The sequence below is a fragment of the Ottowia thiooxydans genome (assembly GCF_040548795.1).
GTDB lineage: Bacteria > Pseudomonadota > Gammaproteobacteria > Burkholderiales > Burkholderiaceae_C > Ottowia > Ottowia thiooxydans_A.
On sequence record NZ_JBEPSH010000002.1, the window covers coordinates 458,152 to 515,822 of the forward strand.

The 57,671-nt window shown below is 58.9% G+C and carries 45 protein-coding genes and 1 pseudogene (2 of these 46 only partly in view); 22 read left to right on the forward strand and 24 right to left on the reverse strand.

The features are described 5' to 3' along the window. Positions 1-935 carry the 3' portion of an isochorismate synthase gene (locus ABIE13_RS05725; protein ID WP_354441924.1) on the forward strand. Its footprint begins 226 nt before the window's first position, so only the last 935 of its 1,161 coding nucleotides appear in the window; its start codon lies beyond the left edge, outside the window; the stop codon is at positions 933-935. Between the two features lie 248 nt (positions 936-1,183). Here the strand turns inward: ABIE13_RS05725 and ABIE13_RS05730 are convergent, their stop codons facing one another. From ABIE13_RS05730 to ABIE13_RS05750, 5 genes are all read right to left on the reverse strand, one after another. Further along, positions 1,184-2,176 carry a Bug family tripartite tricarboxylate transporter substrate binding protein gene (locus tag ABIE13_RS05730; protein ID WP_354441926.1) on the reverse strand — a complete coding sequence of 331 codons (993 nt, stop codon included), beginning with the start codon at positions 2,174-2,176 and terminating at the stop codon, positions 1,184-1,186. 150 nt (positions 2,177-2,326) lie between these two features. Then, positions 2,327-3,235, reverse strand: a complete 909-nt coding sequence (gene mmsB / locus ABIE13_RS05735) for a 3-hydroxyisobutyrate dehydrogenase (RefSeq protein WP_354441928.1) — start codon at positions 3,233-3,235, stop codon at positions 2,327-2,329. Positions 3,236-3,412: 177 nt separating this feature from the next. Continuing rightward, complete coding sequence (locus ABIE13_RS05740; RefSeq protein WP_354441930.1) at positions 3,413-4,507, reverse strand: enoyl-CoA hydratase/isomerase family protein; 1,095 nt, start codon at positions 4,505-4,507, stop codon at positions 3,413-3,415. Positions 4,508-4,717: 210 nt separating this feature from the next. After that, the gene (locus ABIE13_RS05745) at positions 4,718-5,878 is read right to left on the reverse strand and encodes an acyl-CoA dehydrogenase family protein (protein WP_354441932.1); all 1,161 of its coding nucleotides are present in this window, start codon (positions 5,876-5,878) and stop codon (positions 4,718-4,720) included. Between the two features lie 8 nt (positions 5,879-5,886). Further along, complete coding sequence (locus tag ABIE13_RS05750; protein WP_354441934.1) at positions 5,887-7,410, reverse strand: CoA-acylating methylmalonate-semialdehyde dehydrogenase; 1,524 nt, start codon at positions 7,408-7,410, stop codon at positions 5,887-5,889. Between the two features lie 126 nt (positions 7,411-7,536). Here ABIE13_RS05750 and ABIE13_RS05755 point away from each other — a divergent pair, with 126 nt between their 5' ends. Continuing rightward, positions 7,537-8,439: a LysR family transcriptional regulator gene (locus ABIE13_RS05755; RefSeq protein WP_354441936.1), complete on the forward strand. Its 903-nt coding sequence runs from the start codon at positions 7,537-7,539 to the stop codon at positions 8,437-8,439. 67 nt (positions 8,440-8,506) lie between these two features. Here the strand turns inward: ABIE13_RS05755 and ABIE13_RS05760 are convergent, their stop codons facing one another. After that, complete coding sequence (locus ABIE13_RS05760) at positions 8,507-9,115, reverse strand: LysE family transporter (protein WP_354441938.1); 609 nt, start codon at positions 9,113-9,115, stop codon at positions 8,507-8,509. Between the two features lie 66 nt (positions 9,116-9,181). Between ABIE13_RS05760 and ABIE13_RS05765 the strand changes: the two genes are divergently transcribed. The 5 genes from ABIE13_RS05765 (at position 9,182) to ABIE13_RS05785 (ending at position 16,440) form a co-directional block, all read left to right on the forward strand. Continuing rightward, positions 9,182-10,105, forward strand: coding sequence for a LysR family transcriptional regulator (locus ABIE13_RS05765; protein ID WP_354441940.1), 924 nt, complete (start codon positions 9,182-9,184; stop codon positions 10,103-10,105). Positions 10,106-10,297: 192 nt separating this feature from the next. Then, on the forward strand, positions 10,298-11,557 hold the full coding sequence (locus ABIE13_RS05770) for a molybdopterin molybdotransferase MoeA (protein ID WP_354441941.1): 1,260 nt from the start codon (positions 10,298-10,300) through the stop codon (positions 11,555-11,557). Further along, complete coding sequence (locus ABIE13_RS05775) at positions 11,548-13,464, forward strand: molybdopterin biosynthesis protein (RefSeq protein WP_354441943.1); 1,917 nt, start codon at positions 11,548-11,550, stop codon at positions 13,462-13,464. The genes ABIE13_RS05770 and ABIE13_RS05775 overlap by 10 nt, the downstream gene beginning before the upstream one ends. 455 nt (positions 13,465-13,919) lie before the next feature. Then, on the forward strand, positions 13,920-14,750 hold the full coding sequence (locus ABIE13_RS05780) for a substrate-binding domain-containing protein (RefSeq protein ID WP_354441945.1): 831 nt from the start codon (positions 13,920-13,922) through the stop codon (positions 14,748-14,750). Between the two features lie 568 nt (positions 14,751-15,318). Next, positions 15,319-16,440, forward strand: a complete 1,122-nt coding sequence (locus ABIE13_RS05785) for a substrate-binding domain-containing protein (protein WP_354441947.1) — start codon at positions 15,319-15,321, stop codon at positions 16,438-16,440. Between the two features lie 530 nt (positions 16,441-16,970). Here ABIE13_RS05785 and mobA read toward each other — a convergent pair. From mobA to ABIE13_RS05810, 5 genes are all read right to left on the reverse strand, one after another. Next, positions 16,971-17,567 carry a molybdenum cofactor guanylyltransferase MobA gene (gene mobA, locus ABIE13_RS05790; RefSeq protein ID WP_354442358.1) on the reverse strand — a complete coding sequence of 199 codons (597 nt, stop codon included), beginning with the start codon at positions 17,565-17,567 and terminating at the stop codon, positions 16,971-16,973. 183 nt (positions 17,568-17,750) lie between these two features. Further along, a complete protein-coding gene (locus ABIE13_RS05795; protein WP_354441949.1) occupies positions 17,751-18,371 on the reverse strand; it encodes a TorD/DmsD family molecular chaperone in 621 nt (206 codons plus the stop codon). Beyond that, positions 18,368-20,539 carry a 4Fe-4S binding protein gene (locus ABIE13_RS05800; RefSeq protein ID WP_354441951.1) on the reverse strand — a complete coding sequence of 724 codons (2,172 nt, stop codon included), beginning with the start codon at positions 20,537-20,539 and terminating at the stop codon, positions 18,368-18,370. Before ABIE13_RS05800 ends, ABIE13_RS05795 begins: the two co-directional genes overlap by 4 nt. Next, complete coding sequence (locus ABIE13_RS05805; RefSeq protein WP_354441953.1) at positions 20,451-21,116, reverse strand: DUF3306 domain-containing protein; 666 nt, start codon at positions 21,114-21,116, stop codon at positions 20,451-20,453. Before ABIE13_RS05805 ends, ABIE13_RS05800 begins: the two co-directional genes overlap by 89 nt. A 5-nt stretch (positions 21,117-21,121) precedes the next feature. After that, on the reverse strand, positions 21,122-21,613 hold the full coding sequence (locus ABIE13_RS05810) for a DUF3305 domain-containing protein (protein WP_354441954.1): 492 nt from the start codon (positions 21,611-21,613) through the stop codon (positions 21,122-21,124). Between the two features lie 196 nt (positions 21,614-21,809). Between ABIE13_RS05810 and ABIE13_RS05815 the strand changes: the two genes are divergently transcribed. The 8 genes from ABIE13_RS05815 to ABIE13_RS05850 all read left to right on the forward strand — a co-directional run bounded on the left by ABIE13_RS05815 (position 21,810) and on the right by ABIE13_RS05850 (position 30,077). Continuing rightward, entirely contained in the window at positions 21,810-22,037 is a 228-nt protein-coding gene (locus tag ABIE13_RS05815; protein WP_354441955.1) for a formate dehydrogenase, read from the forward strand. A 17-nt stretch (positions 22,038-22,054) separates the two neighbouring features. Then, positions 22,055-25,033 (forward strand): formate dehydrogenase subunit alpha, encoded by a 2,979-nt coding sequence (locus ABIE13_RS05820; protein WP_354441956.1) that lies wholly within the window; start codon positions 22,055-22,057, stop codon positions 25,031-25,033. A gap of 10 nt (positions 25,034-25,043) precedes the next feature. Beyond that, complete coding sequence (fdh3B, locus tag ABIE13_RS05825; RefSeq protein ID WP_354441958.1) at positions 25,044-25,637, forward strand: formate dehydrogenase FDH3 subunit beta; 594 nt, start codon at positions 25,044-25,046, stop codon at positions 25,635-25,637. After that, entirely contained in the window at positions 25,634-25,906 is a 273-nt protein-coding gene (locus ABIE13_RS05830; RefSeq protein ID WP_354441959.1) for a hypothetical protein, read from the forward strand. Before fdh3B ends, ABIE13_RS05830 begins: the two co-directional genes overlap by 4 nt. A 22-nt stretch (positions 25,907-25,928) precedes the next feature. Beyond that, positions 25,929-27,170 carry a formate dehydrogenase subunit gamma gene (locus ABIE13_RS05835; RefSeq protein ID WP_354441961.1) on the forward strand — a complete coding sequence of 414 codons (1,242 nt, stop codon included), beginning with the start codon at positions 25,929-25,931 and terminating at the stop codon, positions 27,168-27,170. Positions 27,171-27,203: 33 nt separating this feature from the next. After that, the gene (locus ABIE13_RS05840; protein WP_354441962.1) at positions 27,204-27,584 is read left to right on the forward strand and encodes a hypothetical protein; all 381 of its coding nucleotides are present in this window, start codon (positions 27,204-27,206) and stop codon (positions 27,582-27,584) included. An 86-nt stretch (positions 27,585-27,670) separates the two neighbouring features. Further along, positions 27,671-28,522, forward strand: a complete 852-nt coding sequence (locus ABIE13_RS05845) for a formate dehydrogenase accessory sulfurtransferase FdhD (protein WP_354441964.1) — start codon at positions 27,671-27,673, stop codon at positions 28,520-28,522. A 67-nt stretch (positions 28,523-28,589) separates the two neighbouring features. Beyond that, on the forward strand, positions 28,590-30,077 hold the full coding sequence (locus ABIE13_RS05850) for an ABC transporter permease (protein WP_354441966.1): 1,488 nt from the start codon (positions 28,590-28,592) through the stop codon (positions 30,075-30,077). Positions 30,078-30,183: 106 nt separating this feature from the next. On the opposite strand, the gene ABIE13_RS05855 is transcribed toward ABIE13_RS05850, so the two are convergent. From ABIE13_RS05855 to ABIE13_RS05865, 3 genes are all read right to left on the reverse strand, one after another. After that, a complete protein-coding gene (locus ABIE13_RS05855) occupies positions 30,184-32,277 on the reverse strand; it encodes a clostripain-related cysteine peptidase (RefSeq protein ID WP_354441968.1) in 2,094 nt (697 codons plus the stop codon). Between the two features lie 318 nt (positions 32,278-32,595). Beyond that, entirely contained in the window at positions 32,596-33,294 is a 699-nt protein-coding gene (locus tag ABIE13_RS05860) for a LysR substrate-binding domain-containing protein (protein WP_354441969.1), read from the reverse strand. A 63-nt stretch (positions 33,295-33,357) separates the two neighbouring features. After that, on the reverse strand, positions 33,358-33,471 hold the full coding sequence (locus ABIE13_RS05865) for a LysR family transcriptional regulator (protein WP_354441970.1): 114 nt from the start codon (positions 33,469-33,471) through the stop codon (positions 33,358-33,360). A gap of 192 nt (positions 33,472-33,663) precedes the next feature. Here ABIE13_RS05865 and phnC point away from each other — a divergent pair, with 192 nt between their 5' ends. The 4 genes from phnC to ABIE13_RS05885 all read left to right on the forward strand — a co-directional run bounded on the left by phnC (position 33,664) and on the right by ABIE13_RS05885 (position 37,799). Continuing rightward, entirely contained in the window at positions 33,664-34,494 is an 831-nt protein-coding gene (phnC, locus tag ABIE13_RS05870; protein ID WP_354441971.1) for a phosphonate ABC transporter ATP-binding protein, read from the forward strand. 45 nt (positions 34,495-34,539) lie between these two features. Then, on the forward strand, positions 34,540-35,490 hold the full coding sequence (phnD, locus tag ABIE13_RS05875) for a phosphonate ABC transporter substrate-binding protein (RefSeq protein ID WP_354441973.1): 951 nt from the start codon (positions 34,540-34,542) through the stop codon (positions 35,488-35,490). A 20-nt stretch (positions 35,491-35,510) separates the two neighbouring features. Beyond that, the gene (phnE, locus tag ABIE13_RS05880) at positions 35,511-36,317 is read left to right on the forward strand and encodes a phosphonate ABC transporter, permease protein PhnE (protein WP_436278380.1); all 807 of its coding nucleotides are present in this window, start codon (positions 35,511-35,513) and stop codon (positions 36,315-36,317) included. Positions 36,318-36,650: 333 nt separating this feature from the next. After that, complete coding sequence (locus ABIE13_RS05885; RefSeq protein WP_354441977.1) at positions 36,651-37,799, forward strand: TIGR03364 family FAD-dependent oxidoreductase; 1,149 nt, start codon at positions 36,651-36,653, stop codon at positions 37,797-37,799. Positions 37,800-38,230: 431 nt separating this feature from the next. On the opposite strand, the gene ABIE13_RS05890 is transcribed toward ABIE13_RS05885, so the two are convergent. The 8 genes from ABIE13_RS05890 to ABIE13_RS05925 form a co-directional block, all read right to left on the reverse strand. Next, complete coding sequence (locus ABIE13_RS05890; RefSeq protein WP_354441978.1) at positions 38,231-38,773, reverse strand: DUF2894 domain-containing protein; 543 nt, start codon at positions 38,771-38,773, stop codon at positions 38,231-38,233. Continuing rightward, positions 38,770-39,426: an OmpA family protein gene (locus ABIE13_RS05895; protein ID WP_354442360.1), complete on the reverse strand. Its 657-nt coding sequence runs from the start codon at positions 39,424-39,426 to the stop codon at positions 38,770-38,772. The genes ABIE13_RS05890 and ABIE13_RS05895 overlap by 4 nt, the downstream gene beginning before the upstream one ends. A gap of 22 nt (positions 39,427-39,448) precedes the next feature. Next, entirely contained in the window at positions 39,449-42,472 is a 3,024-nt protein-coding gene (locus tag ABIE13_RS05900; protein WP_354441980.1) for a DUF802 domain-containing protein, read from the reverse strand. Next, positions 42,472-43,137: a DUF3348 family protein gene (locus ABIE13_RS05905; protein WP_354441982.1), complete on the reverse strand. Its 666-nt coding sequence runs from the start codon at positions 43,135-43,137 to the stop codon at positions 42,472-42,474. Before ABIE13_RS05905 ends, ABIE13_RS05900 begins: the two co-directional genes overlap by 1 nt. Positions 43,138-43,233: 96 nt before the next feature. Further along, the gene (locus ABIE13_RS05910; RefSeq protein ID WP_354441984.1) at positions 43,234-44,436 is read right to left on the reverse strand and encodes an FAD-dependent monooxygenase; all 1,203 of its coding nucleotides are present in this window, start codon (positions 44,434-44,436) and stop codon (positions 43,234-43,236) included. 57 nt (positions 44,437-44,493) lie between these two features. Next, positions 44,494-45,057 (reverse strand): hypothetical protein, encoded by a 564-nt coding sequence (locus ABIE13_RS05915; RefSeq protein WP_354441986.1) that lies wholly within the window; start codon positions 45,055-45,057, stop codon positions 44,494-44,496. A gap of 74 nt (positions 45,058-45,131) precedes the next feature. Next, positions 45,132-46,244, reverse strand: coding sequence for a DUF2827 domain-containing protein (locus tag ABIE13_RS05920; RefSeq protein ID WP_354441988.1), 1,113 nt, complete (start codon positions 46,242-46,244; stop codon positions 45,132-45,134). Continuing rightward, positions 46,241-47,383, reverse strand: a complete 1,143-nt coding sequence (locus ABIE13_RS05925) for a DUF2827 family protein (protein WP_354441989.1) — start codon at positions 47,381-47,383, stop codon at positions 46,241-46,243. The genes ABIE13_RS05920 and ABIE13_RS05925 overlap by 4 nt, the downstream gene beginning before the upstream one ends. A gap of 67 nt (positions 47,384-47,450) precedes the next feature. Between ABIE13_RS05925 and ABIE13_RS05930 the strand changes: the two genes are divergently transcribed. Beyond that, complete coding sequence (locus ABIE13_RS05930; RefSeq protein WP_354441990.1) at positions 47,451-47,669, forward strand: hypothetical protein; 219 nt, start codon at positions 47,451-47,453, stop codon at positions 47,667-47,669. Between the two features lie 8 nt (positions 47,670-47,677). Here the strand turns inward: ABIE13_RS05930 and ABIE13_RS05935 are convergent, their stop codons facing one another. Together ABIE13_RS05935 and ABIE13_RS27510 are read right to left on the reverse strand one after the other, a co-directional pair. Continuing rightward, on the reverse strand, positions 47,678-48,637 hold the full coding sequence (locus ABIE13_RS05935) for a YadA family autotransporter adhesin (RefSeq protein ID WP_354441992.1): 960 nt from the start codon (positions 48,635-48,637) through the stop codon (positions 47,678-47,680). 126 nt (positions 48,638-48,763) lie between these two features. Then, positions 48,764-57,184: pseudogene (locus ABIE13_RS27510) on the reverse strand (beta strand repeat-containing protein); the annotation flags it as partial. Here ABIE13_RS27510 and ABIE13_RS05945 point away from each other — a divergent pair. After that, entirely contained in the window at positions 57,162-57,386 is a 225-nt protein-coding gene (locus tag ABIE13_RS05945; protein ID WP_354441994.1) for a hypothetical protein, read from the forward strand. The pseudogene ABIE13_RS27510 and the gene ABIE13_RS05945 overlap by 23 nt on opposite strands. A gap of 167 nt (positions 57,387-57,553) precedes the next feature. Continuing rightward, a protein-coding gene (locus tag ABIE13_RS05950) for a hypothetical protein (protein ID WP_354441995.1) crosses the window boundary here: on the forward strand, positions 57,554-57,671 show its beginning. 206 nt of this gene lie beyond the right edge of the window; 118 of the gene's 324 nt are visible here — the first part of the coding sequence; its start codon is at positions 57,554-57,556; its stop codon lies beyond the right edge, outside the window.

Sequence of the window (57,671 nt, forward strand, 5' to 3'; positions counted from 1 at the left end):
TCACTATTCCATCTCAGGTAGCCTTCACGCCTTCCATTCACGGTGTGCGCACAAGCGCTCAGCCCAACGGGCGCAAGCCTTCTGTTGTGAAGCGCACTCCCGTTCCGGCGCCTGAGGTCTACGGCGATATGGTGCGCAAGGCGCTGGATTTATACGAGGCTGGCGGCGTCAGCAAGATCGTGCTTTCGCGCGCGATGGATGTGGAACTGGACGCCCCCGTCAATTACGAATACCTCATGCTCGATCTGCTGCGCCGCAACGCGCACGGATACACGTTTGCATTGCCCATCTGGTCAGACGAAGCTTGCGGCGATGTGCCAGCCGCTGTCATGCTGGGCGCCAGTCCTGAATTGCTGGTGCGCCGCGAAGGCGATCAGGTGTTCATCAATCCACTGGCAGGCTCCATTCCGCGCCATGCAGACCCCGCAGAAGACAAGTCCCGCAAGGAAGGCTTGGCTATTTCTGAGAAGGATTTGCGCGAACACGGCTATGTGGTGCGAGATATCGTGCGCATCCTGAAGGAGCACTGCGATGAGCTTGAAGTGCCGGACGGCCCTTCAGTGATTGGCACGGACGCGCTTTGGCACCTTTCCACTTTCATCACGGGGCGCCTGAAGAATCCGGAAACCACCGCCTTGGACCTGGCATGCGCGCTGCACCCCACGCCCGCCATCTGCGGATTCCCGACAGCGACTGCATTCCAGCACATCAAGGAACTGGAACCCTTTGAGCGCGAATACTTCGCCGGGCTGGTGGGCTGGCAGCGCGAAAGTGGCGATGGCGAATGGGCTTTGACCCTGCGCTGCGCTCGCTACGATGGGGATCGCACCTTGCGCCTCTACGCTGGTGCGGGCACTGTGGCCGGATCAGATCCTGAAAGCGAGATTCGTGAGACAGCCACCAAGATGGAAACCTTCATGCGGGCTATTGCTTGACACCAACTTCATTGCAAGAACAAAAATCCGTTCGCGCTGAGCCTGTCGAAGCGGCGTTGCGCAAGGCTTCGACAAGCTCAGCCCGAACGGTTTTAGTGCTTGACCGAAACCTTAAAACCCGGGACAGGAAAAGCTCAGCCTGAAGGGTGTTTATCAAGTAAACGTTACTCGGTATAAGGCTCACCTGACTGCTTCCCCAAACAAACAAGGCCCGCTTTTGCGGGCCTTGTTTGTTTTGAGAAATCGGATCAGCCTTCAGAGAGATTCAATCGCTTGATCAGAGGCGACCAGCGCTGCAGCTCCTCGCGCATGTACTTGCCGAACTCGTCCGGTGTCATGGGCGCTGCTTCCATGTACATGGTGTTCAGGCGTTGACCGACTTCTGGCGAAGCCAGCGCTTTAGTGAGCGCAGCGTTGAGCTTGGTCTTTACATCGGCAGGTAAACCAGCCGGCGCCACAAAGCCGATCCAGCCTGAGCCTTCCACGCCTGGGTAGCCCAGTTCAGCCGTGGTAGCCACATCAGGCAGGAAACTCAGGCGCTTGCCGGCCACCGCAGCGATGGGGCGTAGGCGGCCGTCGCGGATCATGGGCATCACAGCCACAGGAGGCAGCGCGGCGAAACTGGTGTCTCCGCTGAGCAATGACGTCACTGCATCAGGGGAAGACTTGTAAGGCACGTGCAGTGCTTTGCCACCAACCCGGTCCAGCAGCAGCTCTACAGCCAGATGCGAAACCGTGCCCGCACCCGTGCTGGGGAAGTTGAGCTTCGCACCGGGTTTTTTCATTTCCGCCACCAGATCCGCCAGGCTCTTCACAGGCGAATTGGCAGGGACCACCAGCACATTGAACTGATGCACCGCGAGTGTCAGCGGCGTGATGTCCGTGACCGGGTTGTAGGGAAGGTTTTTGTAGATGACCGTGTTGTTCACCAGTGGGCCAGTGATAGACACGCCGAACGTATAGCCATCAGGCTTGGCTTTGGCGATCTGGTCTGTTCCCAGATTACCGCTGGCTCCTGGCCTGTTCTGGATAACGATGGTTTGCTTGAGCGCCTTACCCGCTTCTTCGGCCACCACGCGCGCCATGGTATCTGGGCTGGAGCCGGCACCGAAAGGCACGATGAGCGTCAGCGGTTGCTTGGCTGGCCAGGCGGCCTCTTGAGCAAGTGCGGGTGTGAGCAGCCCTGAAGAAAGCAATGCGGCCAGGCCGCCCAGAACCACTTGTCTCGTGTTGAGTTTCATGCGTATGTGATGAGGAAAGTTGACTCGGGAAGTACCGCACCAGTTTAGCAGCTAGGAGATTCCACTCAGGCGCCAACTATCCGTCGCGACCCTCCATCGGATGACCATGACAGGCCTCAAGCAGTGGCCTGCCAGCTCATTGTGTCCGGTTCAGCTTTTGGGGCCGTCGGCCGCCACGAGCTTGACGACACTGGAGAAATCCAGAGCGCCGCGCCCCGCCTGCTTGTTCATGGCGTAAAGATTGCGTGCCATCTCACCCAACGGAATGGTCGCGCCTATGCCCATGGCCGCCTCGACGGCCAGGCCAAGATCCTTGAGCATGAGATCATTGCCGAAGCCACCCGCGTAACCGCGCGAAGAAGGCGCGTTTTCCAGCACGCCTGGCCAGGGGTTGCACACTTCGGTGGCCCAGCTGCGGCTGGTGCTGACCGCCATCATTTGAGACAGCGCCTTGGGATCCAGCCCGTGCGCCACGCCAAGCGCAATGGCCTCGCCTGTGACCGCCATGATCACGCCCAAGGCCATGTTGTTGCAAAGCTTGGCAACCTGGCCGGCGCCGGCTTCACCCATGTGGAAAATGTTCTTGCCCATGGCCTGCAGCAACGGGCGTGCGCGCTCCAGCGCCGCCCCATCTCCGCCCACGATGAAAGTCAGCGTGCCAGCGGCAGCGCCAGCGACTCCACCAGACACAGGGGCATCGATCATCGCCACGCCACGTGCCTTGGCGGCAGCGGCCACCTTCTGCGCCGACGCTGGCGCGATGGTGCTGCAATCAATGACCAGAGTGCCTGCAGGCAGACTTCCCATCAGGCCGCCTTCACCCAGATACAGAGCCTCTACATGCCGGCTGGCCGGCAACATGGAAATGACAATCTGAGCGCCTTCAATGGCCGCACTCGCCGAGGTGGCTGCAGTGACACCCTGCTCTCGCACTTTGGCAAGCGCATCGGCGCTCAGATCAAAGGCAGACACAGCGTAGCCCGCCTTTTGCAGGTTGACGGCCATGGGGCCGCCCATATTGCCCAAGCCTATAAAGGCCACGCGTTCAGATGTACTCATGTTTTCAGTCTCCGTCAGGTTGCGTAATGTCTTACCCCCTCTCCCGCAAGCGGGAGAGGGCCGGGGTGAGGGCGCGCTTGCGCGTTACGCCGCCACACGAAAAAAGTCTCTACTATTTCCAAGAAACGCTGTGTTCTCTCGCGCTTCCAACGCCAGCGAGAGAGCGCTCGCATCAAATCACTTCAAATGCGCTTCTATCCACTCCGGCGTCACTTCCGCCAGAGTCGCTGGAGTCCAGCGCGGGCTCTTGTCTTTATCGATCAGCAGCGCGCGCACACCTTCCGGAAAATCCGGATGAGCGCAGCAGCCCACAGAAGCTTTCAGTTCCATCTGAAAAACTTCCGCCAAAGACATGTGCTTCGCACGCCGTTGCAGCTCCAAACCCAAGGCAGCGGACGTGGGCGAGCCTTTAAGAAACGTGCTGCCGGCCTGTGCCAACCAAGGGTCTTCGTCTTGAGCCAGCGCGCTCAGGCGCGGTGCCATATCTTGCAGGCGGTCATGGCCGATCACGGCGTTGATGCGATCCAGGTGCGTACGCAGCGGCGAATGCGGTACCGGAGTGCCCTGCCCTAGCTGCTCCAGCAAATGAGACAACTGCGCCCCATCGGATTCCTTTTCGCCTTGCCAGGAAGCATTGGCAACGGACTGCAACAGCGCGCCATGCTGCTCATGCGGCACCAGGAAATCTGCCAAGCCAGCAAACAAGGCGTCCGCCGCGTTGATGGAGGCTGCCGTCAAAGCCAGAAACTCGCCGCTTTTGCCCGGCAGTCGAGACAGCAACCAGCTACCACCGACATCAGGGTACAGACCAATGTTGATCTCCGGCATCGCCATGCGCGTCTTGGGCGTGGCCACACGATGAGAGGCCCCCGCCATCAGTCCGATGCCACCGCCCATCACAATACCGTGGCCCCAGCAGACGAACGGTTTGGGATAGGTGTGAATCAGGTAATCGAGCTGGTATTCACGTTCAAAAAATGCAGGCGCTTCCGGCGGGACCTGGCCCGGAGGTAGTGCCCGAATGGCCTTGACGAGACCGACCACGTCGCCCCCTGCGCAAAATGCCTTGTCGCCAGCGGCATCCAATATGACGGCGGCAATTTGAGGATCCGCCGCCCAGGCAGCCAGTTGCGGATTCAGAAGGTCCACCATCTCCAGCGAAAGCGCATTCAAGCTCGCAGGCACATTCAGGGTGGCACGACCGAAGCGGTGGCCGCTGGCGGTCTGGATGGTTTCGAAGAGGACAGGAGAAGTCGTCGTTTGGTCGCTCATTAGTCTTTCATTCCGAGTCGCGTTTAACCGATAAACACCGTTCGGGCTGAGTCTGTCGAAGCCTCGCGTGGCGCTTCGACCCTTCGACATGCTCAGGACAAACTCAGCGTGAACGGTTTAGTTGGTGTCAAACATTCTTCAATTGGGGATTGCGCGCACCGGAGTAGTTCACGCATACCGATTGTTCGCTGGCCTTGAAAGGCGCAGCCTTTACTGCAAGCTCTCCAGCGAATCACCTTGGAGCAAGCGGCGAGCAATGATGGTACGCATGATTTCGTTCGTGCCTTCCAGTATCTGGTGGACTCGCGTGTCGCGCAGCAGCCGCTCCAGCGGATATTCGCGAATGTAGCCGTAACCGCCGTGCAGTTGCAGCGCATCGTTGACCACATTGAACCCCGCATCTGTCGCGAACCGCTTGGCCATGGCGCAATAGGTACTGGCTTCGTGGGCTCCAGCATCCAGCTTGGAGGCCGCCAGGCGCACCATTTGCCGCGCAGCGACCAGTTCAGTGGCCATGTCGGCCAGCTTGAATTGCAGCGCCTGAAAGCTGGCCAGCGGTTTGCCGAACTGCTGGCGCTCCAGCATATAGCGCTGCGCGTGGCGCAATGCGCCCTGCGCTGCACCTACGGAACAAGTGGCAATATTGATGCGTCCGCCGTCCAGGCCTTTCATGGCGATCTTGAAGCCATCGCCTTCGTTGCCCAGCAGATGATCCACCGGCACGCGCACGCGATCGAAGCTGATCTGGCGTGTAGGCTGGCTGTTCCAGCCCATCTTTTCTTCTTTTTTGCCGTAATGAATGCCAGGCAGATCCGCTGGCACCACGAAGGCACTGATGCCGCCTGCGCCGCCACCACCTGTACGGGCCATCAGGATCAGGACATCTGTGGCGCCTGCACCGCTGATGAAGGCCTTGCTTCCGCTGATGAAATAGGAATCGCCTTCGCGTTCAGCCCGGGTCTTGAGCGACGCCGCATCCGAGCCGGCACCGGGCTCGGTCAGGCAATAGCTGGCAAGCTTCTGGCCGGAAACCAGCTGCGGGCCCCAATGCTCCCGCACTGCATCCGTCGCCCAGGTGCCGAGCATCCAGGTCGCCATGTTGTGGATGGTGATGAAGGCCGTGGTGGAAGGGTCCACCGCGGCCATTTCTTCAAACACCAAAGTGGCATCAAGACGAGGCAGCGCCAGGCCACCGGCGTTCTCGGGTGCATAGAGACCGCAAAAACCCAGTTCGCCCGCCTTGGCAATGGCCTCTCGCGGGAAAATGGATTGTGCGTCCCACTCCGCCGCGTGAGGCGCCAACTCAGCTTGTGCAAACTGGCGCGCAGTATCGGCGAAGGCGCGCTGGTCTTCTGAGAGCTCGAAGTCCATGCCCGTGCTCAGCGCAGGCTGATAGTGGTATTGACGCCTTGAGCTGTCGTGCTGTCATCAAACCAGCGCGCGGTGACGGTCTTGGTCTGGGTGTAGAACAAAACAACTTGCTTGCCGTACGGGCCCAGATCGCCGAGCTTGGACGCGCGTGAACCAGTGAAGGAGAACATGGGCACTGGCACTGGAATTGGCACGTTGATGCCCACTTGACCAACGTCGATGTCTTCCTGGAATTGGCGCGCAGCGGCGCCCGATTGCGTGAAGATCGCTGTGCCGTTGCCATTGGGGTTGGCGTTGATGAACTCGATGGCTTCGGTCAGATCATTGGCGGCTGCCAGGCAAAGAACCGGGCCAAAGATTTCCTGGTCGTAGATAGACATGCCGGGCTTGACGCCAGAGAAGATCGTTGGGCCAACGAAGTTGCCCTTCTCAAAGCCACTCACTTGTGGATTGCGGCCGTCCAGCTCCAGCTTGGCGCCTTCTTTCACGCCACGCTCGATCAGGCTTTCGACCCGGTCCTTGGCGGCGCACGAAATTACGGGGCCGACGTCGGTGCCTTTTTCTGTACCGGCATTGACCTTGAGCGTTTTAGCTTTGGCCACCAACTCAGGAATCCATTTTTGCGCGTCGCCCACCAGCACGGCGGTGCTCACAGCCATACAGCGTTGGCCGGCGGCGCCGAAAGATGCACCAGCCAACGCATTGAGAGTTTGCTCTTTATTGGCGTCTGGCAGCACGATGGCGTGGTTCTTGGCGCCCATCATGCACTGCACGCGTTTGCCTGCCAGGCTGGCGCGGTTGTAAACGTGCGTACCCACCTTGGTGGAGCCCACGAAGCTGATCGCCTTGATGTCCGCGTGATCGCAGATGGCATTCACCGCACCCTCACCTCCGTGCACCACGTTCAGCACACCGGCAGGAATGCCAGCTTCCAGGGCCAGCTCGCACAGGCGCATGGTGACCATAGGGTCTTGCTCGGAGGGCTTCAACACAAAGGTGTTGCCGGTCACGATGGCCATGGGGAACATCCACAGCGGGATCATCGCGGGGAAGTTGAACGGTGTAATACCTGCGCAAACGCCCAATGGTTGCAGCAAGGTGTAGGTATCCACGCCGGTAGCCACGTTGTTGGCGAGTTCACCCAATTGAAGGTTGCCAATGCCCGCAGCGTGCTCCACGACCTCCAGGCCACGAAAGACATCACCTTCGGCATCCGGCAGGGTCTTGCCTTGTTCAGCCGTCAACAGTGCAGCCAGCTCACCCATGTTCTCGCGGATGAGTTGCTGGTACTTCAGGAAGATGCGAGCGCGCGTGCCGATAGGTGTTTTGCGCCAGGTCTTGAAGGCCTTCTTGCCAGCAGCCACCGCCGCATTGATTTCATCCTGAGTGGCGAAAGGAACGCGGGCCAGGACTTCCTGGGTGGCCGGGTTCACCACGTCGCGCCATTCGGTGGTGGTTGAATCTACAAACTTCCCATCGATCAGCAGTTTCACTGTAGGGATGCTCGAAGTCTTGGCGGAAGAAGATGACATGAGAAGGAACCTTAACGATGATGTCGGATGCGGCTGATCTTAGGCTTGCAAAAGATAATGCACAATAGTCCAAATTGAAATTGGCCTTGCAAATTTGCACAGCACTCCAAAGGGCGGTCAAACAGCATGGATTGGGACCTTTTGCGTTACTTTCTGGAGCTTGCACGGACCGGCAAGCTCACAGCCGCGGCCCGGCGTCTGGATGTAGACCACACCACGGTGTCGCGCAGGGTACAAGCGCTGGAGACAAAACTGCGGACCACGCTTTTTGTGCGCACCTCCTCGGGCATGGAACTGACAGAAGAGGGGCGGCTTTTGCTGTCCGATGCCGAAGCCATGGAGGCGGCCGCTTCCAGAGTCCAGGGACACACTGAACAACCGGCCAACGAACTCGGCGGGGTGGTGCGCATTGGCGCCACCGAAGGTTTTGGCTCCGCCGTGCTGGCGCCTTACCTCGCTTCGTTTGCCGCGGCTCACCCACGCCTGACCATAGACCTCGTGGCGGTGTCTGCCGTGGTAAGTATTTCGCGACGGGAGGCCGACATCGTGATCTCGCTCGAGCGCCCCCAGCGCGGCAGGTTCGTGGTGACGAAATTGTGCGATTACGTGCTGCTTCTCTACGGCGCAAAGAAGTACCTGTCCAATGGACCACCTCTGCGCTCGCTTCAAGACTTGAAGCAGCACAGCCTGATTGGCTATGTAGACGACCTGCTCTTTAGCAAACAATTGCAGTTTGTGAACGAGATTGATCCTCCTGAGCGTTTCACCCTGCGAAGCACAAGCGTCATGGCCCAGTTGAACGCAGCCGCTGCGGGTGGCGGACTTTGCGTTCTGCCAGCCTTCCTGGCTGACCAGGAGCCACGCCTGGTACCTGTGCTTGAGAAGGAAGTTCGGTTCCAACGATCGTTCTGGATGTCCATGCCTGAAGAAGTCAAACAAGTGCCCCGCATACGCATAACCTGGGACTATTTGAGAGACGTAATCGGCGCTGAGCAGTCCCTGTTGTTGGGAACCGGCAAGATGGGATAGTAAAAACCTCATTGAACTTCGAATAGGCAACCGAGGGTGAGTCGCGATGCTCTTTCGAGGACGATGCTCAGCGAGCTTGCGCCAGTAAAACCCCCAATCCAACGAGCATTACGCCAAAAAAGCGGTCGATCCAGTGACGCACAGCCAGCAATTGATCGCGCACGGCCCCAGCAGAAAAGCTCAACGCGACCAAGCCGAACCATGCCATGTGTGCGACAGAGATAAAAATTCCATAGCCAATTTGCACTGCCAACGGCGTTTCTGGCCCTATCACCTGCACGAACAGACTGACGATGAACACCGTGGTCTTTGGGTTCAGTACATTAGCCAAAAATCCAGTGCGCAGCGCTGCCCCATCCGACAGTGGCGCCACTGCGTTTTCTGCAAGCGCGCCGCCAGATTTGGCACGCAGCATTTTCACACCGAGATATACAAGGTAGAAGGCTCCTACCCATTTAAGGGCGTTGAACATCCAAAGGGACTGCTGGATTAGCAAACCAACGCCGACAAGGGTATAGGTGACGTGAAAGAGCACGCCAAGGCCAATACCCAATGCCGTCAGTACCCCAGCACGGCGAGAAAGCATCAGGCTGTTGCGGGTCACCATCGCAAAATCCGGCCCTGGACTGATAACAGCCAACAAGGTTATTGTGATTACAGCTATCATTTCTGTCATGGCGTATCCATTGGAAAATCAATAAATTCAGGCTATGTTATGAAAAATAAGCTGGATTGAATAACGATGTTTTCTGACAAAAATGGTGAGTCAAACTCACCATTAAGCAACTCACGATTGCCTTCGCTGCTGGCCCTGCGCTGCTTCGAAGCGGCGGCCCGTCAGGAGAATTTCAGCCGTGCAGCCGATGAGCTGCACCTCACCCATGGTGCGATCAGTCGAGCCGTACGCCTGCTTGAAGATGATCTCGGCGTAGCGTTATTCGAGCGGCGTAGCCGCCGAGTGTTCTTGACCGATTCCGGGCGAACCTTGTTGCGGGCGGTGAACAGTGGCCTGCAGTTGATGCGCCAAGCCGTTGGCGAATTGCGCGCCAGTGCCCGCCAGGCACATCGGTGGGTGTTGTCCTGTGAACCAACTCTGCTTATGCGCTGGCTAATCCCGCGCTGGCCGGACTTTCAGGCCCGGCATCCCGGGTTTGAGGTGCATCTGGTCGCAGGCGGAGGTCCGTTCTCGTTTGCCAGCGGCATCGACTTGGCCATCCGTCGCGACGATTTTCTCTGGCCAAAGGACTGCCATGTCGAGCAGATTTTCGAGGAAAAGGTCGGCCCGGTCTGTCGCCCCGACAAAGTGGAACCCTGGTTCACTACGAAAAAGAACCACGCGGCGTTAAAGGTCACCGCACCGCGCCTGCACACGCGAACAAGGATGGGCGCATGGCAGGAATGGGCATCTGCCGCAGGTCAGCCCGCTTCAGAAGCGCAAGGACAAACCTTCGAGCATTTTTACTTCAGCTTGCAAGCTGCCGTGGCAGGGCTGGGGGTGGCGATCGGCCCTTGGCATCTGGTGTGCGATGCACTGGACAGCGGCGTCCTGGTCGCGCCGATGGGCTTCATCAATGATGGCTCGCACTATTGCCTGCTATCGCCGCAGCCGTTGCAAGCCGGCACCCCGCAAGCGGATTTGCTAACTTGGCTTCGGGCATCCGCGTAACCGAAAGCCACCTGTTTCTGCCGCGCATGTTGAAGCGGATGCGAATGCCCCCATACCCCAAAGGGCCGTCAAAAAAACCACGCGATCCAGGCCCGAAGCGCAAGCGTAGCCGGGTTACGGGTACGTCGAACATATGGGAATCTTCTACACCTTACTCAGCCCAAGCAGATTCTGGGCACCTATATACTTATCATGATGCGCGCGTCTGACACAAAAACCTTGAACGATGTGCGTATGCGCGGGTTCACCCATCGCACCGAAGTTCACTCCGCGCTGGCCTGGATTGACGCCAGCACAACAGTGCCTTTGCCCGGCGAGACAATCGCGCTTGAACAAGCCAGTGCAAGGGTTCTGTCCGATGAAGTGATCGCCCCCATCGCCGTGCCTGAGTTCGATCGCGCTGCCATGGACGGCTACGCGCTGCGTGGGAATGACACGGCCGGCGCTGGAGACTACAACCCCCTGGAATTTCCCGTAGTAGGCCATGCCTGGCCCGGCAGGCCGTTTGAAGGCCAGGTGCCTGTGGGCTCCGCCATTCGCATCATGACGGGAGCCCCCGTACCGAATGGGCCGGACGCGGTGGTGCCTGCGGAATACGCCACCGAGCAAGATGGCCGAATCGCCATCACGCAAGCAGTCTCACCTGGGCAGCATGTGGGCCACGTCGGCGAAGACATTGCGCGTGGCAGCAGCGTACTGGCCGCTGGCCGCCGCCTGCGCCCGCAGGACGTAGGCCTGGTGGCCTCACTCGGCCTCTCGCAATTGCAAGTGGTGCAGCAGCCGCGCGTGCGTTTGCTTGTTACTGGCAACGAAGTACGAGCGCCTGGCACGGCCAAGAGCGCCTACGAAATCTACGATGCCAACTCAATGACCTTGCGCGGCCTGCTGGAACGCGATGGTGCAGTGCTTGAGTCGCACCTGAGATTGGGAGACGACCCACAGATCATCGAGCAGGCGCTGGCAGCGCCAGGGGCCGATGTCATCCTTATCTCTGGTGGCTCCAGCGTGGGTGCCGAAGACCACGCTCCGCGCTTGCTTGAAAAGGTGGGGGAACTTGCCATACATGGTGTGGCCATGCGGCCATCCAGCCCCGCGGGAATGGGGCGCATCGGCCAGGCACTGGTATTTCTGCTGCCGGGCAATCCCGTGTCTTGCCTGTGCGCATATGACTTTTTTGCCGGTCGCGCCATTCGCCGATTGGGCGGCCGGCCCACTGAATGGCCTTACCGCGCACAACGCGCCATCGTCGCGCGCAAGATCGTCTCGCAAGTGGGGCGTGTGGACTATGTGCGGGTCAAACTGGGGGCAGAAGGCGTGGAACCGCTCGCGCTTTCCGGTGCGTCCATGCTGAGCACCACCACGCGGGCCGATGGTTTTGTGGTGGCACCCGCAGAAAGCGAGGGCTTTGGCTCTGGCTCGGAAGTGACTGTCTATCTCTACGAATGCCCGTGAAAGCTCAATCGCAATTCCTCCAGGTCGTCACCAGGGACGAGGCCGAGCGCCGCTTCCGTGAGCATCTGGCGCTTGTTCCGCTGGGAGCAGAGACCATTGCCCTGCATGCAGCATTGGGTCGAGTCCTTGCGGATGATGTGCGGGCTGAGATCGATGTCCCCGGCTTTGACCGATCCAACGTCGACGGGTTTGCGGTGCAGGCCGAAGCCACGTGGGGCGCGATGGAAGAAGACGTGCGGACGCTGTCACTGACCGATGAGTCTCTGGCGCCAGGCATCGTCCCTCAGCGCGAGGTCATTAACGGAGTCGCTACTTCCATTGCGACCGGCGGCATGCTGCCCCGCGGTGCCGACGCGGTCGTGATGGTCGAGTACACCGATGCTGATGCGGGCCAGGTGCATATCCGCAGAGCAGCTACTGCTGGCGAGAATGTGAGCTACGCCGGCACCGATATTGCGCGCGGGGAAACCGTTTTGCGCGCTGGCCAAGCTTTGAGTTCGCGAGAAATTGGCGTGCTGGCCGCATTGGGCATGGCAGAGGTTTCGGTTCATCGCAAGCCACGCGTGGCGATCTTCTCGACCGGCAATGAAATCGTGGCGCCAGGTGCGCCACTGCCCACCGGAGCGGTGTATGACTCCAACGCGGCCATCATCAGTGCCGCTGTACAGGAACTGGGCGGCGAGCCGGTGCGCCTGGGCGTCATACCTGATGACGAAGCAGCGCTTTCTGCCGCGCTTCGAAAAGGCCTGGATTGCGATGCAGTGGTGTTTTCAGGGGGCACATCCAAAGGCGAAGGCGACCTTTCCTACCGCGTTGTCGCAGCGCTTGGAGACCCCGGCATCGTGGCCCATGGCGTTGCACTCAAGCCAGGTAAACCTGTGTGCCTGGCGGTCACTGGCGGCAAACCAGTGGTCATTCTGCCGGGCTTTCCTACTTCGGCGGTTTTTACGTTTCATGAGTTTCTTGCGCCCGTCATTCGCGCATTTGCAGGACTGCCGCCGGAGCAGCGCAAACAGGTGGCCGCCACACTGCCGATGCGCATCAACTCCGAGCGCGGACGCACCGAATACCTGCTGGTCGGCCTGGTACCCACCGACGACGGCATGTCTGCCTATCCGATGGGCAAGGGTTCGGGTTCAGTCACCACATTCAGCAGTGCGGATGGTTTTATCACCATTGGGCAGCACACTGAAATCGTGGAAGCGGGTACGCCGGTGCAGGTTCAACTGCTTGGCCAGGCGCTGGAGCCCGCCGACCTGATTCTCATTGGAAGCCACTGCGTGGGCCTGGACTGGCTCAGCGGGGAGCTGATGCGTCAGGGCATACGGATCAAATCCATGAGCGTGGGCAGCACAGGTGGGCTGATGGCCGCCAAGCGCGGTGAGTGTGATGCCGCGGGCATTCATCTGATGGACCCCGCCACCGGGGAATACAACCTTCCGCTGCTTACACCGGCACTGGAGCTGATCACCGGCTATGGCCGCATGCAGGGCATTGTCTACCGCCCTGGTGATGCACGATTTGAAGGACGTACGGCAGCCGATGCCATGGCAGTGGCCTTGGCAGATCCGACCTGCACGATGGTGAACCGCAATGCGGGTAGCGGCACGCGCATTCTTATCGACAGGCTACTCGCTGGAGCCAAACCTGCGGGTTACGGCGTGCAAACCAAATCGCACAACGCAGTGGCCGTGGCAGTCGCACAGGAGCGCGCGGACTGGGGCCTTGCCATCGACACCGTGGCAAGGCAGTATGGTCTGGCGTTCATTCCTGTGCAGGAAGAACGCTACGACTTTGTCATACCCAAGGCGCGACTGGAGCGCGCGCCCGTCAAAGCCTTCATTGCATTGCTTCAGTCTTCATCGGCACGTGAGGCGCTGCGTAACCTGGGCTTTCGGGTCGACTGACCCTTTGGCCTGGTCTTAGCACCCAGGCCGCTCTCCGGGAGGCCGGCCCCCGGTTGGCCGGCCCCCGGATGGCCAGCCCCCGCCTTGTCCGCTGAGGCCGCCGAGCTCCTTCCAGATGTGGAGGTCTCCGCACACGCCGCATGCCGAGCAGGAGCTCGGCGGTCCCAGCTTAACAGCCCATATCGCACGATCTTGCTATTTTTTTAATAGCATTGGCGCATCCAGGAATACCTAATGAGGTGCCGACTTTCCTCCTGGGGCTGTCGAGCTCCTGCTCGGCATCTGCATTTTTCGCACACCCCTGTATATCGAGAAATACCCCGGTGGCCTTCACCGTTTTTTGCATGAGATGGCGAGCACCGCGATCAACTTATGCTCACCAGGTCATATGGTGCATCCGTGGTGATTCCTACAGAATTAAGGCGATCCCATAACTCTACGGAATACCCACGACGATGGCCGTTCAAAAACGCTTTTATCTTCTCGCCCTGCCCGCGCTGGTTGCAGCTTCGCTTCTCGCTCCGGTCGCGCAGGCACAAGACAAGTTCATCGTGATGGCTTCCACCACTTCCACCGAGCAATCAGGCCTGTTCAAGCAACTGCTGCCGCAGTTCACACAAGCTTCAGGCATCAACGTGCGCGTGGTAGCTGTGGGCACAGGACAAGCGCTGGACATGGCCCGCCGGGGTGACGCGGACGTTTTGTTCGTGCACGACCAACCGGCAGAAGAAAAGTTCGTGGCTGAAGGCTTTGGTCTGGAACGCAAGGCGGTGATGTACAACGACTTTATCCTGGTTGGTCCCAAGGCTGATCCGGCTGGTGTGCGCGGCAACAATATTGCCAGCGCGCTGAAAGGCATCGTTGAGAAGAACGCATCTTTTGTTTCCCGCGGCGACAAGAGCGGCACCCACTCTGCCGAACTGCGGCAATGGAAGCTCGCAGGTGTTGATTTGGGTGCCAACAAGCCCGCCGGCTACAAGGAGTGTGGGTGCGGCATGGGCCAGGCATTGAACATTGGCTCTTCTACCAATGCCTACGTGCTCACCGATCGTGGCACCTGGCTTAATTTCAAGAATCGCGGTGATCTGGCCGTGCTGGTGGAAGGCGACAAGCAACTGTTCAACCAATACGGCGTGATCGTGGTGAACCCGGCCAAGCACCCTCACACCAAGAAGGATTTTGCACAAGTGTTCTCTGACTGGGTGGTGTCGCCCAAGGGGCAAGAAGCTATTGCTTCCTACAAAATCGGTGGGGAGCAATTGTTCTTCCCTAACGCTAATAAGTAGGTGGCGTAACTCCCTCTCCCGCTTGTGGGAGAGGGCAGGGGTGAGGGCAAGCGGCGGTTGATTGAATCGCTATAGTTACTAATTGCCTTCTGCTTTTCTATCGAGGTCGGAGGCCGGGGAGTGCGCCCGGCAGCGCAGCCACCTTCTTTTGCTCCGCCAAAAGAACCTGGCGCAAGAAAAGGCGGCCCCAAGTCCGTGACCCTGCGCTTCGCTACGGGCAACCTCCGGTGCTCGGTCCAGGGGCGGTGCGGCAGAACTCTCTTCGTTCGCTTCGCTCTCTACGTTCAAACAGCTGCCGCAAGCTAGATCACGAAGCAAGAGCATCTTGCAGTGCTCTTGCCCGCCCCTGGCCCTGCGCTCCTCGGCACGGCCAAAGGGGGTGGGAGCCTGACTCGGGCCATTGCTTCGCTCGGCCTTCGAATTTTTCGACTTGCCTTGTTGAGTAAGCAGAGATTTACCACCTTGAATGGAATGCGCTAAAAAGCGCCTTCACCCACCCACGAGTAGCGCAAGCGTTCGGAGTTTCTCTACCCGTGAGACACTTCGAAGAATTCAGCCCCCCTCCCCCATGTCATCCTCCCGCCGCGGCATTCATCTTCGCTACACCTTCGAGTCCACCAAGCCGGCAAGCCAGCTCGGCGCGGATATCGAAAATCCGCTGTTCGATCTGCTTTCCGCGCTGGAAACCCATGGTTCCATCAGCGCTGCGGCCCGTGCGCAAAACGGCTCGTATCGCCACGCGTGGAGTTCACTGAAACATTGGGAATCGGTCCTCGGCTCACCGCTGGTGCAGTGGGAACAAGGCAAGCGTGCGCGGCTGACGCCATTTGCCCAGCGGCTGATGTGGGCCGAGCGCCAGGCCCGCGTGCGCATGACGCCGCACGTTGAAGCCTTGCGCGCCGAGCTGGCCCGGGTATTTGCGTTGGCCGACGACGCAAGCCTGCAGGTGCTTGAAATCTTCGCCAGCCACGATCTGGGCCTGCCCCGTTTGCAAGCCCTGGCAGAGGAATGCGACGGCCTGCACATTGGCCTGCGCTTTGCTGGCAGCCAGGAGGCGCTGCGTGCACTCAATGACGGGCGCTGCCGCGTGGCAGGCTTTCATGTGGCGCAAAACGCCCAATCCACGAGTTTGATGGCCAAGGCGCTGCGTCCACTGCTGCAACCCGGCACACATAAGCTGATCGGCAGCCACTGGCGACGACAGGGTTGGATATGGCGCATGGGTGAAACGCGGCCCGACAGCATCAGCGCACTGCGCTCGGGCAATTGGCGTTTTGTGTCGCGCCAGCCTTCCTCCGGCACACGTTTGCTGACCGATCACCTGCTGGCGCAAAGCGAGGTATCGCCAGAACACGTGCCTGGGTACAACACGCATATGGAAGACACCCATGTGGCCGTTGCGTCCAGCATCGCCTCCGGGGCGGGCGACGTGGGCATTGGGATTGAGGCCGCCGCCATGGAAGCTGGCCTTGCATTCTCACCCTTGGTGGACGAGAACTACTACCTGCTGTGTCTGAAAGAAGATCTGGAAACCCCGCCGCTGCGTGCTCTGCGCGCGCGGCTCGCGTCTCCCGCTTGGGCCGAGGCGCTTCTAAAACTGCCCGGCTATGGGGTGAATAGACCGGGTGAGGTGCTGTCTCTGACCCAGGCGCTGCCATGGTGGCGCTATAAAAACCCAAAGTCTGATTGAAGTAGCCTTTGGGGCTTGAACTGCGATTGAGCTGAGCTTTGTAGAACTCAACCGTTCGGAGCTTCGGCTGTCCTGGCCTAGGGCGTGTCATCAATTAAACCCCCCACGCGTTGCCAAGCCAGGGGGTGCCAGGCTAGGCGGGGCGAGCGCCGTGTACTAGCGTACACAAGCGAGCCACAACAACGCATGGCGCCCCCTGGCTTGGCAACCCTTCGGGCTGGCTCGCCCTGCGGCGTCTACTTTGTCGCCAGCCCAGGCCGTAGATCACTACGGCCTGCGCCTGCCTTCGCGTATCCATCCTCAGGGCGAATCAGCGCGTGGGGGGTTTAATTGATGACACGCCCTAGCACAGGGTTTCGACAAGCTCAATGAACAGCATCTGTTTTTGCAAAGAGTTGGGGCCCACGCCAATCCGTTCGCGCTGAGCCTGCGTTGCGCGAGGCTTCAACAGGCTCAGCCCGAACGGTTTTAGGTAGTTCAAATGCCACTTTCTACTTGACCAAAATCATAGAACCTCAGCTCGAACGGATTCACTTCAGCTTCTGCAACTGCTGAAGTTCTTCCTTGGTGTTGGCGTTGAAGAACGCATCAGCTTCTTCAAACGGCACTTCAATCACGCGATGCTGTGCAGTCCACTTGTCGAATTTGCGCTCGCCTGAATGCAGATAGGCCACCAGACTGTCCATCAAATCGGTTCGCAGCAGGCAAAACACCGGCTGCCGTCGCACTTCGCCTTCTTCCAGCGTAGACACCATCGCAATGTCCGCACCCTGGGTCGAAGCCGCCGCGGCCAAACGCTCGACAAAATCTGAGGGAAACTCCGGTGTGTCGCATGGCACAGTGACCAGCCATGGTGTTTCGGCGCGCTCCATTCCCGTCAGCAGACCAGCCAGCGGGCCAGCGTAACCTTCTATCGAATCAGGCCAAACCGGTGCCATGGCTTCATAAGCCGAGAGGTTGCGGTTGGCGCTGATCATGCTGGCACCCACCTGCGGCTGCAGGCGCAACAGGGCATGCAACGCCAAAGGCACTCCGCGGTGGTTTTGCAAGCCCTTGTCCACTCCGCCCATGCGGCTACCCCGGCCGCCGGCCAGCACCAGGCCGGTGATATCTTCTTTGCGAATGATGTTGCCACTCATGTCGTCTCCTCAGAAGGTGTGAATGAATCCGGCGTGCTCGAAAGGGCCGTCAAAAGCCGCCCGATCAAGGCGCAAAGCGCAGACGTAGCTCGTGCTACGGCGAGCATTTGTTACGCGGAGCGGGTGGTTTTTGCCGGTCAAGGCGGGTATGAGGGATTCGTTCACACCTTCTCAGGCTTCCAGCAAGTCAAAAGCCTGCGCCTCCACCACCACGAAAGCCCGCGTCATTCCCGCAACGGCGCGCCACAGTTGCGCAGCGGGCTGCTCATCGACAGCATCGCACAATTGCTCTACCCAGGTCTGCACGTGGTTGCGGAAAAAACGCCGCTGCTGCTCCAGGTTGCTTACCCCGGCATCGTCCCCGGCAATCAGATAACGCATGACTTCAAATACATAGGCAATATGGTCCTCTGTCTCGAACTGCGCGTCGTCTCTTGTCAAACCTAGCGCAGCCAAATCCGTACGCAGTTGTGCCAAGGGTTTTTCGTTCATGAACCCCGCAAGAAAATACGATCCGTACGGAAACACTTCTGGCTTACCAACGCTCTGGAACAACGCCGCAAACTCTTGCGAGGCGGATTCCACTGTCGTTTCTCGCATACCGGCCACCAGCGCCTGCCAGGGCGCCTCGAGATAGCCGCCCGCTTCCGGTGCCTGCGTCACTGCAACGCTGAATTGCTTGAACAGGGCCTCATCAGGCGGAGCAAACCACAGGCGGGCAAGCAGCCCATAAAGTTCGGCGCGGGCGATTTCTTCGCTGAAAGGCTCAGTGCTGATGGAGGTGTTAGTCACAGTTCGGTGATGCGTTGTTCGTTGGAATTGGAATACATGTCTATGACACGGCAGTCCGAGCACATCTTGAGCCGCGACGCAGCCGCGCCCTGAAACGCGGCGTGACCCGCCAGTTTGGCAATCATGTTTTCGATACCCATTCGCGTCCCAAATGGTTTGGCGCAGCGCACGCAGTGAAAGGGCTGCGCTTCATGCAGAACGCGGGATTGAAGCCGCGTGCGGCCACCATCGGCCAGCAAAAGGCGCGGTTCCAGCTCAATCGCGTTTTCGGGGCAAGTGGTTTCGCACAGGCCGCACTGCACACAGTTTTTTTCTATGAACTTGATCTGCGGTTGATCTGCATTGTCTGCAAGCGCATTGGAAGGACATGCACCTACGCAAGACAGACACAAGGTGCATTTGTTCGCATCTACCTTCAGACTGCCAAAGAGCGCACCGGCTCTGGGAAGTGCGATGACATCGGGCGCTACCGCCTTGGTGGGCAACTGAGAGAGCAAATGCGATAAGGCCATCTCCAGCGTAGCCCGTTTGTCTGAAAGGATGTTGAACGGAGCAGGCTTGGGCACGCCTTGGGCGGGAGCTGCTTGCAGAGCAGCATCCAGCGTAGGGACCGTGGAGGCTGTGATCAACCTGAAATGCTCACCCGCAAAACCCAGGCCGCTCACAATAGCCTGCGCCTGGGCCATCTGCTCGTTCAATGCCTGCAGATATTGCGGAGCTTCGGTATCGCCTACCAGCACCCAAACCTGATTGGCCCCTTGCGCAAAGGCCGCCAGCCACACGTCCAGACCCACGCTGGCGTTGTGCCACAAGGCCAGCGGCAACACACGTGCAGGCACGCCGTGGGCACGCCCTGCACTCGCTAAACGGCCAAGTTCATTGATGCGCTCCGTGCCTTCTTTCTGGCTATGGAGCAGCAAGGCCGCGTGGCGCCCACCCCCTGCGGAATAGGCACTCAGCATGGTGTGAATGCGCCTGCCCAAATCCACAGGGCCAGGATATGCAAAACTCAATGCACCGGTGGGACACACCGTGCTGCAGGCGCCGCAGCCCATGCAAAGATGGGGTTCCACGACAATACCGGCAGTCAAGGGCGCGGCCAAGCCTCGAACACGACCAGCGGTCTTGCCTTTGAGCGAAGCGTCCGAGCGAATGGCCTGTGTGGAACACACATCAATGCACGCTGAGCAACCTATTTGCTGGTTGCGGCTGTGCGCACAAAGCCTCTGCTCGTAATGAAAGTACTTGGGTTTTTCGAACTCGCCCACCATCTCGCGCAGCTCCATGGCCACGCGAATGAGCTCATCGTCGCTCGCCGCATGAAAGTAGCCTTGCGGTGGTTCGTGCATGGTGAATGCCGGCACAGCCTGCAAATCCAGCACCATATCGAAGCGCCCTTCTTCGGCGCGCGCACTTCGATTGAAATCGATGGCACCGGCAGCCTGACACACGTCCACACAATCCCGGTGCGAAGTGCAGCGCGCCAGATCCACCTGATAGCCAAAGTCGATGGCGCCTTCAGGACACGCCGCAATACAGGCATTGCACCGCGTGCACAAATCCAGATCTATGGGATTAGAGCTTTCCCAGGACGCTTCAAAAGCGCCCAGCCACCCTTTCAAACCAGTCAGGTGCCCGCGCATGACCACGCGCTCATGCTGTTGCGGCAACTCACCGCCCTCGACCAACAGCGTCACATCAAGCTTGCCGTCCAACATGGCCGCGGCAGCCTCTGCGCGAGGGCCTGATCCAATCACAAGGCAGCGCCCTACCGAGCGATAGCTCACGGTGGGAACAGGTTCGGGCGGGGGCAACTGCGCCGCAGCGATCAATGCAGCCAGCTTCGCGGTGGCGGCTGAGCCGTCACGCGACCAGCCCCCGGTTTCCCGGATATTGACGAAACGGATGGGACGCTCTGCAAGACCGGGAGCGCCCTCGGTCTGCTCGGCCAGTTCCTGAAACAGTCGGCTCTCCTGCGTACAGGCCACCAGCAGTTCTTCGCCCGATTTGGCAGCGCGCTGAAACGCTGGCGCTTCACGCCGGCAGAGCACGGAGTGAACGTCAGCAATACCGTCGGCGTTAGCCTTGGGCGTTGCCTCCAGCGCCCGGGCCAGCGCCGGGCGGTCCAGGGTCATGGTGCGATTGCAATCGCATATCAGGGTCTTCATCGTGGGCTTTCAACGCGGCCGCATCGGGATCTGCGGCGGGTGAAATGGCAGCCGGTACATTGCCGGCAGCGCATTCATGGGAAATATCTTCTTGGGGATCCGTCGCACTGAGCAAAGCTTCCTGCGCGATGGCCTCGCTGGAGGTCTCGTCTGGCTCAACCAGGCCCAGGTAGGCGCTTTGTGCCATTTTCTTGAGCATCGCGGCCGGCAGCGGATCAGGCGTGTTGTAGTCTTCGATGTAGGTGTCCAGCCCATCCATCACATTGAAGTGGGGATCGGCAAAGAGTTTCTTGAGCGCCGCATTGCGCACCTCACCGCTGACACCTGGCGTCACAAAGCGCGTGAAATCAGACTCTTGGGTGAGTGCCGCCACGTCATCCAGAGTCGGCGAGGCGGGCTGTTCATCGTTTCCGGGAGAACCAGCGTTTAGCCCAAGCTCTTCAGGCAGGGTCGCAGGCAGTGCCGCCGAATCGGGAACCGCTACGTCCGATAAGTCCTCTGTGGCAGCCGCGTCGCTTTGCCGGGCCCGCACTTTGCGCTGGGACCAACGCGAGAAAAAGCCGTCGTTGTCTGTCATGGCGCTCAGAGCCGCTTTTCTGGATCAACGAACGAAGCCGGGCGTTTTCGCTTTTTGGGCTCGGGACGGTAGTGCACGTCCACATACTCCTGCAGCGCGGCGCGCACGCTTTCATCCAGCGGGCAATTGTCGACCCGCTCCTGCGCGTCCAGCCAGCGGCCGCACTCGTTATAGGACAAGCTTACGCTTTCAGGCCAGGCCTGAGAGGGGTCCGCATGATCAGTGCGCCACATCACGAACCAAACTGGAGACCCCGAAGTGAGGTTCAGGTAGTAGCCTTCGGCTTCGTCGCGGTACAGCGTGACGGGCAGATTGGGAAACAGCCACTGCGCAGTCGAGCCGTCGTCGCGCAGCACGCGGCGCTCATCTCCGAAGCCGCCGTCATCGATCACTACCTCCGCGACCGTAAAGCGCCACTCTTCCCAGCGAGTAGGCTGACGCTGACGGTCAATACGCACCGCGGCGCGCATGGAGAGGGGATTTTCGTTCGCAAACACTGTGGAAGGCCCGTGGTCTGAATGCTTTGAAGCACCCAATAATGATGGCATCAACTCAGTTTAGCCCAGCCAGCCCACATGGGCCGATAGAAAAACCCACGAGGGGTAACCCTGAGCACAGATGTGAAGCATAGAGCATATGCTTATGGGGTAATATGGTCGCCATCCGGGCGATTACGCCAGTAGAGGTTAGCCAATGACTCAGCCAAACCCCGAGCGCGATGAGCGCAAGCATGTCCTTTCACGCCGCACCGTTTTTGCCGGTGCGGGTGTTGTAGGTGCCGCCGCAGCGGCAGCTGCTGTGCTCCCAGGCGTAGTTCAGCAGTCCACCACTGCCGCAGACGCCAAAGCGGCGCCCAAGTCCGCAGAGGGTTACCAACTCACTGAGCACGTGCAGCAGTATTACCGGACCGCCAAGGTCTGAGCGGGAGGAGCACAGCCATGCAACTCACCCGCAAAAACATTTCCGCTATTGGCCGCCCTCAGCATTCGGGCATGGTTGCCAACCTTGCCCGAGGTCTTGCACATGCCGTGCCCACCATCGACCGTCGCGCTTTCCTGCGCCGCTCGGGACTGGGCGTAGGTGCAGGTATTGCGGCCTCACAGTTGACACTGGTCAAGAAAGCCGACGCAGCAGATGCCACCAAGGCCGGCACTGGCACCGGTAAGGTCGAAGTCAAGCGCACCGTGTGCGGCCACTGTTCTGTCGGTTGTGCGGTAGATGCCGTGGTGGAAAACGGCGTCTGGGTACGCCAGGAACCAGTCTTCGACTCCCCTATCAACCTGGGTGCGCACTGTGCCAAAGGCGCCGCATTGCGCGAGCATGGCCATGGCGAATTTCGCTTGAAATACCCCATGAAGCTCGTCAACGGCAAGTACGAGCGCATCAGTTGGGACACAGCGCTGAGCGAGATCAGCGCCAAGATGCTGGAATTGAAAAAAGCCAGCGGCCCGGATTCGATCTTCATCGTTGGCTCCTCCAAGCACAACAACGAGCAGGCCTACCTGCTGCGTAAGTGGATGTCCTTCTGGGGCAGCAACAACACCGACCACCAGGCCCGCATTTGCCACAGCACCACAGTGGCTGGGGTTGCGAACACCTGGGGTTATGGTGCCATGACCAACTCCTATAACGACATGCAGAACGCCAAGGCGGCGCTCTACATTGGCTCCAACGCGGCAGAGGCGCACCCGGTGTCCATGCTGCACATGCTGCATGCCAAGGAACTGGGCTGCAAGATGATTGTGGTGGACCCACGGTTCACCCGTACGGCCGCCAAGGCCGACGAATATGTGCGTATCCGCTCAGGCACAGACATCGCCTTCCTCTTCGGTGTGCTCTACCAGGTGTTCAAGAACGGCTGGGAAGACAAAAAATACATAGAAGACCGTGTCTACGGCATGGACAAAGTGCGTGAAGACGTCCTGGCCAAATGGACGCCAGACAAGGTGCAGGAAGTCTGCGGCGTGGACGAAGCCACCACGTATAAAGTGGCCAAGATCATGGCCGAAAATCGCCCCAGCACGCTGGTGTGGTGCATGGGCCAGACGCAGCATACCATCGGCAACGCCATGGTGCGAGCCTCCTGCATTTTGCAACTGGCCCTGGGCAACATCGGCAAATCAGGCGGCGGCGCCAACATCTTCCGCGGCCACGACAACGTGCAAGGGGCCACCGACGTCGGCCCTAATCCAGACTCGCTGCCGGGCTACTACGGTCTGGCTGAAGGTGCCTTCAAGCACTTCGCCAATACCTGGAACGTGGACTTCGAGTGGATCAAGAAGCAGTACGCGCCTGGCATGATGACCAAGTCGGGCATGACGGTATCACGCTGGGTCGACGGCGTACTTGAGAAGAACGAACTGATCGACCAGGACAGCAATCTGCGCGGCCTGTTCTTCTGGGGCCATGCGCCCAACTCGCAAACGCGCGGTCTGGAGATGAAGACCGCACTCGACAAGCTCGACCTGCTGGTCGTCATTGACCCCTTCCCAAGCGCCACAGCAGCCATGGCCGCCATGCCTGGCAAAGCAGGAGATCTGAACCCCAACCGCGCAACCTACTTGCTGCCTGCCTGCACGCAGTTCGAGACAAGTGGCTCCTGCACAGCCTCCAACCGCTCGCTCCAGTGGCGGGAGAAGGTGATAGAGCCGCTGTGGGAGAGCCGCACGGACCACATGATCATGTATCAGTTGGCCGAGAAACTGGGCTTTGGCAAAGAGCTGGTCAAGAACTACAAGATGCAGAAGGTCAAAGGCATGGATGAGCCCGTGCCCGATGACATCCTGCGCGAAATGAACAAATGCGTCTGGACCATCGGCTACACCGGCCAGAGTCCAGAGCGTCTGCAGGCCCACATGCGCAACATGAACGTCTTTGACGTCAAAACGCTGCGCGCCAAGGGTGGCATTGACAAGGCCACTGGCTACAAGCTGGATGGCGATTTCTTTGGCCTGCCATGGCCTTGCTGGGGCACGCCCGAGTTGAAACACCCAGGCACGGCCAACCTGTACGACAACAGTGCCCACGTGATGGACGGCGGCGGCAACTTCCGCGCCAACTTTGGGGTGGAACGCGAAGGCGTTTCGCTGCTGGCAGCCGATGGCTCACACAGCAAAGGCGCAGACCTCACCACCGGGTACCCTGAGTTCGATCATTTGCTCCTGAAAAAGCTAGGTTGGTGGGGCGAGCTCAGTGAGGCCGAGCAAAAGGCAGCTGAAGGCAAGAACTGGAAGACTGACCCGACTGGGGCGATCATCCGCGTGACCATGAAAAATCACGGCTGCCACCCCTTTGGCAATGCCAAGGCACGTGCTGTGGTCTGGAACTTCCCTGACCCTATCCCGCAACACCGCGAGCCCCTCTACAGCACGCGCGCCGATCTGATAGACAAGTACCCCACGCACGAGGACAAAAAAGCATTCTGGCGTCTGCCCACGCTCTTCAAAACGGTGCAAGACAAGAACAAGGACATCGGCAAGACGTTCCCGCTGATCATGACCTCCGGGCGGCTGGTCGAATACGAAGGTGGCGGAGAGGAAACCCGCTCCAACCCATGGCTGGCCGAGTTGCAGCAGGAAATGTTCGTCGAGATCAACCCACGCGCTGCCAACGACCGTGGTATTCGTGATGGTGACCAGGTCTGGGTGAAGACCCCACCCATGGCCGCGCTGCCTGACTTCAAGGGACTTAAGGTGAAGGCCATGGTGACCGAGCGTGTAGACGCTGGCACCGTATTTCTGCCCTTCCACTTCTCTGGTCGATGGGGCGGCATGGACCTGGCCAAGTACTACCCTGAAGGCGCGATGCCTATCGTGCGAGGGGAGGCCATCAACACTGCCACCACCTATGGTTACGACAGCGTCACGATGATGCAGGAGACCAAGACAACCGTGTGCCAAATCGAAAAAGCAGCATAAGGAGAACAATATGGCACGAATGAAGTTCATTTGCGACTCCGAACGCTGCATCGAATGCAACGGCTGCGTCACCGCCTGCAAGGCTGAGAACGATGTTCCATGGGGCGTTAATCGTCGCCGTGTGGTCACCATGGGCGATGGCCAGCCTGGAGAGAAAAGCATTTCAGTGGCCTGCATGCACTGCAGCGATGCGCCCTGCATGGCGGTTTGCCCGGTTGATTGCTTCTACCGGACTGACGAAGGTGTGGTGCTGCATGACAAGGACGTCTGCATTGGCTGCGGATACTGCAGCTACGCCTGTCCATTTGGCGCGCCGCAGTTCCCCAGCAATGGCACCTTCGGCATGCGCGGCAAGATGGACAAATGCACGTTCTGCAATGGCGGTCCGGAAGAAACCGGCAGCGCTGCAGAAAATGAGAAGTACGGCCGCAACCGCCTTGCCGAAGGCAAGCTCCCCGCGTGCGCGGAAATGTGCTCAACCAAAGCCCTTCTAGCTGGCGATGGCGACGTCGTGGCCGATATCTTCCGCACCCGTGTGCTGCACCGCGGCAAGGGCAGCGAAGTCTGGGGATGGGGCACTGCCTACGGGAAGCCAAAGTCATGAAGCACCACAACCATCAAAACCCAAACTCGCAACAACCCAAGGCGCGCCTGGTTTTGATTGCAGCGGCGATGACCGTGCTTTTGGCTGCTTGCAGCGAGAAGCCACAAACTGCAGGCACCACGCATTCAGCTGCCGATCAAAAACCGTGGAACGGCGGGCAGAAAGCCTTCGACGCCCCTGGCTGGACGCCTGGGGACAAGGCCAGCTGGGACGCGCAGATCAAGCAGCGCAACCGCGGCCAGAACGAATACGTGCGCATGGCGCCGTAGAACCAAAGCGGAGGCCCCTACGATGAAAACGGTGTTCTCTCGCTGGTTGGCGTTAGGCTTGCTGGGCGCAGCCAGTGCCTTGGCACAGGCGCAGACTTCTCCCGCAGTGGAGCCGGTGGCACAAGCTGCCCCAAGCTCCGCTCCGACTGATACCCAAACAACAGCTCCCGCTGCTGCAACTGCCCCGGCTGCGGCAGCTGTTACCCCGGACGCAGCCAAAGGCCCACCCCCTAATTTTGTGGCGCCGGCCGAGCCCAAGGCAGATGACAGCAATGCCGCACGCGCCAAATCCCAACCGGGCAACAATGCCCCTTTCTGGCGCAGCGTACGTGGGTCCGGCGAGGTTTCGGGCATCACGAATATTCAAGGTGCCGAAGCCGGTGTGTTGATTCAGCGCTTTGAAAACTATCCTGGCGTCAGCTACACCACGGCAGGCGAAGCTTGGCGGCAGGTGCGTAACCGCATCATCATTCCCTACGGCGGTTCACTGCTGCTGATTGTCCTGGTGGCCATCGGTATTTTTTACTTCACGCGCGGCGCCGTAGGCCATGAGCATCCAGAAGGTGGCAAGCGAATCGAGCGTTTCACCCCGTTTGAGCGCTCTGCCCATTGGCTCAACGCCATTGCATTTGTACTGCTGGGCGTTTCCGGTCTGGTCATGGCTTTCGGCAAGTTCCTCATGCTGCCATGGATGGGACACTCCCTCTTCGGGTGGATCACATTCGGTTTGAAGACCTTGCACAACTTCGTCGGCCCCCTGTTTGCCGTGTCGTTGTTGGTCATCATCGTGACCTTCATGAAAGACAATATTCCCCGCGCATGGGATTGGCTGTGGGTCAAGAAAGCTGGTGGACTTTTCTCCGGCCAGGAAGTGCCATCGCACCGCTTCAACGCGGGGGAGAAAGCTGTTTACTGGTTTGGCGCCTTGCTGCTCGGCGTCACGGTCGTCGCCTCCGGCCTGGTGCTGGACCACCTGATCCCGAACATGCTCTACACCCGTGGCCAGATGCAAGTGGCGCACATGTTCCATGCCATTGCCGCCGTGCTGATGCTGTGTATCATCTTCGGGCACATCTATCTGGGAACCATCGGCATGCGAGGCGCCTACAAGGCTATGCGCACGGGTTACGTCAGCGAAGGCTGGGCCAAGGAACACCATGAGCTTTGGTACGACGACATCAAAGCAGGCAAAATTCCTGCGCAACGTTCCGGTGAAGCTTCTGTAAAACCGGCTGCGTCACTGCCCAAAACCCGCGAAGCCTGAAGCCCCACACGCCCAAGCATACGGAGATTTCATATGAAAGCCTGCATCGCGCTGATGGCTCTTGCTCTGACCACTGGCAGTGCCTTGGCCAAATTGCCACCCCTGTCTGATGAAGCCAAGGCCAAAGCCGCTGAAGCTGCCGCCAAAACGGCCTGGAGCGACAAGGTCGCGGGCTATCAGTTGTGCCAATCGCAGGATCGGGTAGCGGCAACCTACCTTGCACAGGCCCGCGCAGCGGCCAAGACAGTGCAGCCCGTAACCACGCCGTCTTGCACAGACCCTGGCCCTTTCAGCTATACGCCTCCGGAACCCAAGCCTATTGAAGCGTCCGGGGCGCATTCGCCCCCCGCCACTGCAGCAACTCCGCCCAGCAGCGGACAACCTACGGCTGCCCCTACGGGGACCAAACCCTGATTTACACGTCGCTTCCAGCTGCAGAGGCCTCGCTTGGCTTTGAAACAGAAGCACCCACACTTGCGCCCCTGCCCTCTGCGCCCCGCATGACGCATGCCGGTGTCGCACTGCTGCGCGACATCGAAATTCTCGACCAGCACGGCGTGCGTCGCAGCATCCAGATTCCCGCCGAGCGCCCTCTTACGGTTTTTATCGACAAGCGCGAGCTGGTCACACTGATGACGCTGGGAGTGCGCCCCGAGCTGCTGGTGCTGGGTTATCTGCTGAACCAGCGCTTGATCGCGAAGCTGGAAGATGTCACTTCCATCACTGTGGATTGGGAAGTGAACGCTGCGGCGGTCACCACCAGCGCAGGCATTGCAGACCTGGAATCACGCACCGCGCACCGCACCGTGACCACAGGCTGCGGTCAGGGCACGGTATTTGGCGACGCTATGACCGCACTGGGCGACATTCAATTGCCCGACGCTCGCTCTGCCCGCATTACTCAAACGCAGCTGTACGGCCTGCTAGATACCCTGCGCCAGCGCGACAGCGTGCACCGCCGAGCGGGTTCCGTTCATGGCTGCGCGCTGTTTGAAGGCAAGCGTATGCTGGTCTTCGTAGAAGATGTGGGTCGCCACAACGCCATCGACACCATTGCGGGCTGGATGCTGATGCATGGCGTGACGGGGGCTAACAAGGTATTTTTCACCACGGGCCGCCTGACCAGCGAAATGGTCATCAAGGCCGCGCAAATGGGCGTACCCATCGTCGTCTCACGCAATGGCGTCACCGCCATGGGCCATGATCTGGCCTCGCAGCTGGGCATGACGCTCTTTGGCCGTGCTGCCAATCGACACTTTCTTTGCTATACCGGCTTCGACCGATTCGACGCCGAGCCCGATTTGCAGCCCCAAGCCCTGCACCAGCCTGAAGCGCACGCCATCGTCGGCTGACCCTTCGTGTGCATGCCGGCCACAGTCATGGTCAAGGTCGTGGTAAAAATGCCGTTACATGAACACCATGACCGACAGCTGGGCGCTGGCTTGGCAACTCATCACCCACGCCGATTCTGAACTCGTCCATATCACCCTGCTGTCCCTGCAGGTCAGTGCGACCGCCTGCCTTGTAGGGTCACTGATCGGCCTGTTGCTTGGTGCATGGCTCGCAGTGGCCAAGTTTCCTGGACACGGGCTGCTGGTCTGGCTAGTCAATACGCTGCTGGCGCTTCCTGCGGTGGTGGTCGGTTTGCTGGTCTACCTGCTGCTTTCGCGATCTGGGCCACTCGGGGAGCTTGGCATTTTGTTCACGCCACCAGCCATGGTGGTCGCGCAGAGCGTACTGGTCACCCCGCTCATTGCCGCACTTTCTCGACGTCTGGTGCTTTCGGCATTGGCCGAGGGAGGCAGCCAGTTGCAATCGCTGGGCGCGCGTCCACTGACTGCGTCTCTGCTGATGCTGGTGCATGACCGCATGGGCGTAGTCACCGTGCTGCTAACCGCGTTCGCCCGAGCCATCGCGGAAGTTGGTGCGGTCATGATTGTCGGTGGCAATATTGCTGGCGTGACTAGGGTGATGACCACCACCATCGCTCTGGAAACCAGCAAGGGCGATCTTGCCTTGGCGCTAGCCCTGGGCTTTGTATTGCTCGCAGTGGTGGGGGCGGTCAACGGCGCTATTGGTCTGATGCAGTGGCTTGCCAATCGCCCCGAACGCAGACGCCCTCCGGCCAGCGGGCCCCAACCAACGACGCTGCCAGCCCGGGCTCTTGCTCCCGACCCAATCGCGGCCATGGCCGCTCCCCTCATCGTAGTTGACCAGGCCACCGTGCGATTCAACCAGTTGGTCGCCCTGAACAAGGCCACGCTCACCGTGAACCGCAGCGACCGCCTGATTTTGGTAGGCGCCAACGGCTCCGGCAAGACCACGCTGCTGCGCCTGATGCACGGCTTGCTGCCATGCGATGAAGGCCGCTGTGAACTATTGGCGCTACAGCCCGAAGGCAGGCAACCCCGCGCCTCCATGCTGTTTCAGCGCCCATTCCTGCTCAGCCTCTCCGTGAAGAGCAACATATGGATCGGCCTTTGGCTCTACGGCGTACCAGCCAGCGAACGCCATGACCGCTGCCAACGCGCGCTCGCCCGCGTCGGCCTGCTGGAACACGCAGAACGCCCCGCTCGCCAGCTTTCAGGCGGCCAGCAACAGCGCCTGGGCCTGGCTCGCGCCTGGGCTTTGCAACCCGACATTCTGTTTATGGACGAACCAACGGCAAGTCTCGACCCCAGTGCCAAAGCTGAAATCGAGCGCTTGATAGAAGAAGTGGCCTCCACTGGCGTCACCATCGTCATGAGCACGCACAACCTGGGTCAGGCCAAACGCCTGGCTACGCGCGTGGCTTACCTGCAGGGAGGTCACCTCATTGTGCAGAGACCCGTCCAGGAGTTCTTTGAAGGCGATCCGCTGCCGACTGAAGCTGCGCAGTTTCTGCAGGGCGAGCTTGGATGGCGTTAAGTCACCCACTGGCCTTCAAATGTCCGAGCCTGCCTAGAGCAGAAGGCTTTCCTTCTGCTCCTACCTTCACCCCACCCCCCCCAGCGCTCAGAGGAATTTCGTTTGATCACTCCCTGGCGAACTCCAGCACTGAAGATAGAGCATCTTCGCCAACGGTGTCAGTCACCATAAGGCACAACTGATGCTGGCCAGAGGGCAAAGGACCCGAGGCCAGCCCGGAATCTTCCGTCAGCGTAATGGGCTCTCCAAAGGCGATCACAGGCTGCCCGTCTTTTTCATAAACTTTGTTGCGTTCCAGGTCGTACATCAGGTGCACAGGGGTCAGAACGTCTCCTACGGACAGGTCGCTGTCGACACGATCGGCTGGTGCATCAACATCATCCAGGTCGATATTTTGAAGGCCCTGGATTTCCATGCTCAATTCGCCATCTTCATCCTTCTCCACCCGCACGATGAGCATGGAAAGCTCTGGTTCTTCGCCACCAGCGCGCTTGAGCAGCACGGGCGCGCCTAAACTGTAGGCAGGTCCGCTGTCCTCTGTGGCCGCCTCATAGCGCAAGGTCTCCAGCAGCAGCGGCTGGCCGTCGAGAAGCAACCAATCGTCGGTATCAAACAGTGCAATGCCTGTGGGAAGGACCAACGCACCCGCAATCGGAAGCGAGCCTATCAGCCGCGCGGGACCGCCCAGGTTGGTTTGCACAAGCATCAGGTCTGCATCTTCCACCCCATAGAGGCTCGCGATGTTGGCTTCAATGACGCTCACACCCACCGTGCTGACCTGCAATGGAGAGATCTCGATGATCGAAGGCTTGATGCTGACTTGCCGTACGTGACGCTGAACCAAAGAGAGATAGCCGGCCGGCATGTTCATACTGGCGTACATCTGAGCATGCAGCTCGCTTTGCTGACCTTTAGGGAAGTAAATGCTCAAACCGGTTGCATGAGCCGCCCGAGGGCCCGCCGCGTTGAAGTGCACGGCGCGGAGAAGGGCCTCCTGAAGCGCCTTTTGCTCGGCGCTCGCAATGCCTTCTGCAGCCAGCAGGGCGGCAAAGTGCCCCAGGTCCACCAGATTGAGTTGGGGCTTATCGAGCGCCATGATGGACTCATTCCCAAACGAAATGGCACGCAAGCGCTGTTGCGCGACACGCTTGAAATGCTCAATGGTCGGATCGACTTCTGCAGCGGCGGTATCGGCCTTGGCCGCGGCGAGATGTTGAGACTGAGCGAGCAAGGGCGGCCAGAAGGCCGACTCTCTGGTGCCAGCCTTGGCCATCGCCGCCCGGGCAACTTCTGGGTTGTAGCTGGTCAGCATCGCGCGTGCCCACACGTCAATCTGTTGCATCAGGGCTGGAATTTTCTCCATATCCATGATGCTGAACGTGGAGTAGTCGGCCAAACCGGTAATTTGTTTGATCGGATTGCGCCCGCTTTCACGTTTCTGCTTGGCCAGAAACGCTTCGGCGCTGGCTCGGCCAAAGTCGGCCATTGAAATATCTGGCTGACCGGTGAGGGTTTGGGTGTTAGCTTGCCAATCCCAGCCGCTGCCAGGCTCCAATTCTTGTGAGGCGCCCAGGAAGCGGGCATACGGTTGAAGCCTGTGTGCCACTTCCACAGTGGCCATCAGGCAGGCATCGAAGCCGATGTAATCCAGCTTGATACCGCTGGTTTTTTGAGCGGAGCTTAACGCGTTGGCCAATGCGGAAATGCTCATGACTCCAGGGCCGTCGGGGAAGTTTTCATCCTTGCCAAAACCGAAATAGCCACCCCCATGGTCCCACATCATCAGCATATAGCGCTCGGCCGGGGCAGTCTTGTAACCCCAGGCGAGGAAATCCTCAAGCGTGGCAGACTCATCCATGTTTTGACTGCCCAGATCCTGCAATTCATTGAGGCGAGCGTCTGCCAATTCGAAACGTTTGACGGTTTTCCAGTTGCTGACCAGGCCCTTCGGATCGACCTTGTCCGCGCCGCCGGTAGTAATCAGCACACGCACCTCGGAGTTCCCAGGCGTGCTCAACATCTCTCGCAGGTTGTGAGTGGCTTGATCGGAACCGCTTTCAAGATCGGAACCGAGCATGTACACCAGAACCGTTGTTCTGACCTTGGTGCCGTCATCATTGTCACCACCGCCACATGCGGCAAGGCCTGCAGCCAACATAGCTGCGGAGGAGGCAAGGAAATGTCTGCGGTCTAGAAGCAAAATTGGGACTCCTGAGTTCGGATAGCTATAAAGTAAGAGCGACTCCAACGAGGAACAAGTCAGTCAAGGTGGCTCAAGGCGCATCTTGCAATCGCTCATCCTCTCGAACATATCGCTCGGGCTAACCCTAAGTATGTTAGCGGCAAAGCCAATGCTTGCTCGGGAGGTTGCCTAAAATTTATACCTAAGGTACTCATAAATTACAAACCATCAGCCTTCACGCGGACTGCGCCAATACCATGGGCTTGCACACAGCATGGCGCTGCAAGGTGAGATTTCTTTTTGAGGCGACACCACTGCAAGCGTTGGTCTGCAATCTCACTCTGCCATCGGCCGCCCCTCCTGCGCCGATTGCACGAAAGCACGCACCACAGCGCTGTCCTGCCGCTCAGCCAAACAAACCACGTGTGCATAGGTACGGACCTTCGCGTCGTTGATTCGCACTGCACGCAGGCGTGGACCCGGTACATATTCCACCTCTGAGACGGCGGCCACTCCGACGTTCTGAAGCACCGCCTCTCGAATGATTTCCCGGCTGGCGATCTCCATGACCACTTCAGGCGTGACACCCGCCACCTCCAGTGCCGCCTCAATCGCCTTGCGAGTAGTGGAACCAGATTCCCGCAGAATCAGTCGCTCTCCCTGCAGTTCGGCGATTCCGATACTTCGCCTCTGAGCAAATCGATGCTCGGACGAGCAGAAGATCGTTACTGCATGTTCGCTATAGGGCACTGAAACGAAACGCTCGTCGCTCGCCACCTGAGCGAGTACGCCTACGTCCGCACTGTAGTTGGCCAGCCGGTCCAGTACCTGCTGGGAATTTCCTGTGCTCACGGACACCTTGATACCCGGATAGCGCTGATTGAATGCCACCAGCATACGTGTGACGTGCGAGGGCCCCACCGCCGCGACACGCACCTGACCTGTGCGCAGTTCGCCCGACTCCTGCAGCAATTGCACAGCCTCTGCTTCGAGAGCAAAAATCTGCCGAGACAGACTTGCCAGACGCTCGCCCATCTGGGTCGGCCTGACCCTGCGTCCGGATCGATAAAAGAGCTCGACCCCATACAGCGCCTCCAACTACCCCACTTGCGTGGTCACTGTGGGCTGGCTCACATGCAGGCGTTGCGCTGCCGCGGTAAAGCTGCCGGTGGTGGCCACGGCATGGAAGGAGCGCAATTGTGTGAGTCGCATCGGTAGGTACAGGCGGAGCCCGCAAGGTATGAATCGATCTATAGATTTAACCAATGGTCAGTGACAAAAATTTGAATGCACTAAATAGCTCCGCAGCTGTCATCTGTCACGCAACTGTCAAACGAGGTCGAAATACTGCACCTATCCCTGTTGCAAGGTCCATCGCCGAGAGGCGTGCAAGGCCTCCGTCCCATGAACTCCATCGTCTTGAAAGCCAGTTCCGTCAATCGCAGTTACGGCGATCATCGGGCGCTGCGCAATGTCTCGCTTGAAATCCGACGCGGTGAGCGGGTGGCACTGCTCGGTGCATCTGGATCCGGTAAGTCGACCCTCATCCGCTGCCTGTGCGGGCTGGAAACCATTGACCCGGATGGTGGGCAGATCGAAGCTTTCGGTCAGTTGCTGCAGGCACGAGGCCGCATCAGCCCGGATATCCGTGCGCAGCGCCGACGCATCGGCGTCATTTTTCAACAATTCAATCTGGTCGGCCGCCTGAGCGTAATGCACAACGTCATGACCGGCTTGTCTGCCAAAGCGCCGCTTTGGCGCGCATTGGCAGGCCGCTACGGCATGGGGGACCGGGCCAGGGCACTTGACGCGCTGGACTCCATCGGCCTGGCGCCGCAAGCCTTTCAGCGTGCCTCCACACTTTCAGGTGGCCAGCAGCAGCGGGCAGCGATTGCCCGCGTGCTATTGCAAGGGGCCGAGCTGGTATTGGCTGATGAACCCGTGGCCTCTTTGGACCCTTCATCCACCCACCGGGTGATGGAACATCTAGCCGAATTGAACCGTAACGCGGGAATGACGCTAGTCGTGAGCTTGCACCATGTGGCACTGGCCAAGCGCTACTGCGACCGCGTGGTGGCTTTGCGCCACGGCGCGCTCGTGTACGACGGACCCGTGGCGGCACTCACGCCCGCCTTTCTTGAGCACCTCTATGGCACTGCTGCAGCCGATTTGCTCCAAGAGCCTGGCTCAGACACTTCCGTGAGCGAAATGCCCCCATTGGCACTCGCAGCCTGATTCCAGTATTCACATCTTCCCCCGTTCACTCCCAAAGCAACCCTCATGTTCAAACTACGCACCCTCGCCATCGTTGCACTTTCTGCCGCAGCCGCTTTCGCCCACGCACAGGAGATCAACTTCGGCATCATCGCTACCGACTCTGCCTCCACCCAGCGCGACCGCTGGGAGCCCTTCTTTCGCGATATGGAAAAGAAAACTGGGCTTAGCGTGAAGTCGTTCTATGCACCAGACTACGCGGGCGTCATCGAAGCCATGCGTTTCAACAAGATCCAGGTCGCCTGGTACGGCAACAAGTCGGCCATGGAGGCCGTCGACCGTGCCAACGGCGAGGTTTTCGCGCAGGTCATGTTTTCCGACGGTAGCTTCGGCTACAAAAGCTTGCTCATCACGCGCCAGGACAGCCCCCTGAAGTCGTGGGAAGACGTGGTCAAGAATGGCAAGTCACTCAATTTCGGCATAGGCGATCCGAACTCCACTTCGGGCTTCCTCGTGCCGACCTTCTACCTGTTCTCTCAGAACAAGATCGACTACCGCACTGCCTTCAAAACGACGCGCAACGCCAGCCACGGCACCAACATCCAGGCCGTGCTGGCCCGCCAGATCGACGTGGCGACCAACAATACCGAGGAGTTGGACAAGCTCAAGGCCAACAAGCCCGAGTTGGCCAGCCAATTGCGCGTGCTGTGGGAAAGCCCGTTGATCCCGAGCGACCCTTTTGTGTGGCGCAAGGACCTGGACCCGGCCGTCAAAGCCAAGATCAAGAACTTCGTTCTGAACTATGCGAAGACGGATGAGCAAGAAAAGACCATCCTCAAGAACATCTACAACTATGGTGGCTTCCGAGAGTCCAGCAATGATCAGTTGTTGCCGATTCGCCAATTGGAGTTGTTCAAGGACCGCAGCAAAATCGAGAACGATCCCAAGGTGGATGCGGCCACACGAGCCAGGCAGTTGGCCGACATCGACGCCAAGTTGGCGGCGCTGAAGCTGTGAGCACCGCGACACTCATTCGCATGGCACCGAGCGCGGCCTCCCTGGCGCAGTTGCGGGCGCGAGCCGAAAGCGAGCGGCCGGGCCTGCTCACTTACGTGGCCTGGGCCGCGGTGCTGGGCTTACTGGCTTGGGCTTGGCAAGGGGCCGAAATCCGGCCGCTGGACTTGATTCGCGACGCCGGCAACATCGGCACTTACGCCAGCGATTTCTTCCCCCCCGACTTTCGCGACTGGCGCATCTACGCCAAGGAGATGCTGGTCACGGTGCACATCGCCATATGGGGAACCGTGCTGGCTCTGGTGGCCGCCGTGCCCGCAGGCCTGCTTTGTGCTTCCAACGTAGCGCCAGCGTGGGTATACCAACCCATGCGCCGTCTCATGGATGCCTGCCGCGCTATCAACGAGATGGTGTTCGCTATGCTGTTCATCGTGGCTGTCGGGCTCGGTCCTTTCGCAGGCGTTCTGGCGCTGGCCATCCACACCACGGGTACGCTGGCCAAGCTGTTCTCCGAGTCGGTCGAAGCCATCGACCCGCGCCCGGTAGAAGGCATTCGCGCTACCGGCGGCCATCGTCTGGTGGAAGTGATCCATGGCGTCATTCCACAGGTGCTGCCGTTGTGGCTCAGCTTCACGCTATACCGCTTCGAATCGAACGTACGATCCGCTTCGGTGGTCGGCATGGTGGGTGCGGGCGGTATCGGTGTGGTGCTGTATGAGGTGATACGCAGCTTCCAATACGGCCAGACCGCGGCCGTACTCCTGATACTGGTGGTCACGGTGTCGTTGATCGATCTGGTGTCGGCCAACGTAAGGAAGCGATTCATTTGAGAGCGCGTTTCCCTTGCCGTTGGTGCTGGCCATGGAAAGCGATGCCCGTCGCGATGCCGTGCTGCAGCAGGTCCTGCCCCTCTCCAAGACGCCCCCGTACGGCTGTCAGCCTTCATCGAAGAGTTGGGCATGCGCACGCACTTTACGGAATATGGCGTTTCAGAGGCAGAGGCCGGGAGAATGGTCGCGCACGCCACGTCGGGTGCACGCGGTCGCATTTTTCATGAGCGCTGGCCCTGACTTGAACACCGACACCGCTTGAGTGCCCTACCCGGTCGTTTCCCGTTTCCTTGTGTTGCGCTTCCCGCCAATGCACAATTTCTCACCCCCCACATGAGCCTCATTCCTCATACCCCCGCAAGCAGCTCCACGCACTTTGATCTCATCGTCGTGGGCGCCGGCATCGTCGGCTTGGCGCACGCTTACGTGGCCGCATGTCGAGGTCTCAAGGTCTGCGTTTTGGAGCGCGATGCGGCCTGCGTTGGCGCCTCCATCCGCAACTTCGGCTTCGTCACCGTCACAGGCCAGGCCGCAGGCGATACGTGGCGCCGTGCACGCCGCTCCAGGCAAGTGTGGGACGCAGTAGCTCCGCAAGCTGGTATCGAAGTACTGCATCGCGGCCTCTACGTCCGCGCTCAGCGTCCGCTGGCACGCGCCGTGCTGGAAGCCTTCATGCACACCGAGATGGGCGAGGGCTGCGAATTGCTGGAACCAGCCGAAGCCGCGCTTCGCACGCCGTCCCTGCAGTTGGATGAGGCCCAGGCCGTGCTCTACAGCCCGCATGACCTGCGCGTTGAATCAAGCACGGCCATCGGCTTGCTGGCCCGTTGGTTGGCCGAGCAGCACGGCGTGGTCTTTCGATTCGGCGAATCGGTCCTGGAGGTATCTGCGCCAAGAGTGCGCACTTCGCTTGCCCTGTTGCATGCCGAGCGTGTGGCGGTTTGCACCAACAATGAGCTGCACGGGCTTTTTGCCGACCGTCTGGTCACCCAGGACTTGCGCCTGTGCCAATTGCAAATGCTGCGCGTGATGCCCGAAGCCGGCTTTCGGCTGCCGGGTTCGGTCATGGGTGATTTGAGCCTGGTGCGCTACCACGGCTATAGCCAGTTGCCAGAATCTGCGCCGCTACTGGCCCAGCTGCAGCAAGAGGAAGCGCCATCGCTGGCTCATGGGATCCACTTGATCGCGGTGCAAAGCGCAGACGGCTCGCTGGTAGTGGGCGACTCCCACCACTACAGCGCAGCCCCTGAACCGTTCGCGAAGGAGGCTGTGGATGCCCTGATCCTGCGCCACCTGCACGAGACGCTGAAACTCAAGCAAGCCACCGTGACCGCACGATGGGTAGGCACCTATCCATCTTCAGCCACTCGCGATTGCCTGATCGACGCACCCGACGACGCAACTCGGCTGATCCTTGTGACCAGCGGCACGGGCGCCAGCACCGCCTTCGGCATCGCCGAAGAGGTGTTCGCCGCCTGGTAACACCATCGATCCCTGAACCACCACCATAAACACGCTTGCAAAACCCAGGCCTTCCGTTTCCTCCGCCCGAGGTAAGCTGAGCGCCGTCGTCTTCGACCGGGCTGGCACCTAGCGAAAAGTTAAAGCTACATCTTCCAATTGTTTCGGCACCAAGCATTGGCTTGTACCCCTACCCCTTCCTGAATCCGACAAATGTCGGTGGCTATGGCATGGTCGCGGCTTACTCATTGGGCGTCACCGCAACATTCATTGTCGTGAGCTGGGCATTGCTCGTTATGGGTAATCGTCTTGGCAGTACGAAATCTCGCGACAGATACTCCTCCTGACCATGCTCATGGAACGCATCTTTCAGAGTTCGTAAGCATCATTCCCGCCGCGTTGTAGATGGCCGCTTTTTGGCCCATTGCGTGCCGCAATGGGCCAAAGAGCGCCTACTTCTTTTTTCTCTTCTCTTGCCGCTGAGTAGGCGCTGCGACTGGCATCTGCTGCTGCTCCAGCCAAAGAAGTGCCTCCACCTGGGTCACGAAACGCTGCAGATAAGCCGGCGAGATCTCCTGCATCACAGCCAACGCACGGTGGACCATATGGTGCGAGTTCAGCGGGCCGGCCTGCGGCGGCACTTGCTCCATGGTCTGGCGAAGGCGTCTCTCGGCAAACATGCGCGACCATGCGCCTCTAAACTGGCGAAGCGTTCCAAGCTCGCGCTGCGCGGCAGAGCCGGCAGATAACCCAGGCACGTCGGGTCCTGACGGTTCTGCGCTGGCGTGTCGCGCCGCCAACCCATCAGCCAGTCGCCCCAGCGGCCCACGTTCGCTCGATCGGCTGACAGGCGGCAACGATTTAGAGACCGATGATTCGCTCTCTGCTCCAAGCTGCGCTAATCGCGCTTCGAGCAACTCACGCGTGGCGCCTTGGTGGTCCTGCGCACGGCGAGCCATTGCGGCAATCAAGGCTTCACGCACAGACGGTGTCATGAGCCTTGTTGGCGTTTAGGACGAGGCATCGGTGCCATCTCGACGCGGCGATTGCGTGCACGCCCTGCAGCGTCCGCATTGGACGCCACTGCTTGCTCGGAACCGAAGGCGGCTGCAAAGACCTGGCTGGCTGGCACTCCGGACTCGATCAAAGCGCGGGTGACCGTAAGTGCCCTTTGTGCCGAGAGCTCCCAGTTGTCTGCAAATTTCGCTGCATTGGCATCGCGCGACTGACGCATGAGCCGATCATCTGTGAAACCACTCACCATGAGGATTTCATCGCGCTCACGCAAATAGCTTGTAAGCGGCGCTGCCAGGCTTTGCAGCAGGAGTTTGCCTTCGGGTTGAAGCTCATCGGAGCTGAAGGCAAACAGGACACTGCCGCTGATTCCGATACGTCCATCTGTCAGAGTTACGCGGCCAGCCGCCAACGGCGCCGCCAGAGCCTGTTCCAGGGTTTGGAGGCGTTGTGTTTGCTCTTCGCGCACACTACGTTCGACCTTCAAGCGTTCGGACAGCTCCATTTGCATGCCCAGCGCTGCCACCAGAATGAGTACGAAGGCGCCCAGCGCGCCCGCCATGAGATCACCGAACACTGCCCATACGGTGCCAGAGTTTTCACCGGCGTCCTGCGACAGATCATCGCCTTGCATAAGCTGATCAGAGGGGTACAAATCAGACCTCTCTGGCAGCTGCCAGTTGACGCAGTTCGTCGATGATCTGTTTCTGCGCCCCGGTGCTGAGCTCAATCACCTCACGCGCCTGGGCGACGTAATAGTCCAACTGCTCGTCGCTGCGGGCCAACGCCTTGGCCAGCGACGCTTCAATCACCTGCAACTGCGCCATGAGCTGCTCATTGCTCTCGCCGAAACGCTGGACTCCCGTCCCAAACGCCTCACCCAGGCTGGCGACCTCAACAGCACTACCCGTCAGTTGTGCGGACACCGTGTCCATTTGAGTCAGTTGAGTTCCTACCGTATCGGCAAATCGGCTGCTGGCGCGCTCCATCAATTCCGAGCTTGTTTCCACCAGTGCTTCTATCGCTCCCCGTTGCTCGGTTGAGGCCCGGTTTACGGTTTCGAGCAAGGTAGACAAGGTCTGCAAGATTTGACTACGCTCTTCCAGCATGGCGTTGTCTCGCTCCAGACTTGTCGTCAACTGTTGACGAAGCTCAGAAATGACTTCAGCGGCTGACTTCGGTGCCTCGGAAGCGGCCTGCATCAATTCACGGATCTCCCCCAAGGTATTGTGAGCCTGAGCTTCAAGCTGCTGGGTAATGCTGTCGCCAGTCCGCGCCAGGGTTTCACCCAGCCCTTGCCATTGCAGCGCACTGCGTTCACCAGCCTGTTGCCATTCGTCTCGCAAGGTAGTGGCCAGGGTCTGCAAGGAATCGGTCCAGGCAGATTGCCTCGCTTCCTGCTGGTCCGCAAAACTCCGATGGCGTTCTTCGAACATGGCGTTGTCGCGCACGACGCTGTCGTCCAGATGCTGTCTGAGTTGCACGATAACGTCCGCAGCAGCTTGGGGCGCCTGTGCGGCAGCCTGCATCAAGGCGTTGATTTCGCTCAGTGTGTTTCGCGCCTGGGCCTCAAGTTGCTGCGTGATGCTGTCGCCTGTACGAGCCATGGCCTCACCCAGCCCTTGCCATTGCTGTGCGCTGCGTTCTCCGGCCTGTTGCCATTCGTTTCGCAGAGCCTCGGCCAGCGTTTGCAATGAGCTTGTCCAGGCGGCCTGGCGGGACTCTTCCTGCTCGGCAAAGCTGCGACTGCGCTCTTCACGCAGGGCATTGTCCCGCGCCACACTATCGGCCAATTGCTGGCGCAACTCGCCAATGACTTCGCCAGCAGCGCGAGGGGCCTCGGCTGCGGCCTGCATCAGGGCATTGATCTCATCCAGAGTGTTGCGCGCCTGATTTTCCAGCTGTTGGGTGATAGCGTCACCAGTACGTGCCAGTGCATCACCAAGCCCTTGCCATTGTTCAGCGCTGCGCTCACCGGCTTGCTGCCATTCGTCTCTGAGCGCAGTGGCCAGTGCCTGCAATGATGCTGTCCAGGCGGCCTGTCGAGATTCTTCCTGCTCGGCAAAGCTGCGGCTACGCGCTTCCAGCAGCGCGTTGTCCCGAGCCACGCTCTCAGCCAATTGCTGACGCAACTCACCGATCACTTCAGCGGCTGCGCGCGGCGCATCTGAGGCGGCCTGCATGAGTGCACCAATTTCTTGTAAGGTATTGCGAGCTTGCGCTTCGAGTTGCTGCGTAATGCCGTCGCCCGTGCTGGCCAGGGTCTGGCCCAATTCACGCCATTGTTCTGCGCTACGCTGACCTGCCTGCTGCCATTCGTCTCGCAGCGCGGCTGCCATGGATTGCAAGGATTGGGTCCAGGCCGCCTGGCGGGAATCTTCCTGTGCGGCAAAGCGGCTTTGCAGGGCGATGTGCGCCTGCTCCAATTCCTGCGCCACGGTGTGCAGCGCCTGACGTTGTTGCGCGGCTTGCTCTGCGCCGTTTTGAGACTGCAAAGTCAAGGCCTCGTCCCAACGCGTTGCCAGCGCCCGCGCCTGATGGTCCATTCGCTCTGCCAGGTTGTCGACCAACTGGGTGCTGCGAGCGTCAAACGTGACGTTGAAGCCTTCCAAAGCCGTGCTGAGCGCACGCCCGGAGGCTTCGCTCGTCTGTTGGTGTGTGGCCAGCGCATCTGTCCACTGGCTAGTCATCCCCGCAGCGGCATCATTGAAGCGCGCAGTCATACCGTCCAGATTCAAGCGCACTTGCTCGGCCTGAGCCGCCTGCAGTTGCGCACTTTCTCGCGCCAAACCAGCCAGCGCCGCCTCTACCGCAGGTTGAATGGCCGCACCGGCCTCCCGGGCCGTTTGAGCAGCGGTCGCCGTGAGCGTGCGTTCGACCGACGCTGCCAAGCCCGTGTAGGCCGATTCGGTATTCGCATGAAAGCGAGTCTGATCAGCAGTCAGGCGATCAATCAGGGCGACTTGCTGGCTCTCCAATGCAGCCATGCAAGCGGAAATACGCTCGACCAGCTCGGGCATCAAGCCAACCTGCTGCTCCATCAAGCGCAGCGAAATCTCCCTCTGGTGCGAAGGCGTGAACGTGCGCAAGTGGGTCGCCATGGCCAAGTCCAGCCGTTCTGCAGCTCCCAACCGATCGCGTCTGGCCATGGCGGCCATCAAGCCCAGTGCCGCCGAAGCGCCCACCCCGGCGACCGACGTTCCAAAAGCCAGTCCCAGACCTCGTACAGGGGCTGCAAGCGCGTCGCGTATGGCCTGCAAGCCTTCGGCGCCCAGCAAAGCGGTGCCCGTGCCTTGCAAGGTCACCACCATGCCCAGGAAAGTACCAAGCATGCCCAGCAGCACCAGAAGGCCGGTCAGATAGGACGCAAGCACCGGACCAGGCAAGCCCGCCCGTTGTCCTTCCACCCTTTGCCGAACCACGGTGCGTAATGGGGCTGGCAGTGGAGACACCCAGGCATCCAGGCTTTCTGGCGGAGAACTGAGGGCATCCAGTCCAAGCGAAAGCGACTTGGTTGCACGCTGGTAACGCAAAAGCTCCCATGAGCCCGCAAGGAAAAACGCCGCTATCAATAAAGTAATGCCGAGCGCCAGCAAATGTCCCCCCAGATAGCCCGCCCCCACCCAACATAAGGTGCCAAGGCCCGCCAGAAAGGCTGCGCTAAAAATCAGTTTCGTCATCAGTCTTCATCCAGGGCATCAAGGAGCCCTTCCACTGGTTGCAATCGAAGGTCCAGTTCGGCCAACAATACCGTGTGCATATCCTGCATAAGCAAGGTCACCCAGTTACCACTTTCTTCGTATTCATCGCGCAAACGCCGGTAATGCTTTTCCAGCAGCCCTGGCACAGTGGCCAGTAAACGCCGCTCCTGCACATTAAGCACTTGCGCCATCACCGCGTCCAAAGCTGCCAATCGCGCCAGCTCGGGCGAACGCGCCCCCAGCTCAGCCCTGACCCGCTCACGCAATGTGCCAATGGCGACTTCCATGGCTTGTTGCTGGGTCACATAGCGCTTGCGCAAGGAACCAAAGCCGACCGAAGCCTCCATGGCCGAATGACCTGTAGGGGCCATGGCCCGGGCCGCGCCTTGCGTCAAGCTTGCACGGATGCGGTTGCATTCTGCCCGCTCACCCAGGCTAGCCTCGCTGGCGTCCGGAGCGTTCAGCGGCCGCTCAAGAGCAGCAGACAACGCTATGGCGTCAGCCCAGCCAACCCATTGCACCAAACCGTCGGTAAATCCAGTGCGGGCATCCCGAACGCGTACACGCGAATCGGAAAGGGCCTCGAGCAGGCGCACCAGCGCCGCGCCCGTGAGGCTGGTCTGCACTGTTTTTTGCTGCGCCATGTCGCCAAGGGGAAAACCCAGCAGTCTACCTCGATACGCGAGCCACTCATGAGAACCAGTTCACGTTATGGGATTCGACGGGTAAGGGCTCGTAATCTATGAGGCTGGCTGATACAGCCAAGGTACGTCAAGAATACGTTGACCGAACAGCCGGATCGACGCATCGCGACCCCAACGAACCAAACCGGTGGAGTGAAATATCTCACCGTTTCGAATGGAGCGAGCCTGTACGCGGGCACATCGCTGCCAGCGTGCCAACGCATACCGCCCAAGCCGGCCAGGCACATCAACGCCATCCTCGGCAAGTGCACCGGCAAATGCCGCTGCATCCTCGATTGCCATACCGGCTCCCTGAGCCATGTACGGGCGCATGGGGTGGGCCGCATCCCCGAGCAGTGCCACAAGCCCCTTCGCCATTTGCCCTGAGCCAGAAACGGGTGCTCGATCAGACAGCGGCCACAAGCGCCACGCGTGGGTATGGACGCTCGCCTCTGGAACTGCAGCCATCAAGGACTGCAAGGGCTCGCAGGTGGCCCCCATGGCTCGTTGCAGATCAGCCGCATAGGCGACTTGGTCCCAGCCAGACGCGCTTTCAGGCGGTGTTCCCTGAACAATAGCCACGACATTCATCCACTCGCCACCTCTGACAGGATACTGAACGACATGCAGACGCGGGCCAAGCCATGCCGTGACCCGTGTGCTGCGAAGTCGCTCGGGCAGTGCACTCTGACGAAGCATGGACCGGTATGCCAGATGTCCTGTCACTCGAGGGGGCGAGTCGCCCAGCAATTGCTGGCGTACGCGGCTCCAGAGCCCATCCGCACCGACCAATGCATTGCCTTCCACCGTCAGACCTCTTTCTGTGGACACGCTCACCTGATTGCCATCGTCATTGAATTCCAACACGCCTTGATCGAGGTGGAGTTGGCTCGGAGTTTGCTGCTGAACTGCGGCAAGAAGCAAGCCGTGAATATCCGCCCGATGAATAGTCGCGTAGGGCGCGCTATAACGCGTTCGTATTTGTTCTCCGAGCGGCAAAACTCCCAGTACGACACCGCTAGAAGCATTGCGTACTTGCAAGTACTCCGGAAAAGCCGCCACTTCAGCCAGTGCCCTACCCAGCCCCCAACTCTGAAGTATCCGCGTTGCATTCGGACCCAACTGAATGCCCGCTCCGACCTCGCTGAATTGCGGCGCCCGCTCAAAAAGGTTGACGCCCCAGCCCGCACGCGTTGCAGCCAACGCGGCTGCGAGACCGCCGATACCGCCTCCGGCTATCAGAAGTTGTTTTAGAGCCATCTGGCAAGGTTTGGTAAAACCATCAAAAGCTTAGAAGCGAGTGACCGGGCCCCACCCTCAACGAGGGGCTCTCCAATTGAACTCCACATAGCGTCGAATCACCAGACAACCAGGAGGCGTGTCGATCAGGGAAACCGTGGCGGTCGGATCCTTGGCGTCAGTAAACACGGTGAAAGTAGGCAAGAGGCGGGTCGCCGTCATGCCCTTCAATTCCTGCTGGGCAACAGCCTGACAAGACACGGGCGCTGCCGATATGCGCTCTGCCGCGACGGAGCACCCGCCGTTGTTCGTTGGAACTGCTGTGACCGACATGGCGGCCCCTCCGTTGGGGTACTCAAGGCCAATCAACGAAAATACGGGCCCGGCGTCTACCCTCTGGCGATCCCAATCGAGCAGCACGTCATTGCCCCGCGTGCCATTGACAGCCAGTGTCGAAAGCCGCTCCAAGGCAGGCCTGCAGGTTTTGATTCCCACATTTTGTGAGGCCACCGCCAATGCGTTCTGCGGCACCGCCGCTGGGCGCGGAGCGTCCAGCACCGCTTGCGCATTTGTAACTGCAGGCGCGGAGAGCACGAGTACAACGCCGCTGAGAAATTGGATAAATTGCTTCGTCTTCGTCATGGACAGGATCTCACAAGATTAGGTGCCAATGGCCTCACGCCCGTCTAAGGGCGTACTAACACGCCCTAATCGCCTCACACGCGCCGGATGGCTTCACTATAGGCGCGAACATTGTCTTCATACAGAGGGTGAAGCGTACGCAGGAAGGTATTGGCGCGTTGGCGATAGTCCTGTAGATTTTCATCGTGACCGGCGATAGCTTCAAGTAACACGCGGCCGCCCTCCTCACAGTCAAACCCTTGATAACGCCAGCCGCAGTCGGCGATCAGGTGTGAATTGTGGATGAGCGGATAACCTCCATGCAACGCTTCGTAATAGAGGTAGTTCTGGGCGTTTTCCCATTGGTGACAGACGAGCGCATCCGCGTGCTGAGTCAGAACGTCGGCTATCGAAAAGCGGCCGTTGAAACCCGCCAGTTCGTGGCGCACGAGATTTGTACTGCCGAACACCGTACTGAATACGGCGTTGGATTTGAGCTGCTCAGTATTGAAAACGTGGACATATTCGATCTTGTCAGGATCCAGCCGATGTGCGACCTCGCATGCCAGAAATGGAATGATGCAAGTCTTCACAATGCTGAGATTAGGCTCCATGATGGCCAAACGCCAGCGGCGCCGACCAGGCACGTACTCAAATGAAGCTCCGTCCTCCCGCTTGCGCAAGGACGCCTCCAGCAATTCGGGCCCCCAAAGATGAGGCAGGATGGAGACCGGAGCCCGGAACGTAGCCGCATAGTACGGTGCACCTACGGTTTCGTATTCTGGCAAGGTCCACACCGCATCACGCCTATGGCTGGGTACCAAACGGCCTGCAGGAAGGTCGTAACCCAAGCGTTCAGCATCAATGGCGAAATCGTTGCCAACACACATGCTCACAAGCTTGCCACCACGCCCCTGAAAGGCCGCAGCCCATTCGGAGGAAAGCTGGGCACTCATTTCAATGACCATGTCGAGCTCGGTCGCCGCATCGCCCAGATCCACCGCCGCAATATCGGTGTCTTGCAGAAGTTCGCGCTTGGCGTGCTCGCTGCCGTCTCCCACGAAAACAATACACGCCTGCACAACACCAGGACACTGCCTGAGTAGTTGCACCAGGAATATGCAGTTCTGGAAAATGCCGTTTTCCCACAGAGACTGGCCATCGCGAATCGCGAGCGTGACGCCGATGCGTAGAGATTTCGAAGTCATGCGGCGATCCCCCGAGACTGGCTGCTGGTCAAGGACATCAGCAGGTCGGCGTAGCCTTGCACATTCTCAGGGCTCTCAGGATCTACCGCCTTGAACACCCGGTGAGAGCGTTCGCGGTAATCAACAAGTGACTCCTGGTGGCGCTGTCTGGCCTGCACTAGCAGCGCTGCCCCGGCTTCGACATTGAATTCCGGGTAGTAGTAGCCTGCGTCCTTCAGCCAGGGCGAATTGTGAATGAGAGGGTAGTCCCCATGAAGCACATCCAGATAGCTGTAGTTCTGATCGTTTTGCCACTGGTGAGCGACTGCAGCGTCCACACCGTACTGAGACATGAAACCAGCAATATCGTGTCGACCGGTGAAAACGGCGCGGTTGCTTTTGACCAAGTCCAGCGAATGCGCAAAGTGCAGCATGGTGGGGTGGTTGACCAGATGCCCCGTGTTGAGCGCATACAACATGGACACGGTGCCGGGGCTGCGGCGCTCTGCCACATCACTCACAAGCATGGGAATCAGTGATGACTTGATGGGTGCGAGATTGGGCTCAAACATGGTCACGCGCCAACCTTTGGCCTCCGTGTCTGGCTGATCTGGCTTGAACCCGTACAAATGTCCAATGCCAGCAAGCTCCTTGATCCGATCGTCAAGAAAATGCGGTGACCAAAGGTAGGGCGCCACCTGCACTGGGCACCTGTAGAGTGTGCGCATCATTGGTGCAAAAACGGCATCTTTGGGAAGGACCCAGACCTCATCGAAGCGATCTGGCCGTAAAAAGAACCCTTCTCGATCGAAGATGGCGGTGTCCACCAGACTCGAATGAGGCTGCCCAACACAGTGGTAGACCACTTTTTTGCCGCGCGCACGCAGCAAATCCAGCCACGGTATTCCCAGTGCGCCCGCGAGTTCAATCACGACGTCCACCAAGTCCGTCGCTTCTTTCTGCCGCATGAGCCGAGTGCCGAACTTGTTCAGATCGATCTGATCGCTCAAAGATTCCTCACTGCCGGCGTCGATCAGCACGACGTCGGTCACAAACGGAATTCTGCGCAGTGTCTGCACCAGAAACATGACGTTCTGGCCCAACCCGTTGGACCAGATGTTCTGATTCTTGTGGCTGAAGGCCGAAATACCGATCCGCATCGCGCCTCTTAATCAAAAGATTTCATTATGACGAGAGCATACCGTGTGCCCACGCAGTAATTCCACCATGGGACGCCAGCGGGAACATGCTCAGGAATGTGCGAGGGGCGCCATGGAGCAGCCGACTCGCGACGAGTCTCCACATCCGGCGCGAGTGGGCATCCAGGCGACTTTGGACAAACGCTACAAGTGGCCAGGGAATTTTCCAGCCTCACCCGCGCGAGGCGTCGAGCGTTTCACGGAACCTGATGCCGCCTCCCCTTACGAGGAGGCGGTGGGCCCGTGACGCCGGATTTACTTCCACTTCCAACCGATACCCAGGTTGACACCCCACTCCTTGCCGGTAGTGGAGACACCGACTCCCCATGACATGGCGCCAGTTTCGCTGAGCGACTTGAAGTTCAGCGCTACCGCGCCGTAGCCCTTGTAGTTTCCAAGGCCAACACCCAGTGCTTTTTCACCAGCGTATAGCGTAGGCATATAGGTACCCGCCATGGCCATGCTCATCGCAACACCAGAGTAGGCTATGCGCGCCACCTGGTTGAGTTGATTCATGTTGGCTGCGTCAGTGCCATTCACACCTGGCGCCACATTGGTAATGCGACGCTCCGCACCCTGAGATCCGACGGAAACCGTGTTCGGCTGATCGGCCAGCGAGTTGGCCCCCAGTGCCACCGAGTTCGCCCCTGTAGCCTGCGCACCCGCGCCCAACGCCATTGAATTTTGGGCTGTCGCTTGCGCAGCAGCACCCAAAGCAACTGAGTTGGCGCCAGATGCCTGTGAGTTCCAACCCACAGCTGTCGCACGATCGGAGGTGGCTTGCGCCTGATAGCCAACCGCGGTGGAACCTTCATAGGTAGCAGTGGCGCGGAAACCAATCGCTGTAGTGTTGGCGTTTTGAGCCAGCGACTGCGCACCGTAAGCGGTCGCGCCCGCAGCGATGGTGGTTGTCGTTGCCCCGTTCACGCCAATCATGGTGCCTGCACTTGCGCACGCGCCCGTTGCCGTGGTGTCGACCCCATTGGCCACCAGGCAGTCGGACGCCTGAATCGAAGACACAGTTGTGTTGTCGAACCTTCGGCCCTGCGTCTGGACGACACCCGGCGTGCTGGTAGCGCCGCCTGTGACCGTGGCGGCGATAGTTGCGCCCCGGCTGCCGGCTGTTTCTTGAGCTTGTGTCAACGGTGCCAGCGATGTCGAGAGGCTGGCCACCGAGCTGTTCGTATTGACAAGCCCTGTACTCAGAGATGCCACAGAACTGTTGGTGTTGACCAAACCAGTGCTCAACGATGCCACCGAGCTATTCGTATTGACCAGGCCGGTGCTCAGCGATGCCACCGAACTGCTGGTGTTGTTGACACTGGTGCTGAGTGAAGCGACAGACTGGTTCGTAGCGTTCAAGCCGGTGCTAAGTGACGCCACGGACTGGTTCGTAGTGTTCAAACCCGTACTCAGCGAGGCAAGCCCGGTGCTCAGGCTGGCTATGCTGGAGCCGGTGCTGCCCACACTGGTGCTCAAGCTGGCCAGAGAACTGTTCGTATTGCTCAGGCCGGTGCTCAAGCTGGACACAGAACTATTCGTGTTGCTCAAACCGGTGCTCAAGCTGGACACAGAACTATTCGTGTTGCTCAAACCGGTGCTCAAGCTGGACACAGCGCTGGTGGAACTGCTCACGCTCGTGCTCAGGCTGGAAACCGTGCTGTTCGTCTCGCTCAAGCCGGTGCTCAAGCTGGATACGGAACTGTTCGTATTGCTGAGACCTGTGCTCAGTGAAGAGACTGAGCTGTTCGTATTGCTGAGGCCGGTACTCAAGCTGGACACCGAGCTATTGGTATTGCTCAGACCTGTGCTCAGCGAACTCACGCCTGTGCTCAACGACGCCACAGAACTGTTGGTATTGCTGAGACCAGTGCTCAAGCTGGACACCGAGCTATTGGTATTGCTCAGACCCGTGCTCAACGAACTCACGCCCGTGCTTAGCGACGCCACAGAACTGTTGGTATTGCTGAGACCGGTACTCAAGCTGGACACCGAGCTATTGGTATTGCTCAGGCCAGTGCTCAAGGAAGCGACAGAGCTGTTGATGTTGCTTAAGCCAGTACTCAGGCTGGACACAGAACTGTTGGTGTTGCTAAGGCCTGTGCTCAGGCTGGACACCGAGCTATTGGTATTGCTCAAGCCAGTGCTCAGCGAGCTGACGCCTGTGCTCAACGAAGCAACTGAACTGTTCGTGTTGCTCAGGCCAGTGCTGAGCGAACTCACGCCAGTGCTCAACGAAGCGACCGAACTGTTCGTATTGCTCAAGCCCGTGCTCAGGCTGGATACAGAGCTGTTGGTGTTGCTGAGGCCTGTGCTCAGGCTGGACACCGAGCTGTTCGTATTGCTCAGACCCGTGCTGAGCGAGCTGACGCCTGTGCTCAACGAAGCAACTGAACTGTTCGTGTTGCTCAGACCTGTGCTGAGCGAGCTGACGCCTGTGCTCAAGGAAGCAACAGAACTATTCGTATTGCTCAAGCCCGTGCTGAGCGAAGCGACCGAACTGTTCGTATTGCTCAGACCAGTGCTCAGCGAGCTGACGCCTGTGCTCAACGAAGCGACAGAGCTGTTGGTATTGCTCAAACCGGTGCTCAGCGAACTCACTCCGGTGCTCAGGGAAGCAACAGAGCTATTCGTATTGCTAAGGCCTGTGCTCAGCGAAGAGACAGAACTGTTCGTATTGCTCAGGCCTGTGCTCAAGCTGGAGACAGAGCTGTTGGTATTGCTCAGGCCTGTACTCAACGAGCTGACACCCGTGCTCAAGCTGGCGACAGAACTATTCGTGTTGCTCAAGCCGGTGCTCAAGGAAGAGACTGAGCTGTTGGTGTTGCTCAGACCTGTGCTTAGGCTGGACACAGAACTGTTCGTATTGCTCAGACCTGTGCTCAACGAGGAGACAGAACTGTTTGTGTTGCTCAACCCAGTGCTCAGGGAACTGACGCCGGTGCTCAACGAAGCAACTGAACTGTTGGTATTGCTGAGACCTGTGCTCAGGCTAGACACAGAGCTGTTGGTATTGCTGAGACCTGTGCTCAGGCTAGACACAGAGCTGTTGGTATTGCTGAGACCTGTGCTCAGGCTAGACACAGAGCTGTTGGTATTGCTGAGACCTGTGCTGAGCGAACTGACTCCAGTGCTCAACGAAGCGACTGAGCTGTTGGTATTGCTCAGACCTGTGCTCAGCGAGCTGACTCCAGTGCTCAAACTAGCCACCGAACTGTTCGTATTGCTCAAGCCTGTGCTCAGCGAACTCACTCCGGTGCTGAGGGAAGCAACAGAGCTATTCGTATTGCTGAGACCTGTGCTCAACGAAGCAACTGAACTGTTGGTATTGCTAAGACCGGTACTCAGGCTAGACACCGAGCTGTTGGTATTGCTAAGACCGGTGCTCAGGCTAGACACCGAGCTATTGGTATTGCTGAGACCTGTACTCAGCGAGCTCACGCCAGTGCTCAACGAAGCGACCGAGCTGTTGGTATTGCTCAGACCTGTACTCAATGAGCTGACACCCGTGCTCAAGCTAGCGACTGAACTGTTCGTGTTGCTCAACCCAGTGCTGAGAGAACTGACGCCGGTGCTCAAGGAAGCAACCGAACTATTCGTGTTGCTCAAGCCAGTGCTCAGCGAGCTAACGCCTGTGCTCAACGAAGCAACCGAGCTGTTCGTGTTGCTCAGACCTGTGCTCAGCGAGCTGACGCCTGTGCTCAAGGAAGCGACAGAGCTGTTCGTGTTGCTCAGACCTGTGCTTAGGCTAGACACCGAGCTATTGGTATTGCTGAGACCTGTGCTCAACGAAGCAACCGAGCTGTTCGTGTTGCTCAGACCCGTGCTGAGCGAGCTGACGCCGGTGCTCAGGGAAGCAACAGAGCTGTTCGTATTGCTCAGGCCTGTGCTCAACGAGGAGACAGAGCTGTTGGTATTGCTCAATCCAGTGCTGAGCGAACTCACTCCGGTGCTCAGGGAAGCAACGGAGCTATTCGTATTGCTGAGACCTGTGCTCAGCGAGCTGACGCCTGTGCTCAACGAAGCAACTGAACTGTTGGTGTTGCTAAGACCGGTACTCAGGCTAGACACCGAGCTATTGGTATTGCTGAGACCTGTGCTCAGTGAAGCAACAGAGCTATTCGTATTGCTCAGACCTGTGCTCAACGAAGCGACAGAGCTGTTGGTGTTGCTCAGACCCGTGCTCAGTGAGCTGACTCCAGTGCTCAGCGAAGCGACAGAGCTGTTCGTATTGCTCAATCCAGTGCTGAGAGAACTTACGCCGGTGCTTAGAGAAGCTACCGAGCTATTAGTGTTGCTAAGGCCTGTGCTCAGCGAAGAGACAGAACTGTTCGTATTGCTCAGGCCTGTGCTCAACGAGGAGACAGAACTGTTTGTGTTGCTCAACCCAGTGCTCAGGGAACTGACGCCGGTGCTCAAGGAAGCAACCGAACTATTCGTGTTGCTAAGACCTGTGCTGAGCGAACTCACGCCCGTGCTCAACGAAGCAACTGAACTGTTGGTGTTGCTCAGACCTGTACTCAATGAGCTGACACCCGTGCTCAGGCTGGCGACTGAACTGTTCGTGTTGCTGAGACCCGTGCTGAGTGAACTGACGCCAGTGCTCAAGGAAGCGACAGAGCTGTTGGTATTGCTCAGACCTGTGCTCAGGCTAGACACCGAGCTGTTGGTATTGCTCAGACCTGTGCTGAGCGAACTGACGCCAGTGCTCAAGGAAGCAACAGAGCTGTTGGTATTGCTCAGACCTGTGCTCAGCGAGCTGACTCCAGTGCTCAAACTAGCCACCGAACTGTTCGTATTGCTCAAGCCGGTGCTCAGCGAACTCACGCCTGTGCTCAGGGAAGCAACGGAGCTGTTCGTATTGCTCAGGCCTGTGCTCAACGAGGAGACAGAGCTATTGGTGTTGCTCAATCCAGTGCTGAGCGAACTCACTCCGGTGCTCAGGGAAGCAACAGAGCTATTCGTATTGCTGAGACCTGTGCTCAGCGAGCTGACGCCAGTGCTTAACGAAGCAACTGAACTGTTGGTGTTGCTCAGACCTGTGCTGAGGCTAGACACCGAGCTGTTGGTATTGCTCAGGCCTGTGCTCAGCGAGCTGACTCCAGTGCTCAAACTAGCCACCGAACTGTTCGTATTGCTCAAGCCGGTGCTCAGCGAACTCACGCCTGTGCTCAGGGAAGCAACGGAGCTGTTCGTATTGCTCAGGCCTGTGCTCAACGAGGAGACAGAGCTATTGGTGTTGCTCAATCCAGTGCTGAGCGAACTCACTCCGGTGCTCAGGGAAGCAACAGAGCTATTCGTATTGCTGAGACCTGTGCTCAGCGAGCTGACGCCAGTGCTCAAGGAAGCAACCGAACTGTTAGTGTTGCTCAGACCTGTGCTGAGCGAGCTGACGCCTGTGCTTAACGAAGCAACTGAACTGTTGGTGTTGCTCAGACCTGTGCTGAGGCTAGCCACCGAGCTGTTGGTATTGTTCAGGCCTGTGCTCAATGAGGAGACAGAGCTGTTGGTGTTGCTCAATCCAGTGCTGAGCGAACTCACGCCCGTGCTCAACGAAGCAACTGAACTGTTGGTGTTGCTCAAACCTGTGCTCAGGCTAGACACCGAGCTATTGGTATTACTGAGACCTGTGCTCAGCGAGCTGACGCCTGTGCTTAACGAAGCGACCGAACTGTTCGTATTGCTCAGACCTGTGCTCAGCGAACTCACGCCTGTGCTCAACGAAGCAACTGAACTGTTGGTGTTGCTTAGACCTGTGCTGAGGCTAGACACCGAACTGTTGGTATTGCCAAGACCGGTGCTCAGGCTAGACACCGAGCTATTGGTATTGCTGAGACCTGTGCTGAGCGAGCTAACGCCGGTGCTTAGGGAAGCAACGGAGCTGTTCGTATTGCTCAATCCTGTGCTCAGCGAGCTGACGCCAGTACTCAACGAAGCAACCGAACTATTTGTGTTGCTCAATCCAGTGCTAAGCGAACTCACCCCAGTGCTCAAGCTAGCCACCGAACTGTTTGTGTTGCTCAAGCCAGTGCTCAGGCTGGATACAGAGCTGTTGGTGTTGCTAAGGCCTGTGCTCAGGCTGGACACCGAGCTATTGGTATTGCTCAAGCCAGTGCTCAGCGAGCTAACGCCTGTGCTCAGCGAAGAGACAGAACTGTTCGTGTTGCTCAGACCCGTGCTGAGCGAGCTGACGCCTGTGCTCAACGAAGCAACTGAACTGTTCGTGTTGCTCAGACCTGTGCTGAGCGAACTGGCTCCAGTGCTCAAACTAGCCACCGAACTGTTCGTATTGCTCAAACCGGTGCTCAACGAACTCACGCCGGTGCTCAGGGAAGCAACAGAGCTGTTCGTATTGCTCAAGCCAGTGCTCAGCGAGCTAACGCCTGTGCTCAACGAAGCAACAGAACTGTTCGTATTGCTCAGACCTGTGCTCAGCGAACTGACTCCAGTGCTCAAACTAGCCACCGAACTGTTCGTATTGCTCAAACCGGTGCTCAACGAACTCACGCCGGTGCTCAGGGAAGCAACAGAGCTGTTCGTATTGCTCAGGCCAGTGCTCAACGAGGAGACAGAGCTGTTGGTGTTGCTCAGACCAGTGCTGAGCGAACTTACACCGGTACTCAAGGAAGAAACAGAACTGTTCGTATTGCTCAGACCTGTACTCAGCGAACTCACGCCCGTGCTCAACGAAGCAACAGAGCTGTTCGTGTTGCTCAGGCCAGTGCTCAGCGAACTCACCCCAGTGCTCAACGACGCAACAGAACTATTCGTGTTGCTCAGGCCAGTGCTAAGGGAACTTACGCCGGTGCTCAACGAAGCAACCGAGCTGTTAGTGTTGCTCAAACCGGTGCTAAGCGAGCTCACGCCAGTGCTCAACGAAGCGACAGAGCTGTTCGTATTGCTCAAGCCTGTGCTCAGCGAACTCACGCCGGTGCTCAACGAGGCTACAGAGCTGTTCGTGTTGCTCAAGCCTGTGCTCAGGGAAGCAACAGAACTGTTGGTGTCGCTGAGTCCTGTGCTCAGGCTAGACACCGAACTGTTCGTATTGCTCAGACCTGTGCTCAGCGAACTGACGCCTGTGCTCAAGGAAGCGACCGAGCTGTTGGTGTTGCTCAGACCCGTACTTAACGAGCTGACACCCGTGCTCAAGCTGGAGACTGAGCTATTTGTGTTACTCAGCCCAGTGCTGAGAGAACTTACGCCAGTGCTCAAGGAAGCAACAGAGCTGTTCGTGTTGCTAAGACCCGTGCTCAGCGAGCTGAAGCCTGTGCTCAAGGAAGAGACCGAGCTATTGGTGTTGCTCAAGCCTGTGCTCAGCGAGCTGAAGCCCGTGCTCAACGAAGCCACAGAACTGTTGGTGTTGCTCAAACCTGTGCTGAGCGAACTCACGCCCGTGCTCAACGAAGCAACAGAGCTGTTCGTGTTGCTAAGACCGGTGCTCAGCGAACTGAAGCCAGTGCTCAACGAAGCAACAGAACTATTCGTGTTGCTCAAGCCGGTGCTCAAGGATGAGACTGAGCTGTTCGTGTTGCTAAGACCCGTGCTGAGCGAACTTACGCCAGTGCTCAATGACGAGACGGAGCTGTTCGTATTGCTCAATCCAGTGCTGAGGCTGGACACGGAGCTGTTGGTGTTAACCAGGCCAGTGCTCAGCGAGCTTATGCTAGTGCTTAATGAGGAGACCGAGCTACCCACATTGCTCAAGCTGGTGCTGAGACTGGAAACGCTGGAGTTCGTGTTGCTCAGGCCGGTGCTGAGGCTGGACACCGAGCTATTCGTGTTGCTTAAACCTGTGCTCAAACTTGACACGGAGCTGTTCGTTCGACTCAGACCGGTACTCAAACTCGATACCGAGCTGTTCGTGTTGCTCAAACCTGTGCTCAACGAACTCACGCCCGTGCTCAGGCTGGCCACTGAGCTATTCGTGTTGCTCAATCCAGTGCTCAGCGAATTTACGCCAGTACTCAAAGAAGCAACGGAGCTGTTCGTATTGCTGAGACCTGTGCTCAATGAAGCGACAGAACTGCTCGTATTGCTCAATCCTGTGCTCAACGAAGCGACAGAGCTGTTCGTATTGCTCAGGCCTGTGCTGAGCGATGAGACGGAGCTATTCGTGTTGCTTAAGCCAGTGCTCAAGGATGAGACCGAGCTATTGGTATTGCTCAATCCAGTGCTGAGCGAACTCACGCCTGTGCTCAACGAAGCAACGGAGCTGTTCGTATTGTTCAGACCGGTGCTCAGCGAAGAGACCGAACTATTCGTGTTGCTTAAGCCGGTGCTCAAGGATGAGACCGAGCTATTGGTGTTGCTCAACCCGGTGCTAAGCGAACTCACGCCTGTGCTCAACGAAGCAACGGAGCTGTTCGTATTGCTCAACCCGGTGCTAAGCGAACTCACGCCTGTGCTCAACGAAGCAACGGAGCTGTTCGTATTGCTCAGACCGGTGCTCAGCGAAGAGACCGAACTATTCGTGTTGCTTAAGCCGGTGCTCAAGGATGAGACCGAGCTATTGGTGTTGCTCAACCCGGTGCTGAGCGAACTCACGCCTGTGCTCAACGAAGCAACGGAGCTGTTCGTATTGCTCAGACCGGTGCTCAGCGAACTCACGCCTGTACTGAGGGATGCAACTGAGCTGTTTGTGTTGCTCAAACCAGTGCTCAAGCTCGTCACTCGAGAGTTGGTCGTACTGAGACCCGTACTCAAGGAAGAAACGGAGCTATTGGTATTGCTCAAGCCCGTGCTTAGCGAGTTGACCCCTGTGCTCAATGAGGCAACCGAACTGTTGGTGTTGCTGAGACCCGTGCTCAAGCTGGACACCGAACTATTGGTGTTGCTCAAGCCTGTACTCAAAGAGGCTACCGAGCTGTTCGTATCGCTCAAACCTGTGCTCAGACTAGCAACTGAACTGTTGGTGTTGCTGAGGCCTGTGCTCAGAGAATTCACGCCCGTGCTGAGCGAAGCGACGGAGCTGTTGGTATTGCTCAAGCCCGTACTGAGCGAGTTCACCCCCGTACTCAAGGACGCGACTGAACTGTTGGTGTTGCTGAGGCCCGTGCTCAGGCTAGTCACTCGCGAGTTGGCGGTGCTCAAGCCTGTGCTTAGCGATGCAACCGAGCTGTTGGTGTTGCTCAGGCCCGTGCTGAGTGAGTTCACCCCAGTACTCAAGCTTCCAACGTTGGAGTTGGTCGTGCTCAGGCCGGTGCTGAGTGAGCTCACGCCAGTACTCAAGCTGCCAACGTTCGAGTTGGTCGTGCTCAATCCCGTGCTCAGGCTGGAGACGTTGGAATTGGTGTTGCTCAAGCCTGTGCTAAGCGAATTCACGCCCGTACTCAGGCTGCCTACGTTAGAGTTGGTCGTGCTCAGACTCGTGCTCAGCGAGCTGACTCCTGTACTCAAACTTCCAACATTGGAGTTCGTCGTGCTCAAGCCTGTGCTCAAGCTTGAGACGTTGGAGTTGGTGCTGCTCAGACCGGTGCTGAGCGAACTAACGCCTGTACTCAGGCTGGTGACGCGGGAGTTGGCGGTGCTCAAGCCGGTGCTCAAGCTGGTGATGCTGGAGTTGGTCGTGCTGAGCGCCGTGGAAAGAGACGTAGCTCTCCCGTCCAAAGCCGTGGCTACAGAGTAGAGCTGGCTGCCATTGATGGCATTGGTGGAAGTAGCCGAGACTTCTCCGTCGGCCACGCCCTGAATTTGCCGATTTCCGGCCGCCACCACACCATTTGTAGGCGCCTGGTTAACAGTGAATGTCGACCCTGCCACCACAGCATTGGCCGTGGTCCAGTTGGTGGTCGCGGTAACTGCCGTTGCGGTCGAGCCTGAGCCCAACGCAACGGAGTTTGCCAAGGTGGCGCTGGCGCCGTTGCCCATGGCTACGGTATTGGTGCCACTTGCACTGGCGCTGAGACCCATGGCTACAGCAGACGCGCCAGCCGAAGATGAACTGCGCCCAATGGCAATAGATTGATTTCCAGCCGCGTTGGAGCCGCCGCCCCCACTGCCATCGCCACCGCCGATGGCGATTGATGACGAGCCCCCGGCATTGGCATCATTTCCCAAAGCATAAGCACCGTTGGCAGTCGCTCTGGCTCCTGAGCCAATCGCAACAGCGCTGTTAGCGGTCGCTTGAACGTCATGGCCAATGGCCAACGTGTAAGTATTGCTGGCAATGGCGGCGTCGCCCAAGGCCACAGCCGATGTATTCGTCGCCCGGGCGCCTTCGCCTATGGCAACGGTGCTGGTACCAGAAGCC

Coding starts and splice junctions, on each gene's coding strand:
- ABIE13_RS05840 (WP_354441962.1), top strand. CDS start 27,204: ATGAAAGCCTGCATCGCGCTGATGGCTCTTGCTCTGACCACTGGCAGT.
- ABIE13_RS05805 (WP_354441953.1), bottom strand. CDS start 21,116: ATGACAGACAACGACGGCTTTTTCTCGCGTTGGTCCCAGCGCAAAGTG.
- ABIE13_RS05775 (WP_354441943.1), top strand. CDS start 11,548: ATGCCCGTGAAAGCTCAATCGCAATTCCTCCAGGTCGTCACCAGGGAC.
- ABIE13_RS05780 (WP_354441945.1), top strand. CDS start 13,920: ATGGCCGTTCAAAAACGCTTTTATCTTCTCGCCCTGCCCGCGCTGGTT.
- ABIE13_RS05760 (WP_354441938.1), bottom strand. CDS start 9,115: ATGACAGAAATGATAGCTGTAATCACAATAACCTTGTTGGCTGTTATC.
- ABIE13_RS05905 (WP_354441982.1), bottom strand. CDS start 43,137: ATGGCGCAGCAAAAAACAGTGCAGACCAGCCTCACGGGCGCGGCGCTG.
- ABIE13_RS05895 (WP_354442360.1), bottom strand. CDS start 39,426: ATGCAAGGCGATGATCTGTCGCAGGACGCCGGTGAAAACTCTGGCACC.
- mmsB (WP_354441928.1), bottom strand. CDS start 3,235: ATGAGTACATCTGAACGCGTGGCCTTTATAGGCTTGGGCAATATGGGC.
- phnD (WP_354441973.1), top strand. CDS start 34,540: ATGTTCAAACTACGCACCCTCGCCATCGTTGCACTTTCTGCCGCAGCC.
- ABIE13_RS05835 (WP_354441961.1), top strand. CDS start 25,929: ATGAAAACGGTGTTCTCTCGCTGGTTGGCGTTAGGCTTGCTGGGCGCA.
- phnC (WP_354441971.1), top strand. CDS start 33,664: ATGAACTCCATCGTCTTGAAAGCCAGTTCCGTCAATCGCAGTTACGGC.
- phnE (WP_436278380.1), top strand. CDS start 35,511: ATGGCACCGAGCGCGGCCTCCCTGGCGCAGTTGCGGGCGCGAGCCGAA.
- ABIE13_RS05800 (WP_354441951.1), bottom strand. CDS start 20,539: ATGAAGACCCTGATATGCGATTGCAATCGCACCATGACCCTGGACCGC.
- ABIE13_RS05890 (WP_354441978.1), bottom strand. CDS start 38,773: ATGACACCGTCTGTGCGTGAAGCCTTGATTGCCGCAATGGCTCGCCGT.
- ABIE13_RS05915 (WP_354441986.1), bottom strand. CDS start 45,057: ATGACGAAGACGAAGCAATTTATCCAATTTCTCAGCGGCGTTGTACTC.
- ABIE13_RS05755 (WP_354441936.1), top strand. CDS start 7,537: ATGGATTGGGACCTTTTGCGTTACTTTCTGGAGCTTGCACGGACCGGC.
- ABIE13_RS05770 (WP_354441941.1), top strand. CDS start 10,298: ATGATGCGCGCGTCTGACACAAAAACCTTGAACGATGTGCGTATGCGC.
- ABIE13_RS05865 (WP_354441970.1), bottom strand. CDS start 33,471: ATGCGACTCACACAATTGCGCTCCTTCCATGCCGTGGCCACCACCGGC.
- ABIE13_RS05745 (WP_354441932.1), bottom strand. CDS start 5,878: ATGGACTTCGAGCTCTCAGAAGACCAGCGCGCCTTCGCCGATACTGCG.
- ABIE13_RS05845 (WP_354441964.1), top strand. CDS start 27,671: ATGACGCATGCCGGTGTCGCACTGCTGCGCGACATCGAAATTCTCGAC.
- fdh3B (WP_354441958.1), top strand. CDS start 25,044: ATGGCACGAATGAAGTTCATTTGCGACTCCGAACGCTGCATCGAATGC.
- ABIE13_RS05740 (WP_354441930.1), bottom strand. CDS start 4,507: ATGAGCGACCAAACGACGACTTCTCCTGTCCTCTTCGAAACCATCCAG.
- ABIE13_RS05815 (WP_354441955.1), top strand. CDS start 21,810: ATGACTCAGCCAAACCCCGAGCGCGATGAGCGCAAGCATGTCCTTTCA.
- ABIE13_RS05850 (WP_354441966.1), top strand. CDS start 28,590: ATGACCGACAGCTGGGCGCTGGCTTGGCAACTCATCACCCACGCCGAT.
- ABIE13_RS05765 (WP_354441940.1), top strand. CDS start 9,182: ATGTTTTCTGACAAAAATGGTGAGTCAAACTCACCATTAAGCAACTCA.
- ABIE13_RS05930 (WP_354441990.1), top strand. CDS start 47,451: ATGGGACGCCAGCGGGAACATGCTCAGGAATGTGCGAGGGGCGCCATG.
- ABIE13_RS05925 (WP_354441989.1), bottom strand. CDS start 47,383: ATGCGGATCGGTATTTCGGCCTTCAGCCACAAGAATCAGAACATCTGG.
- ABIE13_RS05860 (WP_354441969.1), bottom strand. CDS start 33,294: ATGGGCGAGCGTCTGGCAAGTCTGTCTCGGCAGATTTTTGCTCTCGAA.
- ABIE13_RS05785 (WP_354441947.1), top strand. CDS start 15,319: ATGTCATCCTCCCGCCGCGGCATTCATCTTCGCTACACCTTCGAGTCC.
- ABIE13_RS05730 (WP_354441926.1), bottom strand. CDS start 2,176: ATGAAACTCAACACGAGACAAGTGGTTCTGGGCGGCCTGGCCGCATTG.
- ABIE13_RS05830 (WP_354441959.1), top strand. CDS start 25,634: ATGAAGCACCACAACCATCAAAACCCAAACTCGCAACAACCCAAGGCG.
- ABIE13_RS05920 (WP_354441988.1), bottom strand. CDS start 46,244: ATGACTTCGAAATCTCTACGCATCGGCGTCACGCTCGCGATTCGCGAT.
- ABIE13_RS05820 (WP_354441956.1), top strand. CDS start 22,055: ATGCAACTCACCCGCAAAAACATTTCCGCTATTGGCCGCCCTCAGCAT.
- ABIE13_RS05885 (WP_354441977.1), top strand. CDS start 36,651: ATGAGCCTCATTCCTCATACCCCCGCAAGCAGCTCCACGCACTTTGAT.
- ABIE13_RS05750 (WP_354441934.1), bottom strand. CDS start 7,410: ATGTCATCTTCTTCCGCCAAGACTTCGAGCATCCCTACAGTGAAACTG.
- ABIE13_RS05910 (WP_354441984.1), bottom strand. CDS start 44,436: ATGGCTCTAAAACAACTTCTGATAGCCGGAGGCGGTATCGGCGGTCTC.
- ABIE13_RS05900 (WP_354441980.1), bottom strand. CDS start 42,472: ATGACGAAACTGATTTTTAGCGCAGCCTTTCTGGCGGGCCTTGGCACC.